Genomic DNA, 57671 nt, shown 5'->3' with positions numbered 1-57671 from the left:
CCCCCAGCCACAAGTCATCCGCTAATTTTTCAACATTAGTCGGTTCGGTCCTCCAGTTAGTGTTACCCAACCTTCAACCTGCCCATGGCTAGATCACCGGGTTTCGGGTCTATACCCTGCAACTTAACGCCCAGTTAAGACTCGGTTTCCCTTCGGCTCCCCTATACGGTTAACCTTGCTACAGAATATAAGTCGCTGACCCATTATACAAAAGGTACGCAGTCACCCCATAAAGAGGCTCCCACTGCTTGTACGTACACGGTTTCAGGTTCTTTTTCACTCCCCTCGCCGGGGTTCTTTTCGCCTTTCCCTCACGGTACTGGTTCACTATCGGTCAGTCAGGAGTATTTAGCCTTGGAGGATGGTCCCCCCATATTCAGACAGGATACCACGTGTCCCGCCCTACTCTTCGAGTTCACAACCTGTGCATTTTGGTGTACGGGACTATCACCCTGTACCGTCGGACTTTCCAGACCGTTCCACTAACACACAAGCTGATTCAGACTCTGGGCTGCTCCCCGTTCGCTCGCCGCTACTGGGGGAATCTCGGTTGATTTCTTTTCCTCGGGGTACTTAGATGTTTCAGTTCCCCCGGTTCGCTTCATTACGCTATGTATTCACGTAATGATAGTGTGACGGATCACACTGGGTTTCCCCATTCGGAAATCGCCGGTTATAACGGTTCATATCACCTTACCGACGCTTATCGCAGATTAGCACGTCCTTCATCGCCTCTGACTGCCAGGGCATCCACCGTGTACGCTTAGTCGCTTAACCTCACAACCCGAAGATGTTTCTTTCGATTCATCATCGACTTGCAAAAATTTGAGAGACTCGAACACACCATTTATCTGTTCTTATTACGGAGAACAGACACAGTGTGTCGTTTCAATTTTCAGCTTGATCCATATTTTTAAAGAGCAAAACTTCTTAATGCACTCGAAAGTACATTCAGAAGTTCATCATTCATCAGACAATCTGTGTGAGCACTACAAAGAACGTTTCTTTAAGGTAAGGAGGTGATCCAACCGCAGGTTCCCCTACGGTTACCTTGTTACGACTTCACCCCAGTCATGAATCACAAAGTGGTAAGCGCCCTCCCGAAGGTTAAGCTACCTACTTCTTTTGCAACCCACTCCCATGGTGTGACGGGCGGTGTGTACAAGGCCCGGGAACGTATTCACCGTGGCATTCTGATCCACGATTACTAGCGATTCCGACTTCATGGAGTCGAGTTGCAGACTCCAATCCGGACTACGACATACTTTATGAGGTCCGCTTGCTCTCGCGAGGTCGCTTCTCTTTGTATATGCCATTGTAGCACGTGTGTAGCCCTACTCGTAAGGGCCATGATGACTTGACGTCATCCCCACCTTCCTCCAGTTTATCACTGGCAGTCTCCTTTGAGTTCCCGACCGAATCGCTGGCAACAAAGGATAAGGGTTGCGCTCGTTGCGGGACTTAACCCAACATTTCACAACACGAGCTGACGACAGCCATGCAGCACCTGTCTCAGAGTTCCCGAAGGCACCAAAGCATCTCTGCTAAGTTCTCTGGATGTCAAGAGTAGGTAAGGTTCTTCGCGTTGCATCGAATTAAACCACATGCTCCACCGCTTGTGCGGGCCCCCGTCAATTCATTTGAGTTTTAACCTTGCGGCCGTACTCCCCAGGCGGTCGACTTAACGCGTTAGCTCCGGAAGCCACGCCTCAAGGGCACAACCTCCAAGTCGACATCGTTTACGGCGTGGACTACCAGGGTATCTAATCCTGTTTGCTCCCCACGCTTTCGCACCTGAGCGTCAGTCTTTGTCCAGGGGGCCGCCTTCGCCACCGGTATTCCTCCAGATCTCTACGCATTTCACCGCTACACCTGGAATTCTACCCCCCTCTACAAGACTCTAGCCTGCCAGTTTCGGATGCAGTTCCCAGGTTGAGCCCGGGGATTTCACATCCGACTTGACAGACCGCCTGCGTGCGCTTTACGCCCAGTAATTCCGATTAACGCTTGCACCCTCCGTATTACCGCGGCTGCTGGCACGGAGTTAGCCGGTGCTTCTTCTGCGAGTAACGTCAATCGCTGCGGTTATTAACCACAACGCCTTCCTCCTCGCTGAAAGTACTTTACAACCCGAAGGCCTTCTTCATACACGCGGCATGGCTGCATCAGGCTTGCGCCCATTGTGCAATATTCCCCACTGCTGCCTCCCGTAGGAGTCTGGACCGTGTCTCAGTTCCAGTGTGGCTGGTCATCCTCTCAGACCAGCTAGGGATCGTCGCCTAGGTGAGCCGTTACCCCACCTACTAGCTAATCCCATCTGGGCACATCCGATGGCAAGAGGCCCGAAGGTCCCCCTCTTTGGTCTTGCGACGTTATGCGGTATTAGCTACCGTTTCCAGTAGTTATCCCCCTCCATCGGGCAGTTTCCCAGACATTACTCACCCGTCCGCCACTCGTCACCCAAGGAGCAAGCTCCTCTGTGCTACCGTTCGACTTGCATGTGTTAGGCCTGCCGCCAGCGTTCAATCTGAGCCATGATCAAACTCTTCAATTTAAGTTTGATGCTCGTGAATTAAACTTCGTAATGAATTACGTATGTTCACTCAGAGACTTGGTATTCATTTTTCGTCTTGCGACGTTAAGAATCCGTATCTTCGAGTGCCCACACAGATTGTCTGATAAATTGTTAAAGAGCAGTTGCGACGCGCTTTAGCGCTCTGTCGCGAGGTGGCGTATATTACGCTTTCCTCTTTCAGAGTCAACCCTCATTTTCAGGTTTTTCTCTTCAACCGAACCGGCTGTTTGTGTGAAGTGATTCACATCCGCCGTGTCGATGGAGGCGCATTATAGGGAGTTTCCTGTGGCCCGCAACCCTTAAATTGCAGAAAAATGACTGACTGCTGCATTCCACAGCAAAACCCCGCCTTATACCCATTTACGCACAGAGTTATCCACAAACCACACGATCGTTTCTACGATCCTCTCGTTATATCAGCCTCTTTCAACTGAAAAAGAAGAGGTCAAAATCGAAAATTAAAAATTCGCGAGCGTTGCGCAAACGTTTTCGTTACAATGCCCCCGCACAACAAGGATGCCCCGTAAGGGGCGTTAGCTGAGTTTTTAGCCAAGAATTCACCTAACGCTCTCTGTAATAGTCAAATCCAGGGGATTTACCATGCAACAACGTCGTCCAGTCCGCCGCGCTCTGCTCAGTGTTTCTGACAAGGCCGGTATCATCGAATTCGCTCAGGCACTTTCCGCACGTGGTGTGGAGCTGCTGTCTACAGGTGGCACTGCGCGCCTGTTAGCGGAGAAAGGTCTGCCAGTGACCGAAGTTTCCGATTACACCGGCTTCCCGGAAATGATGGATGGACGCGTGAAGACCCTGCATCCGAAGGTCCACGGCGGCATCCTCGGTCGTCGCGGCCAGGATGATGCCATTATGGAACAACACCACATTGCTCCTATCGATATGGTGGTTGTTAACCTGTATCCATTCGCCCAGACCGTCGCCCGCGAAGGCTGTTCTCTGGAAGATGCAGTAGAGAACATTGATATTGGCGGCCCGACCATGGTGCGCTCCGCTGCCAAGAACCATAAAGATGTAGCTATCGTTGTGAAGAGCAGCGACTACGACGCCATTATTAAAGAGATGGATGCCAACGACGGTTCTCTGACCCTCGACACCCGTTTCGATCTCGCGATTAAAGCCTTCGAACACACCGCCGCTTACGACAGCATGATCGCCAACTACTTCGGCAGCATGGTTCCGGCTTACCACGGTGAAAGCAAAGAAGCCGCCGGTCGCTTCCCACGTACGCTGAACCTGAACTTCATTAAGAAGCAGGATATGCGCTACGGCGAGAACAGCCACCAGCAGGCAGCCTTCTATATAGAAGAGAATGTTAAAGAAGCTTCCGTTGCCACCGCGCAGCAGGTACAGGGCAAAGCACTTTCCTACAACAACATCGCCGATACCGATGCGGCGCTGGAGTGCGTGAAAGAGTTCAGCGAACCGGCATGCGTTATCGTTAAGCACGCAAACCCATGCGGCGTGGCGGTAAGCACTTCTATTCTCGACGCTTACGACCGTGCGTATAAAACCGACCCGACCTCCGCGTTCGGCGGCATCATCGCCTTTAACCGCGAGCTGGATGCCGAAACCGCGCAGGCGATTATCTCCCGCCAGTTCGTGGAAGTGATCATCGCGCCATCCGCCACCGAAGAAGCACTGAACATTACCGCAGCCAAGCAGAACGTTCGCGTGCTGGTCTGCGGCCAATGGGCGCAGCGCGTTCCGGGCCTGGACTTCAAGCGCGTGAACGGCGGCCTGCTGGTTCAGGACCGTGACCTGGGTATGGTGACCGAAGGTGAACTGCGCGTGGTGTCCGAACGTCAGCCAACCGAGCAAGAGCTGCGCGATGCGCTGTTCTGCTGGAAAGTGGCGAAGTTCGTGAAATCCAACGCCATTGTTTATGCCAAAGAGAACATGACTATTGGCATAGGCGCAGGCCAGATGAGCCGTGTGTACTCCGCGAAAATCGCCGGGATCAAAGCGGCCGACGAAGGTCTGGAAGTGAAAGGCTCTGCAATGGCCTCTGACGCCTTCTTCCCGTTCCGCGACGGGATTGATGCCGCTGCTGCCGCCGGTGTGACCTGCGTGATCCAGCCGGGTGGTTCTATTCGCGATGACGAAGTGATTGCCGCCGCCAACGAACACGGCATTGCGATGGTATTTACCGACATGCGCCACTTCCGCCATTAATCCACGGAGCAGACGATGAAAGTATTAGTGATTGGCAACGGCGGGCGCGAGCACGCCCTGGCGTGGAAAGCGGCACAGTCGCCTAAAGTCGAAACGGTATTTGTCTCCCCGGGCAACGCGGGCACCGCGCTGGAACCCACGCTGCAAAACGTGGCCATCGGCGTAACGGATATTCCGGCGCTGCTGAGCTTTGCCCAGAACGAGAAGATTGATCTGACCATCGTTGGTCCGGAAGCGCCGCTGGTGATTGGTGTGGTTGACGCTTTCCGCGCCGCCGGTCTGAAAATCTTCGGCCCAACCGAAGGCGCCGCGCAGCTGGAAGGCTCTAAAGCCTTCACCAAAGATTTTCTTGCGCGCCATCAGATCCCGACGGCGGAGTACCAGAACTTCACCGAAGTCGAACCTGCGCTGGCTTACCTGCGCGAGAAAGGCGCGCCGATCGTTATCAAAGCCGACGGCCTGGCCGCCGGGAAAGGCGTTATCGTGGCGATGACGCTGGAGGAAGCCGAAGCCGCGGTGCATGACATGCTGGCCGGTAACGCGTTTGGCGACGCGGGCCACCGCATCGTGATTGAAGAGTTCCTCGACGGTGAAGAAGCGAGCTTTATTGTCATGGTCGACGGTGAGCACGTGCTGCCGATGGCCACCAGCCAGGACCACAAGCGCGTGGGCAATGGCGACACCGGCCCGAACACCGGCGGGATGGGTGCCTACTCCCCTGCTCCGGTAGTAACTGACGAAGTCCACCAGCGCACCATGGAACGCATCATCTGGCCAACCGTAAAAGGCATGGCGGCGGAAGGTAACACCTACACCGGTTTCCTTTATGCGGGTCTGATGATCGACAAACAGGGCAACCCGAAGGTTATCGAGTTCAACTGCCGCTTCGGCGATCCGGAAACCCAGCCGATCATGCTGCGCATGAAGTCCGATCTGGTGGAGCTGTGCCTCGCCGCCTGTGACGGCAAGTTGGATGAGAAAACCTCCGAGTGGGACGAACGCGCCTCGCTGGGTGTGGTCATTGCCGCCGGAGGTTATCCGGGTAATTACAATACCGGCGATGAGATCCACGGTCTGCCGCTGGAAGACGTCGCTGACGGTAAAGTGTTCCACGCGGGCACCAAACTGTCTGCAGACGATCGCGTGCTGACCAACGGTGGTCGCGTGCTGTGCGCCACCGCGCTGGGCAACACCGTGGCTGAAGCGCAGAAACGCGCTTACGCCCTGATGACCGACATCCGCTGGGATGGCAGCTTCAGCCGTAACGACATCGGCTGGCGTGCCATTGAACGCGAGCAACGCTAACGCGAAATTTTCGCCAGCAGCGTTTTACGCGTAATGCCTAACTGACGGGCGGCTTCCGTTTTATTGCCGCCCGTTTTTTCAAGCGCCGCCAGAATCACCTCCTTTTCGACATCCACCAACGGTTGGATCTCGCCACTGAATTCCGTTTTTATCGGCGTCGCGGCAATCGCCATCGGCAGTTCACGTTCGGAAATATATTCCCCCGTCAGCAGCACCACCGAGCGCTCAATCGCATTTTCCAGCTCACGAATATTGCCCGGCCAGTCGTAGTGGATCAGCAGATCCATCGCCTGCGGAGTAAAGCCTTTCACCGCTTTACGGTTACGCGCGGCAAAACGCTGGAGAAAATGTTCGGCTAACAGCGGAATATCTTCCCGGCGCTGGCACAGCGCTGGCATTTCAATGGTGACGACGTTCAGACGATAGTAGAGATCCTGACGAAAGCGCCCGGCGCTGACTTCCTCTGCTAGATCGCGATGCGTAGCGGCTATCAGCCGGACATCAACCGCAATGGTCTGATTGCTACCAACTCGCTGCACTTCTCGCTCCTGGATAGCCCGCAGCAAACGCACCTGCATCAGCGGTGAGATATCGCCAATTTCATCAAGAAATAACGTGCCACCATCGGCTTCCACAAAGCGCCCTTCCCGGCGTTTATCCGCCCCGGTAAACGCCCCTTTCTCGTGACCAAACAGCTCGGACTCCAGCAGCGATTCATTAAGCGCCGCGCAGTTTAGCGTCACCAGCGGCTTATCGCTGCGCGCGCTACTGGCGTGTAGCGCGCGGGCGACCAGCTCTTTCCCTGTCCCGGAATCTCCATGGATAAGCACCGTGGCGTCCGAGGGCGCTACCATCGCAATTTCGTTGAGCAATTGCTGCATCGCCGGACTTCTGCCAATCATGCCAAACTGCGCAGCCGACGCCGATGGCAGTTCAGCGCCCATTTCCCGCGTATGCGCCAGCGCCTTTTCCAGCGTCTCCTGCAGACGGTCAAAATCCAGCGGCTTGATTAAGTAGTCCAGCGCCCCGGTTTTAAGCGCCTCAACGGCAGTCTCTACGCTGGAGAACGCCGTCATGATCAAGACCGGAATCGCCGGATTCAGCGCTTTAATCTCTTTCAGCGTTGCGATGCCGTCCATCTCCGCCATGCGTACATCACACAGCACTAAATCAAATACGCGTTCGCGCACCTGTTCCAACGCCGCTCGCCCGCTATAAGCCAGCGCGACCTCATAACCCCAGCCGCGCAGCAGCGCCTGTAAAATGGTGCAGTGGCTGATATCGTCATCTACTACCAGAATATTGATTTTTCCGCGCGTCATCCTTGTTAATCCTGTTGTTTCGCTTTGGTCGGCAGCCAAAGAGTAAAGGTCGCACCTTTGCCCTCAACGCTTGCCACCTGAATGGTGCCACCATGCTGTTCGATAATGTTCTGCACTACCGCCAGCCCGAGGCCGGTTCCGTCAGCTTTGGTTGTAAAGTAAGGCGTAAAAATGGCCTCCAGCTGTTCCGCTGCAATTCCCTTTCCGCTATCGGTAACCACAATTTTAACGCGATCGCCGCTGCTTTCATTCGCTTCAACCGTGATCGTGCCCTGACGACCAATCGCATGAATGGCGTTCAGATACAGATTCAACAAAACCTGAGTCAGTCGGTCAGGATCGGCCTGGATAGCGGGCAGCGTAGAATTGGCCGAAAAGCGGAGCTGGATTTCCCTGCTTGCCGCATCCTGACTCACCAGGTGTAATGAGTGGGTGATAACCTCATTGAGATCCACCTGTTGCAGCGTCAGATGTGCAGGCTTCACCAGCTCCAGCAGCTCGCTCACCACCCGATTTAAACGATCCGCCTCTTTCGCCATCACCTGTGCCAGCTCATGCGACTCGCCTCCTGCCGGGGTTCGCTCGGCAAAATACTTCGCCAGACCTTTGATCGATGAAAGCGGATTACGAATTTCATGCGCCACTCCAGCCGCAAGATGCCCGAGCGCTAACAGTTTTTCTTTACGCTTCATCGCATCCTGAAGTTCTTTGTACGAGCGCTGATAGCGCTGATACCAGAAGAACGTCAGTACGGTGGCCAGCAACACAGCCGCCAGCGCACAGAGGACTATCAGTGTGTTACGCCACTCTCTTGCCTGAGTCGCTGTCAGATCGCTGGCATCAAAGGCGATAAATATGGTTTGCGCTGGGGTGATAAGCTGCCCGTCATTGCTGGCACAGCGCGCCATGCCGTGGCGTCCTGGACCATACATCGGCTGAAACTGGCGATAAATTTCCAGGGCCGGCGTTTTTTCACCATCCCTCGCTGGAATTTCAATATTCCGCCAGCTTTCTTGCTCCCCAGGACTAAGCTGTCGCAGGACATCCGGTGAATAGAGCGTTTTTCCGACCATCGCGGCATTGCTGTGAGTAATAATGACACCATGCTCATCGACGACGGCAAACCATAGCACGCCTGGTTGTACGGCCATTTCCTCCAGTAGCGTCTGCTGCTGGGCATGATGCATGCGCATCCCCATGCCTACACGCGTACCAGACTCCAGAGCGCGAATGAGCACGCTGCCTTTTTCCAGTAGCGTTTGCCGCGCGGCGCCACTTTCCCGCCCATAGTCCCGAATAGTCATAATCGAAAACCAGCCGACCAAAATCAGGATTGCCGCCAGCAAGAGTCGGCTCAACCACTTTGCCACCGTATCCTTATAAAGACGCATACGCTCTCCCTTTACCCCACTTGTTCCTTTCATCGTTGCAGGTATACAGCAGAAATCATGCCATTTTTTCCCCCAGATAACCCTGCCCTCAGACACAAACAGCTCAAAGTACCGGGTAAAAATGACTCGCTGGCGCGTTCTGGCGAGTCATTTTTACTCGTTTTCCTGCAAAGACGGCGGGTACGACGCCCGCAGGACTGGGATTGCCGCTTTGGCACGGAAGATGCAATAGGGAATGTAAGCTAACCAACAGGAGAACGAACGATGAAACGGAACAACAAACTGGCACTGATTGCACTTTCTCTTATCGCACTGGGCTCCACCCCGGTACTGGCGCAGAATCACTGGGGATATGGTGATGGAATGCAGCAACGGGGCGGTACCCCAATGACCGCTGAGCAGCAGGCTGCCGCACAGAAAATCTATGATGATTACTACTCCCAGACCAGCGCGTTGCGCCAACAGCTGACATCCAAACGTTATGAGTACAATGCACTATTAACGGCCAGCTCGCCGGACACGGCAAAAATTAATGCCGTTGCAAAAGAGATGGAAGCGTTGAATCAGTCTCTGGACGAGCAGCGCGTTAAACGCGATGTCGCAATGGCGCAGGCTGGCGTGCCACGTGGCGCGGGAATGGGCTACGGCGGATGCGGCGGTGGCAGTAACCATCGCGGCGGCGGCCATATGGGAATGGGTCACTGGTAAAAGACTTAATGCCTGATGACGCCATACGGTTCAGGCCTGCTGACTACCTGTCTTCAGGTTTTCAGAAAGTTTTGGCTGTAGGCTGCCAGTGACAAAAATCTTCATTGGCGACTAGCAGTATCTGCGACCCTTCGGGCGCTTCCAGCCATGCCACACTCACCTCCACGGATGAATGTTTCTGGCGGCGCTCGATATGGTTTATCGCCCACGACTCCAGGTCTGGCTTCAGCGTTTCACCTTCACAGGTTGTGACCGTGTTATCCGCATGCCAACGTCCCTGACGCAATATCACCCGTCCCTGACGCAGCGCATCGCTGGTCTGGCGAATTTGATCGGCGCGATAGCGGTAAAGCGCGATTTGATCGCTGGAAAGCTGCTGCTTTTGCCCGTCGACTTCACGCTGCATGAAGCTCAGTTCGCCCCGGTCATCGAAGCGTATACGGACATGTTCAGCCGGTTTACTGTAAACGTTGAGTTCTATCAGAGAGAGCGAATCACCCTGCCAGCGGTATTCACTGGTAGTGGTTTCGCCTTTTCGCCACGGACTAAATACCGAGAGCAAGTGAACATCGTCACCGGAGTCTTTACGCCAAATGCGTACCGCCCCCTGATCGCCAACATAGCCGCTGGCCGTGAACGGAGGAAGCTCAGAATGGCTACCACAGGCAGACAGTAACAGAACACCTGAAAGCCAAAGCGTATGACGCCAGATGGACAAAAGGGGCGAAACCGCCCCTTCGTTAAAACTGTTCACTGCCACGCGAATTACTTAACCGCGTCTTTCAGTGCTTTACCAGAAACAAATGCCGGTACGTTAGCTGCGGCAATTTTGATTTCTTTACCGGTCTGCGGGTTGCGGCCAGTGCGCTCAGCACGGTGGTTCACTTTGAAGGTACCGAAACCAACCAGTTGTACAGCATCGCCTTCTTTCAGAGACTCAGTAATAGCAGCCAGAGTGGATTCCAGAGCAGCTTTAGCCTGTGTTTTAGACAGTTCTGCTTTGTCTGCAATTACATCAATCAGTTGAGTCTTGTTCATAAGTTATCCTTACAATGTGTTTATCGCTTGCTAAGCATCGAGTGCGACGGAAATGCCAGAAAAGCACTCTCCTGCATACACGCACCGATAGCCACTTTTTTTCGCCCCCCAAATGTAGACCAGACCGGGGGCGGATGGGAAGCCTTCAGGCACGACAAATCAGGCGTTAAATCACGTTTTGTGGTGTCATTGCTGAAAATTTATACCAATATTGCTCTCGCCAGCCTCGCGCAGGTCTGCACGCAGCCCTTTTATCAGCTCAATATCGCGTTCTTCACAGTCGGCTAAAAGTCGGAAAATTTCCCACTGAATATCCCATTCTTGCTCAACGGCAGGGTTCTCTTTGAGCTCCTCATCGGTCATTTCGCGACCAGCCTGGGTCATTTCCAGCATCGCTACCGTCGTAATCGAAGCTTTACTAACTTCAATTGCATGCTCCAGCGTTTCACCGCTAAGACGTGAATGCATCAGTTCGCTTAATGCCACACAGGCATCAATCGCCGGATAAACGCCGTACAGATCGTAATCGTCTGCAGAAGGAATGGCCTCTTCAAACTTTTCCAGCTGGCTGTCGAAATTGATTTTCGCGTCTTTAACCGTCAGCGCTTCCCAAATCAGATCCAGAATTCGGCGGTAAATCTGTCCATCGCCAAATTCAGTTTGCTTGCAGAACATGGCGTAATTCGGGTACATGCGTTCGCACAGACAGGCCATAAATGTGACGTGCTGCCAGCTTTCCAGCTTCTCCAGACGCAGGTGAATCGGATTTTGTAACATGATGAGTTCTCAAATACGGAAATTAGCCGCAGTTTACCCGATATGGGGCGCTTTTGCTGCAAGCCGCGTAAAAGCCGGGCGTTCGGATGCCACCGCATCTGCCCAGCGCGTTGGTTCCGGCAGACGATAGCCGTTCATACAGCGTTGTACCCACGCCAGTGCGCTGTCCATACTCACGCGGTGGCCCGTAGAGATAAACAACGGGTTACAGCGCGCTTTGCTGCGCCAGACCCATGCCAGCTGTTCGCCTTTATCCAGCAATGGCACTAGCGCACCGGGTTCAGCAGCGAGCGGTTCAAACTTGCCACACAGCCGTTTTTTCGCCACACCGATCGTTGGGACGTCCACCAGCAGGCCAAAATGGCTGGCCACGCCCAGACGGCGCGGGTGCGAAATGCCGTGCCCGTCAACAAACAGCAGATCGGGCTTGTGCGAGAGCAGTTGCCAGGCGGCCATCAGCGCGGGGGTTTCACGAAAGGAGAGAAAACCGGGAATGTAGGGCATGGTAGTGGCGATACGCGCCACCTTATATTCAACCAGTTCAAGCGTGGGATACTTCAGTAAGACCATCGCGGCTCGCGTCACTTCGCCACCCCGCTCAAACCCAACGTCCGCCCCGCCGATCAGATCCGGCGGATCGTTCTTCAGACGATCCTCGCGGATCAATGAAGAGGCCAGTTCAAGCTGCTGCGCGCGTAATGACGCGAGATCCATAATGACTCCTTAGCGGTGGTACTGTTCGGACAACCGATGTACCGCCTCCACAAAGACACCCGCATGTTCTGGCGGGACGTCCTGATGAATGCCGTGACCCAGGTTAAAGACATGCCCTTCGCCCTGACCGAATCCGGCCAGAATTGTCGCCACCTCTTCTTCGATGCGGGCTGGCGGTGCATACAGCATGGACGGATCCATATTGCCCTGTAGCGCCACTTTATGACCTACACGACGACGCGCATCGGCAATGTCAGTGGTCCAGTCGAGACCTAACGCATCACAACCGGTTTCCGCCATCGCTTCCAGCCACTGACCACCGCCTTTGGTAAACAGGGTCACAGGTACGCGACGACCTTCGTTCTCGCGTAGCAGGCCATCGACGATTTTGTGCATGTAGTACAGGGAGAACTGCTGATAGTCGCGACCGGTCAGCACGCCACCCCAGGTATCGAAAATCATCACCGACTGCGCGCCAGCTTTAATCTGCGCGTTCAGGTACAGCGTGACGCTCTTCGCCAGCTTATCAAGCAGCAGATGCAGCGCTTTAGGGTCGGCATACATCATCTTTTTAATCACGGTGAAGGCTTTGCTGCTGCCGCCTTCAACCATGTAGGTCGCCAGCGTCCACGGGCTACCGGAGAAGCCGATCAGCGGCACTTCGCCTTTCAGTTCACGGCGGATAGTGCGCACCGCGTTCATCACGTATCCCAGCCCATCTTCCGGGTCCGGGATCGGCAGTTTGTCGACGTCAGCCTTGCTGGTAATCGGAGAGGTGAAGCGTGGACCTTCTCCTGCTTCAAAATACAGCCCGAGTCCCATCGCATCCGGGATCGTCAGGATATCGGAGAAGAGGATCGCGGCATCAAGTTTATAGCGACGCAGCGGCTGCAGCGTGACTTCGCAGGCCAGCTCGGCATTTTTGCACAGCGCCATAAAATCGCCCGCTTCGGTACGGGTAGCTTTGTATTCCGGTAGATAACGGCCTGCCTGGCGCATCATCCATACCGGAGTGACATCAACGGGCTGGCGCAGCAGCGCACGCAGATAACGATCGTTCTTCAGTTCGGTCATTTTTGCAGTTCCTTATTGCGTCAGTCCATCAGTGTATCACCACTCGCTCTTTACTCGTACTCAGCCCGACACATTGCCACAGTATCTTCAATCAATCGACGCGCGACAGTACCCGGCGGGGGCAAGAGCGGTAAATCGTCATAGCGATACCAGTTCGCTTCCAGCAGCTCTTTCGGGTCGATGACGATTTCGCCGCTATCATACTCCGCCATAAATGCGGTCATCAAAGACTGTGGGAACGGCCACGGCTGAGAAGTGACATAGCGCAGGTTTTTCACCTTAATGCCGCTCTCTTCCATGACTTCACGCGCCACCGCCTGCTCGAGGGTTTCGCCCACTTCGACAAAACCTGCCAGCACGGTATGCACGCCGTTGCGATGGCGAACATGTTGGGCGAGCAGGATGGAATCATCTCGGCGAATAGCGACGATTATGCAGGGAGCAATTTGCGGGTAATAACGTTCGCGGCAGTGACTACAGAGCATCGCCCACTCCGTTTTACTCGGGTGCATGGGATGGCCGCAGTAACCGCAGAATTTATGCGAGCGGTAAAACTCCGCCAGCTGTACGCCTCGTCCGGCCAGTTGAAACAGGCCAACGTCCTGGTCAATGACCTGGCGCACCGACCCCATATCGTGTCGACGCTGCTGCTGCACCAGCCAGACAGTTTCCCCTTCCCACTCGCCTATTGGCAGCGCGCGCTGACCAATCAGATCAAAACGGGCTGCGTCGCCATAAGGTAGCTCGCCATGAGGTAACCATAACTTTTGCTCATGACTGACAATCCACCAGCCGCTATCTAATTTTTCAATTATACGATCCATATCTCTTGCGCAACCTTTGCTTCACAGGCATGTTGTTTACATTATTTTTACATTTACGGGTGAGCAGTTCCTAAACACCATCTTGCGGAGTCAATCATGCTAAACCAGCTGGAAAGCCTGACGGAGCACGTCGGAGGAAGTAATAAACTGGTTGATCGCTGGCTACATGTACGTAAGCACCTGCTCGTGGCTTACTACAATCTGGTTGGCATTAAGCCTGGCAAAGAATCGTACATGCGACTCAATGAAAAGGCGCTGGATGATTTTTGTCAGAGCCTGGTCGATTACCTCTCCACCGGACACTTCAGTATTTATGAACGTATTCTCCATAAATTGGAAGGGAACGGGCAGCTTTTAAAAGCCACAAAAATTTGGCCGCTGCTGGAAGCCAACACACAATTGATCATGGACTACTATGACTCCAGCCTGGAAACTGCGATTGATCATGATAACTTCCTTGAGTTTCAAAAGGTTTTATCGGATCTCGGCGAGGCGCTGGAAGCCCGGTTCGTGCTCGAAGATAAGCTGATCATGCTGGTATTTGATGCGATGCACGAGAGTGGCACTCTCAAACGTCCTGCTTGAGATTTGTCGCATTAACGCGTAGTTTACATTCATTACCTCTAAGATAGAGGTTACTTCTTGTCGGAGTGCTTATTTTCCACAACAGCATTCGTGATGCGTCAAGGCGGCAAGTCAGTGAATCTCCAGGAGCTTACCTAAGTAAGTGACTGGAGTGAGCGGACGAAGCCAACAAAGAGGCAGCGCGAAGGATGACGTGGAAAAGGCTGAGACCGTTAATTCGGGATCCGCGGAACCTGATCAGGTTAAGACCTGCGAAGGGAACAAGAGTCAATCTACAACCGTATTGCCCCTGGGCGATCGCCTCTCTTGCTTCATCCGTCGTCTGACAAGCCACGTCCTTACTTTTTTGGAATGAGCTATGTCTGCCACTACTAAACCATCACGCCGCGAACAGCGCGCGCAAGCCCAACACTTTATCGATACCCTGGAAGGGACCGCCTTCCCTAACTCAAAACGCATTTATATTACCGGTTCGCAGCCGGATATCCGCATTCCGATGCGCGAAATCCAGCTTAGCCCGACGCTGATTGGCGGCAGCAAAGACAACCCGCAATTTGAAGACAACGAAGCCGTGCCGGTGTACGACACCTCCGGGCCGTATGGCGATCCTGACGTGGCAATTAACGTCCAGCAGGGCCTGGCGAAACTGCGCCAGCCGTGGATTGCGGCGCGTAACGACAGCGAAGAATTAGACGACCGCAGCTCCGCTTACACCAAAGAGCGCCTGGCCGACGATGGCCTGGACGAGCTGCGTTTCAGCGGCCTGCTGACGCCAAAGCGCGCCAAAGCCGGTAAGCGCGTGACCCAGTTGCACTACGCCCGTCAGGGGATCGTCACGCCAGAGATGGAGTTTATCGCCATCCGTGAAAATATGGGCCGCGAGCGTATTCGTAGTGAAGTGCTGCGCCATCAGCATCCGGGGATGAACTTTGGCGCACGTCTGCCGGAAAATATCACCCCGGAATTTGTGCGTGATGAAGTCGCTGCGGGCCGGGCGATTATTCCTGCCAACATCAACCACCCGGAATCCGAGCCGATGATCATCGGCCGCAACTTCCTGGTGAAGGTGAATGCCAACATCGGTAACTCGGCGGTCACTTCCTCTATCGAAGAAGAGGTAGAAAAACTGGTGTGGTCGACCCGCTGGGGCGCAGATACGGTGATGGACCTCTCCACCGGTCGCTATATTCACGAAACCCGCGAGTGGATCCTGCGTAACAGCCCGGTACCGATCGGCACCGTACCGATCTACCAGGCGCTGGAGAAGGTCAACGGGATCGCCGAAGATCTCACCTGGGAAGCGTTCCGCGATACGTTGCTGGAACAGGCCGAACAGGGCGTCGACTACTTCACTATCCATGCCGGCGTACTGCTGCGCTACGTGCCGATGACTGCCAAACGCCTGACCGGAATTGTCTCGCGCGGCGGTTCAATTATGGCGAAATGGTGCCTTTCTCATCACAAAGAGAACTTCCTGTTCGAACATTTCCGCGAGATTTGCGAAATCTGCGCCGCCTACGACGTCTCGCTCTCTCTCGGTGACGGCCTGCGCCCGGGTTCGATTCAGGATGCCAACGACGAAGCGCAGTTCTCCGAACTGCATACGCTGGGCGAGCTAACCAAAATCGCCTGGGAATACGACGTGCAGGTGATGATTGAAGGTCCAGGACATGTGCCGATGCATATGATCCAACGCAACATGACCGAAGAGCTGGAGAGCTGCCACGAAGCACCGTTCTACACCTTAGGGCCGTTGACGACAGATATCGCGCCGGGCTATGACCACTTCACCTCCGGCATTGGCGCGGCGATGATCGGCTGGTTTGGCTGCGCGATGCTGTGCTACGTCACGCCAAAAGAGCACCTCGGCTTGCCGAACAAAGAAGACGTGAAGCAAGGGCTGATTACCTACAAAATTGCCGCTCACGCCGCCGACCTGGCGAAGGGGCACCCGGGTGCGCAGATCCGCGACAACGCGATGTCGAAAGCGCGCTTCGAATTCCGCTGGGAAGACCAGTTCAACCTCGCGCTCGACCCGTTCACTGCCCGCGCCTATCACGATGAAACCCTGCCACAGGAGTCCGGCAAAGTCGCCCACTTCTGCTCGATGTGCGGGCCGAAGTTCTGCTCAATGAAAATCAGCCAGGAAGTACGCGACTACGCCGCCGCGCAGACTATTGAAGTGGGAATGGCAGATATGTCGGAGAACTTCCGCGCCAAAGGCGGTGAAATCTACCTCAAAAAAGAGGAGGCATAATGTACCAGCCTGATTTCCCGACCGTGCCGTTCCGCCTCGGGCTTTACCCGGTGGTGGACAGCGTGGCGTGGATTGAACGCCTGCTGCAGGCGGGCGTACGCACGATCCAACTGCGCATTAAAGATAAGCGTGATGAAGAGGTCGAAGCCGACGTCATGGCCGCCATTGAACTGGGGCGTCGCTATGACACCCGCCTGTTTATCAACGACTACTGGCGGCTGGCGATTAAGCACAACGCTTACGGCGTGCATCTGGGCCAGGAAGATCTTGAAACCACCGATCTGACGGCGATTCAGGCGGCGGGGCTGCGCCTGGGTGTCTCCACTCACGATGATATGGAGATCGACGTCGCGCTGGCGGCTAAGCCTTCTTATATCGCACTCGGCCACGTCTTCCCCACGCAAACCAAGCAGATGCCTTCCGCCCCGCAGGGGCTGACGCAGCTGGCAAGCCATATTAACCGACTGGCAGATTACCCGACCGTCGCCATTGGCGGCATCAGCCTGGAACGTGCGCCCGCAGTGCTGGCAACCGGCGTCGGCAGCATTGCCGTGGTCAGCGCCATTACCCAGGCGGCTGACTGGCAGGCAGCCACAGCGCAGCTGCTCGACATAGCGGGAGTCGGCGATGAATGACCGCGACTTTATGCGTTACAGCCGGCAGATCCTGCTCGGCGATATCGCTATTGAGGGCCAACAAAAGCTGCTCGACAGCCATGTGCTGATTATCGGTTTAGGCGGGTTAGGTTCGCCTGCCGCGCTGTATCTGGCGGGAGCAGGTATCGGCAAACTGACGCTGGTAGACGATGACGACATTCATTTGAGCAATCTGCAGCGCCAGATCCTGTTTACCACTGATGATATCGCGCGTTCAAAATCGCAGATTGCCCAGCAGCGCCTGACGCGGCTCAACCCGGATATCGAACTGGTATCGCTCCAGCAGCGACTGAAAGGCGATGCGCTCCGGCATGCGGTAGCGCGTGCCGATGTGGTGCTCGACTGTACCGACAACATGGCCACGCGTCAGGAAATTAACGCCGCCTGCGTGTCGCTGAATACACCTTTGGTTACCGCCAGCGCCGTCGGTTTCGGCGGCCAGTTGATGGTGCTCACGCCACCGTGGGAGCAAGGTTGTTACCGCTGCCTGTGGCCGGATGATGTAGAGCCTGAACGCAACTGCCGTACCGCCGGTATCGTCGGCCCGGTTGTCGGCGTGATGGGCACCTTGCAGGCGCTGGAAGCCATCAAACTGCTTAGCGGCATTGCGACGCCCAGTGGCGAGTTACGCCTGTTTGACGGTAAAACCAGCCAGTGGCGCAGCTTCGCACTACGACGTGCCAGCGGCTGCCCGGTATGTGGAGGGCAACATGCAGATTCAGTTCAATGATGAGCCGATGCAGTGCGCCGAGGGACAAACCGTCAGCGGGCTGCTCACCGAGCTTAATCAGCTTAAACCGGGCGCGGCGCTGGCGCTCAATCAGCAGATCCTGCCGCGCGAGCAGTGGCAGCAGCAAATCGTGCAGGAAGGCGACCAGATCCTGCTTTTTCAGGTTATTGCAGGGGGTTGATATGTTACGTATTGCCGACAAAACGTTTGATTCACATCTGTTCACCGGTACCGGAAAATTTGCCTCATCGCAACTGATGGTCGAGGCGATTCGCGCCTCCGGCAGCCAGTTGGTGACGCTGGCCATGAAGCGCGTGGATTTGCGCCAGCATAACGATGCCATTCTGGCCCCGCTTATCGACGCGGGCGTGACGCTGCTGCCTAACACCTCCGGAGCGAAAACCGCTGAAGAGGCGATTTTCGCCGCCCAACTGGCGCGTGAAGCTCTGGGCACAAACTGGCTGAAATTAGAAATCCACCCGGATGCCCGCTGGCTATTGCCGGATCCGATTGAAACACTAAAAGCTGCCGAAGCGCTGGTGAAACAGGGCTTTGTGGTGCTGCCCTACTGCGGCGCGGATCCGGTACTGTGCAAGCGGCTGGAAGACGTGGGCTGCGCGGCGGTGATGCCGCTCGGCGCGCCTATCGGCTCCAACCAGGGGCTGGAAACCAAAGCGATGCTGGAGATTATTATCCAACAGGCGACCGTGCCGGTGGTGGTTGATGCAGGCATCGGCGTCCCCAGCCACGCCACGCAGGCGCTGGAAATGGGCGCCGACGCGGTGTTGGTCAACACGGCGATTGCCGTGGCGGACGATCCGGTGATGATGGCCACCGCTTTCCGTCTGGCGGTTGAAGCGGGCCTTTTGGCGCGCCAGGCGGTACCTGGAAGCAAAAGCTCGCAGGCAAATCCCACCAGCCCGTTAACCGGATTCCTGGAGGCCTTCGCATGAAAACGTTCAGCGACCGCTGGCGACAACTGGACTGGGACGACATCCGCCTGCGCATCAACGGTAAAACCGCCGCTGACGTGGAGCGCGCTCTCAAGACTTCGCATCTTAGTCGCGACGATCTGATGGCATTGCTCTCTCCTGCCGCCGCCGATTATCTGGAGCCGCTTGCGCAACGGGCGCAAAAGCTCACCCGCCAGCGTTTTGGCAACACGGTGAGCTTTTACGTGCCGTTGTATCTCTCCAACCTTTGTGCCAACGACTGCACCTACTGCGGTTTTTCGATGAGCAACCGTATCAAACGCAAAACGCTGGACGAAGATGAGATACAACGTGAGTGTGCGGCTATCCGTGAGCTGGGCTTTGAGCATCTGCTACTGGTCACCGGTGAACATCAGGCCAAAGTGGGGATGGATTACTTTCGTCGCCATTTGCCTGTCATTCGCCGACAGTTTGCCTCTTTACAGATGGAAGTACAGCCGCTGTCAGAGGCTGAATATGCGGAGCTGAAGACGCTGGGACTGGATGGCGTGATGGTGTATCAGGAGAGCTATCATGAGGCGATTTACGCCCGCCACCATCTGAAGGGGAAAAAGCAGGATTTCTTCTGGCGACTGGAAACGCCGGACCGGCTGGGCCGCGCAGGGATCGACAAAATCGGTCTTGGCGCGTTGATTGGTTTGTCCGACAGCTGGCGGGTTGACTGCTATATGGTAGCTGAACATCTGCTGTGGATGCAGCAGCATTACTGGCAGAGCCGCTACTCTATCTCCTTCCCTCGCCTGCGCCCATGCACCGGAGGCGTTGAGCCTGCATCGATCATGGATGAGCGACAGCTGGTCCAGACCATTTGCGCGTTTCGTTTACTCGCACCAGAAATTGAGCTGTCGCTCTCCACCCGCGAATCGCCATGGTTTCGTGACCATGTGATCCCGTTGGCAATCAACAACGTCAGCGCCTTCTCAAAAACCCAGCCCGGTGGTTATGCCGATAACCACCCCGAACTGGAACAGTTCTCCCCGCACGACGATCGTCGCCCGGAAGCCGTTGCTGAAGCACTGATGGCGCAGGGATTACAGCCCGTGTGGAAAGACTGGGACAGCTATCTGGGACGCGCGGCACAGATGCCCTAAGCCCAACGCTATCGCATAAACAAAAAAACCCGCTTTCGCGGGTTTTTTCTTCACTGGTGCTTAACTGCTCGGGCTCTGGCCTTCATCGCTATCGTAAGCCTTCGTGAAATTATCGGCGTTTACAGCGCGACAACGTTAACAGCAGACGGGCCTTTAGCGCCATTCTCCACGGAGAACTCCACCTTTTGACCTTCGTCTAACGTTTTAAAATCGTTACTCTGGATAGCGGAAAAATGCACAAACACATCCTTGCTACCGTCCTGAGGAGTGATAAAGCCGAAGCCTTTATCAGAGTTAAACCATTTTACTAAACCAGTCATTTTGTTAGACATAGATACTTCCTTTCATGTTTTTGAGCCGCTTATGCAGCGAAGATGGCCTGTTTTGCAGAAATTAACTTATGGGGCACTTAGGGAGGAGGCTCATGAAGAAGAGTATCTGAGGATAACGCTTGAACTGAGAACTGCTTTACTAAAACTGCTTGCATAAGGTCTGTGTTCCAAACCGATGCCGCTATAGTAGACCTACTTCTAATCATTAAGCAAGCATTAATTTTTTTAATACCCACTGAGTGATGCAATGTTGAACCAACGCGGCTAAGCATCCTGGATAACAGCTTGATCTACAATGAACAAAAGCCCCGACTATTGCAGTCAGGGCTTTACGTTACTACACACTTCAAATTTAACATTAATAAACTTAACGATTTAATACTGCTGATGGTACTACTTTAAAATGTACACGTTTACTACAGATAATATTGGATATTGATACTAACTAAAGCTTTCCTCTATTTACCGTTAAACACATTCCACCCGCTTGATAATAGAACTCAAGGCTGGTGACCTAAACAAGTACACTTCCCCTCGCGACATATACTCTTTGATGCGTTGCCTTATTTCCCTCGTGATAACCAAAAAAGCAGAAATCACGAACAATTACTATTAAATCATGGCGTTACATCGTCGCGTTTTACTGATTTTTTGCGATTAGATATATCAACTACGTGGCCTGAAAGCATTGTCGAGGTGAAAAAATAGCGTTTTCAGCATCGACTATCCCATACAAAAATACTTCGTGGCCTTTATCGCAAACCCCAATCAAGCTCTACTAACACTTACTACGTTAACAGCAAACTACAATTTCTCCGCTGTTAAGTATTAACATACGGGTTTAAAAAACGCTGTCAATACTGTTTTTTATAACATGTCTTTATTGACAGTAATTATATATTCCAGCATGTGATAAGCGAGTCAAAAAGCCGCTGGTCCCGGTCCAGATCGCAGGGTTTGGCCTCTTTTTGTAACCGGTTTCAGAAAAAGCGGTTTTCTTTGTGATGCCTTGCACACAATCGTTGCAAAGCAGTTGTTGCTATAGCTGGCTCGCGATAATTATCAACTCACACATGTTGATCGAGACTACTTATGAAAAACATCGTTTTATGCTGTGCCGCCGGAATGTCCACCAGCATGCTGGTGCAAAGGATGAAAGATGCCGCCCAGAAAAAAGGCGTCGACGTTACTATCAAAGCCGTCCCGGTGGCCGAGTTTGAAGAGAATATCGCTACAGCGGATATCGTTTTGCTCGGTCCACAGGTTAAGTATGAACAGGCCAAGCTACAGGCGATCGCCGACCCACTAGGCAAAAAGGTCGCCGTTATCGACATGATGGATTACGGCATGATGAAAGGCGATGCGGTACTGGACAAGGCGCTGAAACTACTGGAGTGATGGTATGGAAGAGTTAGAAACGATCATCATGGAGTTATTGGTAAACGCTGGTGCTGCACGCAGCCAGGCCCTGACGGCATTGCAACTGGCGCGTAAAGGTGATTTCTCCGGTGCAGAACAAGCGATGACGGAATCACGCGAGTACGTTAAACAAGCGCATAAAATCCAGACCCAGCTGATCGGAATTGACGAAGGAACCGGCAAGCTACCGGTTAATCTCATCACCGTCCATTCGCAGGATCACCTGATGAACGCGATGGTGATTCAGGATTTGGCGGGAGATATGATTGAGCTTTATCGGCGGTTACCGCCGGTAAATTAATGACACTGCCGGATGGCTTCGTAGCCTCGTAGACCTGATAAGCGTCATCAGAAATAAACCTGGACATAAAAAAACCCGCCGAAGCGGGTTTTTTATTATGGTCGGCAACGATTAATCGTTGTCAGAACCGCCCAGGCCTGCGTTCAGCAGTTCTGCCAGGCTGGCAGACGCATCTTCAGCAGTCACCTGCGGTGCAGCTGGCAGTTCGCCCGCTGCGCGACGGCGCATACGATCCTGGTGGTACGCGTAACCGGTACCTGCCGGGATCAGACGACCCACGATTACGTTCTCTTTCAGACCGCGCAGTTCATCACGTTTACCTGCAACAGCGGCTTCGGTCAGGACACGCGTGGTTTCCTGGAACGATGCTGCAGAGATGAAGGACTCGGTTGCCAGAGACGCTTTGGTGATACCCAGCAGATCGCGGGAGAACGTTGCACCCACTTTGCCGTTCGCTTCCAGCTCGCGGTTAGCGATCTTGACGCGGGAGTATTCAACCTGCTCGCCTTCCAGGAAGTCGGAGCTACCAGCGCTTTCGATGGTGGCTTTACGCAGCATCTGACGAACGATAACTTCGATGTGTTTATCGTTAATCTTAACACCCTGCAGACGGTATACGTCCTGAACTTCGTTAACAATGTAACGAGTTACAGCATGCACACCACGCAGACGCAGGATGTCGTGCGGCGCTTCCGGACCGTCGGAAACAACGTCACCACGTTCTACACGTTCACCTTCGAACACGTTGAGCTGACGCCATTTCGGAATCATCTCTTCGTACGGTTCGCTACCGTCTACCGGGGTGATAACCAGACGACGTTTACCTTTGGTTTCTTTACCGAAGGAAATGATGCCGCTGATTTCAGCCAGGATTGCCGGCTCTTTCGGACGACGTGCTTCGAACAGGTCAGCAACGCGCGGCAGACCACCGGTGATATCCTTGGTACCGCCGGATTCCTGCGGAACACGCGCCAGGGTGTCACCAGAACTGATCTGTACGCCATCTTCCAGCTGAACAATCGCTTTACCCGGCAGGAAGTACTGAGCAGGCATATCGGTGCCTGGGATCAGAACGTCGTTGCCCTGAGCATCAACAATTTTCAGTGCCGGACGCAGGTCTTTACCACCCGCAGTACGCTCTGCAGAATCCAGAACCACCAGAGAAGACAGACCGGTCAGCTCGTCGGTCTGACGAGTAATGGTCTGGCCGTCGATCATGTCAGTGAAGCGGACAAAACCACTCACTTCGGTGATAACCGGCATGGTGTGCGGATCCCAGTTTGCTACGGTTTCGCCGCCAGCAACCTGTTCGCCATCACCTTTCGCCATAACGGAGCCGTAAGGCACTTTATAGCTTTCTTTGGTACGGCCGAATTCGTCGATCAGTTTCAGTTCGGTGTTACGTGAGGTGATAACCAGTTTACCGCTGGAGTTCACAACCGACTTCGCGTTGCTCAGACGGATGCTACCTTTGTTTTTCACCTGGATGCTGGATTCAGCAGCCGCACGAGATGCCGCACCACCGATGTGGAACGTACGCATCGTCAGCTGTGTACCCGGTTCACCGATGGACTGTGCCGCGATAACGCCGATTGCTTCACCTTTGTTGATGATGTGGCCACGCGCCAGGTCACGACCGTAGCAGTGCGCACATACACCAAAGTCGGTGTCACAAGATACAACAGAACGGACTTTGACGGAGTCAACGGAGTTCTCTTCCAGCAGGTCACACCACTGTTCGTGCAGCAGCGTGTTGCGTGGAACCAGAATATCCGCCGTACCCGGCTTCAGAACGTCTTCAGCAGTTACACGACCCAGAACGCGATCGCGCAGCGGCTCTTTAACGTCACCACCCTCGATAACCGGGGTCATGGTGATGCCTTCCAGAGTGCCGCAATCGTCTTCAGTAACAACCAGGTCCTGCGCAACGTCGACCAGACGACGAGTCAGATAACCGGAGTTCGCTGTTTTCAGTGCGGTATCCGCCAGACCTTTACGCGCACCGTGAGTAGAGATGAAGTACTGGAGTACGTTCAGACCTTCACGGAAGTTCGCGGTGATTGGCGTTTCGATGATGGAGCCATCTGGCTTCGCCATCAGACCACGCATACCGGCCAGCTGACGAATCTGTGCTGCAGAACCACGCGCACCGGAGTCGGCCATCATGTAGATGCTGTTGAAGGAAACCTGCTGCTCTTCTACGCCGTCACGGTTAATAACGGTTTCGGTTTGCAGGTTATCCATCATCGCTTTGGATACACGATCGTTCGCCGCAGCCCAGATATCGATAACTTTGTTATAGCGTTCGCCCGCGGTTACCAGACCAGACTGGAACTGCTCCTGGATCTCAGCAACTTCAGCTTCCGCTTCAGAGATAATCTCGTGTTTCTTCTCCGGGATGACCATGTCATCAATACCAACAGATGCACCTGAACGCGCTGCATAAGCAAAGCCGGTGTACATTGTCTGGTCAGCGAAGATAACAGTCGGCTTCAGGCCCAGAATGCGGTAACAGGTGTTCAGCATTTTGGAGATAGCTTTCTTGCCCAGCGCCTGGTTGACGATGGAGAAAGGCAGACCTTTCGGTACGATCATCCACAGAATGGCGCGACCAACGGTCGTGTCTTTCAGACTGGTGTGCGCAACGAATTCGCCGTTTTCATCTTTTTCGTATTCAGTGATACGCACTTTAACGCGCGCATGCAGAGAGGCCAGACCTGCGCGATAGATACGCTCAGCTTCTTTCGGGCCAGTCAGCACCATGCCTTCGCCTTTGGCGTTAACACAGTCACGGGTCATGTAGTACAGACCCAATACAACGTCCTGAGACGGAACGATGATAGGTTCGCCGTTCGCCGGAGACAGGATGTTGTTGGTAGACATCATCAGCGCACGCGCTTCGAGCTGGGCTTCCAGCGTCAGCGGTACGTGAACAGCCATCTGGTCACCATCGAAGTCGGCGTTATATGCCGCACAAACCAGCGGGTGAAGCTGGATAGCTTTACCTTCGATCAGTACCGGTTCAAATGCCTGGATACCCAGACGGTGCAGTGTTGGTGCACGGTTCAGCAGTACCGGGTGTTCGCGGATAACTTCGTCCAGGATATCCCAAACGACAGCTTCTTCACGCTCAACCATTTTCTTAGCGGCTTTGATGGTGGTGGCCAGGCCACGCAGTTCCAGCTTGCCGTAGATGAACGGTTTGAACAGTTCCAGTGCCATTTTCTTCGGCAGGCCGCACTGATGCAGACGCAGGTATGGACCTACGGTGATTACAGAACGACCGGAGTAGTCAACACGCTTACCGAGCAGGTTCTGACGGAAACGACCCTGCTTACCTTTGATCATGTCGGCCAAAGATTTCAGAGGACGTTTGTTAGAACCGGTGATCGCACGACCGCGACGACCGTTATCCAGCAGGGCGTCAACCGCTTCCTGCAGCATACGTTTTTCGTTGCGTACGATGATGTCCGGCGCAGCCAGATCCAGCAGACGCTTCAGACGGTTGTTACGGTTGATAACGCGACGATACAGATCGTTCAGATCCGACGTTGCGAAACGACCACCATCCAGCGGAACCAGCGGACGCAGATCTGGCGGCAGAACCGGCAGAACGGTCAGGATCATCCACTCTGGCTTGTTGCCAGACTGTACGAAGGCTTCCAGCAGTTTGATACGCTTGGTTAGCTTCTTACGCTTGGTTTCGGAGTTGGTTTCGTTCAGCTCTTCGCGCAGAGTTTCACACTCTTGCTCCAGATCCATGCTCTTCAGCAGGGCCTGGATTGCTTCCGCACCCATCTTCGCGTCGAATTCGTCACCGAACTCTTCCAGCGCGTCCAGATACTGCTCTTCAGTCAGGATCTGTTGACGTTCCAGATTAGTCATACCGCCTTCGATAACCACATAAGATTCGAAGTACAGTACGCGTTCGATATCACGCAGCGGCATATCAAGCAGCAAACCGATACGGGACGGCAGAGATTTCAGGAACCAGATGTGAGCAGTCGGAGACGCCAGCTCGATGTGGCCCATACGCTCACGGCGTACTTTGGTCTGGGTCACTTCAACGCCGCACTTCTCACAGATCACACCACGGTGTTTCAGGCGCTTGTACTTACCGCACAGGCACTCGTAGTCTTTTACCGGCCCAAAGATACGGGCGCAGAAAAGGCCGTCACGTTCAGGTTTGAACGTACGGTAGTTGATGGTTTCCGGCTTCTTAACTTCACCGAAAGACCATGAACGGATCATGTCTGGCGAGGCCAGAGCAATTTTGATCGCATCAAACTCTTCGGTTTTAGTCTGCGCTTTCAGAAACTTTAATAAATCTTTCACGGATTTGCTCCCGTCGGAGTTAGCACAATCTGGCGCTGGCTGTTACGCCAGCACCAGTGACCTGTTTGATCGAGAGTTACTCGTCTTCCAGCTCGATGTTGATACCCAGCGAACGAATCTCTTTCAACAGTACGTTGAAGGATTCCGGCATGCCTGGTTCCATCTGATGGTTGCCGTCCACGATGTTTTTATACATCTTAGTACGACCGTTCACGTCATCAGACTTAACGGTGAGCATTTCCTGCAGGGTGTATGCTGCGCCATATGCTTCCAGCGCCCACACTTCCATCTCCCCGAAGCGCTGACCACCGAACTGCGCCTTACCACCCAGCGGCTGCTGAGTAACCAGGCTGTAAGAACCGGTAGAACGCGCATGCATCTTGTCATCAACCAGGTGGTTCAGTTTCAGCATGTACATGTAGCCAACGGTAACCTGGCGCTCGAACTGCTCACCGGTACGACCGTCGAACAGTGTGATCTGACCGGAAGTCGGCAGGCCACCCAGCTGTAACAGTTCCTTGATTTCAGACTCTTTCGCACCGTCGAATACCGGCGTTGCGATCGGCATACCTTTTTTCAGGTTTTCAGCCAGACGCAGAACTTCTTCATCACTGAAGGTATTCAGGTCAACTTTCTGACGAACATCTGAACCCAGATCGTAAGCACGCTGGATGAATTCGCGCAGCTTCGCGACTTCCTGCTGCTGTTTCAGCATGGCGTTGATCTTATCGCCGATACCTTTTGCAGCCATACCCAGGTGGGTTTCAAGGATCTGACCGATGTTCATACGCGATGGTACGCCCAGCGGGTTCAGTACGATATCTACCGGCGTACCGTTAGCATCGTGTGGCATATCTTCGATCGGGTTGATCTTAGAGATTACACCCTTGTTACCGTGACGACCTGCCATCTTATCACCAGGCTGGATCCGACGTTTAACCGCCAGATAAACCTTAACAATCTTCAGCACGCCCGGTGCCAGATCGTCGCCCTGAGTGATTTTACGGCGTTTCGCTTCGAGTTTTTTCTCGAATTCGTGTTTCAGTTCGTCGTACTGCTCAGCCAGTTGTTCCAGCTGATTCTGTTTTTCTTCGTCGGTCAGGCCGAGTTCTAACCAGCGGTCGCGTGGCAGTTTGTCGAGCTTCTCAGCTTCAACACCACCGGAAACCAGCACAGCGTAGATACGGCTGAACAGGCCAGCTTCGAGGATCTGCAGTTCTTCAGACAGGTCTTTTTTCGCCTGCTTCAGCTGCATCTCTTCGATTTCCAGCGCACGTTTGTCTTTTTCTACGCCATCGCGAGTAAAGACCTGAACGTCGATAATCGTACCGGAAACACCGTTTGGCACGCGCAGAGAAGAGTCTTTAACGTCAGACGCTTTCTCACCGAAGATCGCACGCAGCAGCTTCTCTTCTGGCGTCAGTTGGGTTTCACCTTTCGGCGTTACCTTACCAACCAGAATGTCGCCACCGGTCACTTCCGCACCGATATAAACGATACCGGATTCATCCAGTTTGGAGAGCGCAGCTTCACCCACGTTCGGGATGTCAGCGGTGATCTCTTCTGGCCCCAGCTTGGTGTCACGGGACACACATGCCAGTTCCTGAATGTGGATGGTGGTGAAACGGTCTTCCTGGACAACACGCTCGGATACGAGGATGGAGTCTTCGAAGTTGTAACCATTCCATGGCATGAATGCCACGCGCATGTTCTGGCCCAGCGCCAGTTCACCGAGGTCGGTGGACGGACCGTCAGCCAGCACATCACCACGTTCAACCGGCTCGCCCAGAGATACGCAAGGCATCTGGTTGATACAGGTGTTCTGGTTAGAACGGGTGTATTTGGTCAGGTTATAAATGTCGATACCTGCTTCGCCCGGGTACATCTCGTCTTCGTTAACTTTGATAACGATACGGGAAGCATCCACGTACTGAACAGTACCGCCACGTTTAGCAACTGCAGTAACACCGGAGTCAACGGCAACAGCACGTTCCATACCGGTACCAACCAGCGGCTTATCAGCGCGCAGAGTCGGAACCGCCTGACGTTGCATGTTCGCACCCATCAATGCACGGTTGGCGTCATCGTGTTCCAGGAACGGGATCAGGGACGCACCGACGGATACCACCTGCTGGGTGGATACGTCCATGTAGTCAACCTGATCACGGCTGAACAAGCTGGATTCGCCTTTGCTACGGCAGGTAACCAGATCTTCTACAAAGTGGCCTTCGTCATCCAGGTTGGAGTTCGCCTGAGCGATAACGTAGTTGCCTTCTTCGATAGCAGACAGGTAATGAATTTCGTCAGTTACAACACCGTCGGTCACTTTACGGTACGGAGTCTCGAGGAAGCCGTATTCGTTAGTCTGTGCATACACGGACAGGGAGTTGATCAGACCGATGTTCGGACCTTCAGGCGTTTCGATTGGACATACGCGACCGTAGTGAGTCGGGTGTACGTCTCGAACTTCGAAGCCTGCGCGTTCACGGGTCAGACCGCCTGGGCCGAGTGCAGAGATACGACGTTTGTGCGTAATCTCAGACAGCGGGTTGTTCTGGTCCATAAACTGAGACAGCTGGCTGGAACCAAAGAACTCTTTCACTGCTGCAGAAATCGGCTTGGCGTTGATCATATCCTGAGGCATCAGGGTATCCAGATCGCCCAGAGACAGACGCTCTTTCACCGCACGCTCAACACGTACCAGGCCAACGCGGAACTGGTTTTCCGCCATTTCGCCTACGGAACGGATACGACGGTTGCCGAGGTGGTCGATATCATCGACTTCGCCTTTACCGTTACGGATATCGATGAGCTTCTTCATCACTTCGATGATGTCGTCTTTGCTCAGGATACCGGAACCTTCGATTTCGTCGCGCAGCAGAGAACGGTTGAACTTCATACGACCGACCGCAGACAGGTCATAGCGGTCTTCGGAGAAGAACAGGTTCTCGAACAGGCTTTCAGCAGCTTCACGAGTCGGCGGCTCACCAGGACGCATCATGCGGTAGATTTCTACCAGCGCGCTCAGACGATCGTTGGTTGGGTCGACGCGTACAGTTTCAGAAATGTACGGACCGTGGTCCAGATCGTTAGTGAACAGCGTTTCGATACGCTTGTGACCAGACTGGCTCAGCTTAGCCAGCAGATCCAGGCTCAGCTCCATGTTAGCTGCGCAGATCAGCTCGCCAGTAGATTCGTCAACGTAGTCTTTAGCCGCAACTTTACCAGCAATGTATTCAACCGGAACTTCGATATGTTTGATATCGTCTTTTTCCAGTTGGCGAATGTGGCGCGCAGTGATGCGACGGCCTTTTTCGACGTAGACTTTGCCGTTAGCTTCAATGTCAAAGGAGGCGGTTTCACCACGCAGGCGTTCCGGCACCAGTTCCATCTGCAGCTTGTTGTCGCGAATTTCGAAAACAACTTTTTCAAAGAACAGGTCAAGGATCTGCTCAGTGGTGTAGTTCAGTGCACGCAGAATAATGGTCGCAGGCAGTTTACGGCGACGGTCAATACGTACGAACAGGTTGTCCTTCGGATCGAATTCGAAGTCCAGCCAGGAACCACGGTAAGGGATGATGCGCGCGTTATACAGCACTTTACCCGAAGAGTGGGTTTTACCTTTGTCGGAGTCAAAGAAGACGCCAGGACTACGGTGCAGCTGAGAAACGATAACACGCTCAGTACCATTGATTACAAAGGTACCGTTGTCAGTCATGAGCGGAATTTCGCCCATGTAGACTTCTTGTTCTTTAATGTCTTTTACGGTGCCTTCCGGCGCTTCGCGCTCGTAGATCACCAGACGCAGTTTTACGCGCAGCGGTGCGGAATAGGTCACGCCACGGATCTGACATTCCTGAACGTCAAACACCGGTTCGCCAAGGCGGTAGCTGACGTATTGCAGCTCGGAATTACCGCTGTAGCTCTGAATCGGGAAAACGGAACGGAAAGCTGCTTCCAGACCATACTGCCCTTCAGGATCTTGCTCGATGAACTTCTGAAACGAGTCAAGCTGGATAGAAAGGAGATAAGGTATGTCCAACACTTGTGGACGTTTACCAAAATCCTTACGAATACGTTTTTTCTCGGTATAGGAGTAAACCATTAGGGTTCCTCAGCTCGCTGACAAGTCGACCCATCTGTCCGACGAAGGGACAGTTTGTGCAACACTATTTTGTTGACCGGAAAATCGAATACTTTCCGCAATGCCTGTTGCTATCACGCTTAAACCATTTCATTGCGATTTACACAGAACTGATGCTCTGTCGCAGTATATTAAGACGTCGATAGAAACAAGCATTGAAAGGCACAGCAGTAGTCAAACAGTGTGAAATGCTACTGGCGCCTTACAGCGCAAAAAGGCTGGTGACTAAAAAGTCACCAGCCATCAGCCTAATTTCTTAGGCTGCAACCAGAAAAGTTGGCTTATTTAACTTCAACTTCAGCGCCAGCTTCTTCCAGAGATTTTTTCAGTGCTTCTGCGTCGTCTTTGCTGATGCCTTCTTTCAGGGCAGCCGGAGCAGATTCTACCAGGTCTTTAGCTTCTTTCAGACCCAGGCCAGTTGCGCCACGTACTGCTTTGATAACAGCAACTTTGTTAGCGCCAGCAGCTTTCAGAATTACGTCGAATTCAGTTTTTTCTTCAGCAGCTTCAGCCGGGCCAGCAGCTACAGCTACAGCAGCAGCAGCGGAAACACCGAATTTTTCTTCCATTGCAGAGATCAGTTCTACAACGTCCATTACGGACATAGCGGATACTGCTTCAATGATTTGATCTTTAGTGATAGACATTTAAATTGTTCCTGAAAATCAGAATAAGTTTATACGTAAGCAGATGCTTGAGAAAGATAACTACGATTAAGCAGCTTCTTTCGCATCGCGTACAGCAGCCAGAGTACGAACCAGTTTGCCAGCCGAAGCTTCTTTCATGGTTGCCATCAGGCGTGCAATTGCTTCTTCGTAGGTCGGCAGAGTTGCCAGGCGATCGATTTGCGATGCCGGGATCAATTCACCTTCAAAGGCTGCGGCTTTGACCTCAAATTTTGCATTCGCTTTCGCGAACTCTTTGAACAGACGAGCAGCAGCGCCCGGATGTTCCATAGAGTATGCAATCAGGGTCGGACCAACAAACGTGTCTTTCAGGCACTCGAACTGAGTACCTTCAACGACGCGGCGCAGCAGGGTGTTACGAACAACACGCATGTATACGCCAGCTTCACGACCTGCTTTACGCAGTTCAGTCATTTTATCTACAGTTACGCCACGGGAATCCGCAACTACTGCAGACAGCGCGCCTTTGGCTACTTCGCTGACTTCAGCAACAATCGCTTGTTTGTCTTGAAGATTTAAAGCCATTAGCTTTGCTCCTGGATGTTTGCCGGAACTCATGTTCCGGAACTCACTTCACTCTCCCCAACGGAGAGAGCGTCTAAATACGGTGAGCAGAAACAAGCCAGAGTATCAGAAATAATCTTAGCGTTCTGTCACCGTCTACGCAGGGCATTAAGTTTCTTACGAAACACCTGCGGTCTTCGACGGAGGCCTGGATAGGCCAGGCTCCAACGAACAAATCTTGTCTATCTGTCGCTATTCAATCTGTGCCGGCGTTGACTGCCTTCGTTCACACCAGTCACATAGTTAACTATGCTCCTGGCGATTCACTCAGTTGTCGCCTTGCCACAGCCTGAATATCTCGGATATACGTCTGCAATTAGCAGAAACGTGGGGGTAAGATTGTAGACAAAATCACCGCCCACGTAAAGGCGAATATTAGTTCGCCACAGTCGCAGTCAGACCGGACTGATCAACGGCAACACCAGCACCCATGGTGGTGGAGATGCTAACTTTCTTGATGTACACGCCTTTAGCCTGAGTCGGTTTCGCTTTTTTCAGCGCAACCAGCAGAGATTCCAGGTTTTCTTTCAGTTTGTCAGCGTCAAAATCCACTTTACCGATGGTAGTGTGAATGATGCCGTTTTTGTCGTTACGGTAACGAACCTGACCTGCTTTAGCGTTCTTAACCGCTTCAGCAACGTTAGGGGTTACAGTACCAACTTTCGGGTTTGGCATCAGGCCGCGCGGACCCAGAACCTGACCCAGCTGGCCAACAACGCGCATTGCATCCGGGGAAGCAATAACAACGTCAAAGTTCATTTCGCCTTTCTTGATCTGATCAGCCAGATCTTCCATACCTACCAGCTCAGCGCCTGCAGCTTTAGCAGCTTCAGCGTTTGCGCCCTGGGCAAATACGGCTACGCGAACGGAACGGCCAGTACCGTGCGGCAGTACAGTTGCACCACGTACGTTCTGGTCAGATTTACGAGCATCGATGCCGAGGTTAACGGCAACGTCTACGCTTTCTACGAATTTAGCAGTGGCCAGCTCTTTCAGCAGAGCAATAGCTTCGTTGATGTCGTACTGTTTAGTTGCATCAACTTTGTCACGGATCACGCGCATACGCTTGGTCAGTTTAGCCATTTCTTAGTCCTCCACTACCAGGCCCATGGAACGTGCAGTACCTTCAATGGAGCGAGTCATCGCTTCAATGTCGGAACCAGTCATGTCGGCAGCTTTGGTCTGCGCGATTTCCTGCAGCTGAGCGCGGGAAATTTTACCCACTTTGTCTTTGTTCGGCTTACCGGAACCAGACTTGATACCAGCCGCTTTCTTCAGCAGAACTGCTGCCGGAGGCGTTTTGGTAACGAAAGTGAAAGAACGGTCAGCGTAAACGGTGATAACAACCGGGATCGGCAGACCTTTTTCCATGGAATCAGTTTTTGCGTTGAACGCTTTGCAGAATTCCATGATGTTCACGCCTTGTTGACCCAGTGCTGGACCTACCGGCGGACTCGGGTTAGCCATACCAGCTGCAACTTGCAGCTTGACGTAGGCCTGGACTTTCTTAGCCATTCTAAATTCCTCTAGTTGGGTTATAGCGCCTCAAGGAGGCTCCCCGTGATTAAATTCGTTTTACGGACAGGGTCCATAAAAACAAAAGGCGCGAAATTGTATTCCAATCTCGCGCCTTGTGCAACGATTAAATCGCCGCTTTTTTGATCGCTGTTTAGGCTTTTTCTACCTGGGCAAAGTCCAGTTCTACCGGGGTCGCACGACCAAAGATAGAAACAGAGACTTTCAGGCGGGACTTCTCGTAGTCCACTTCTTCAACCACGCCGTTAAAGTCAGCAAACGGACCGTCACTAACGCGAACCATTTCACCTGGCTCAAACATCGTTTTCGGACGCGGTTTATCACCAACCTGCTGCAGACGGTTCATGATCGCATCAACTTCTTTGTCGCTGATCGGCGCCGGACGGTCAGATGTACCGCCAATAAAGCCCATCACACGCGGCACGCTACGCACCAGGTGCCAGCTTGCGTCATTCATCACCATCTGGACCAGTACATAGCCCGGGAAGAATTTACGTTCGCTCTTGCGACGCTGGCCACCACGGATTTCGACCACTTCTTCGGTCGGCACCATGACTTCGCCAAACAGCTCTTCCATATTTTGTAACTTGATATATTCGCGCAGCGACGTGGCTACGCGGCCTTCAAAACCGGAAAACGCCTGAACGACGTACCAGCGCTTTTTAGGGGCTTCAGACATCTTAGAACCTCAGGCCAGTGATAAAGGATACCAGGCGAACCAGAATACCATCCAGTCCCCACAGGATCAGTGACATTACTGCGGTAACCGCAGCCACAATTAATGTGGTGTGCAATGTTTCCTGGCGAGTTGGCCAAATGACCTTACGGACTTCGGTTCTCGCTTCACGGGCAAAAGCAACGGTCGCTTTACCTTTTGTTGTCAACAGCGCGACACCACCCGCTGCGGCAATCAGAATCACTACGGCCAGCGCACGCAGCGGCAGCATCATGTCACGATAGAGGTAGTTGCCAACGATAGCTACAAGCAGCAATACAGCGACAACAACCCACTTCATCGCTTCCAGGCCGCGCCCGCTTCCTTGAGCTTCGGTATTCGCACTCATAAACCAACCTGTCAGAAGTATTCTACAAACATTTTCACCCCGCGTAAGCGAGGCGATCCAAACCGAAATGCTCTGGTGCGTTTCGGACTAAACGCCCTCTTCAGAGCCTGTCTCAGCAATGATTATGACAAAAAAAATCACTGATGAGCCAGGTTCTGGTGTGAAAGCGTGCAAAAAGGGCATCAAATGATGCCCTTTTATTGCGCATTGCGTCAAATGTTATTCGGCAATTAGCTCATTACTTTGGCAACAACGCCCGCACCAACAGTACGGCCGCCTTCACGGATTGCGAAACGCAGACCGTCGTCCATCGCGATCGGGTGGATCAGGGTAACAACCATTTTGATGTTGTCGCCCGGCATTACCATCTCTACGCCTTCCGGCAGTTCGATGGTACCAGTCACGTCAGTAGTACGGAAGTAGAACTGCGGACGGTAGCCTTTGAAGAACGGAGTATGACGGCCGCCTTCGTCTTTGGACAGAATGTACACTTCAGATTCGAACTTGGTGTGCGGCTTGATAGAGCCCGGCTTAGCCAGTACCTGACCACGTTCGATTTCTTCACGTTTGATACCACGCAGCAGAACACCAACGTTCTCACCAGCACGGCCTTCGTCCAGCAGTTTGCGGAACATTTCAACGCCAGTACAGGTAGACTTAGCAGTCTCTTTGATACCAACGATTTCAACTTCTTCACCAACTTTGATGATACCGCGCTCTACACGACCGGTAACAACGGTACCACGACCGGAGATGGAGAATACGTCTTCGATAGGCAGCAGGAACGGCTTGTCAATCGCACGCTCTGGTTCTGGGATGTAAGAATCCAGGAAGCCAGCCAGTTCGATGATTTTCGCTTCCCACTCTGCTTCGCCTTCCAGCGCTTTCAGAGCAGAACCACGAACGATCGGCGTGTCGTCGCCCGGGAAATCGTACTGAGACAGAAGTTCACGAACTTCCATTTCTACCAGTTCCAGCAGCTCTTCGTCATCAACCATGTCGCATTTGTTCAGGAACACGATGATGTACGGAACGCCTACCTGACGACCCAGCAGGATGTGCTCACGAGTCTGCGGCATCGGGCCGTCAGTCGCAGCAACAACCAGGATCGCGCCGTCCATCTGCGCAGCACCGGTGATCATGTTTTTAACATAGTCGGCGTGGCCCGGGCAGTCTACGTGTGCGTAGTGGCGAGTCGGGGTGTCATATTCAACGTGAGAAGTGTTGATGGTGATACCACGTGCTTTTTCTTCCGGCGCGTTATCGATCTGATCGAATGCGCGAGCAGCACCGCCGTAGGTTTTAGCCAGTACGGTAGTGATTGCAGCGGTCAGCGTTGTTTTACCATGGTCAACGTGGCCGATAGTACCGACGTTAACGTGCGGTTTAGTACGTTCAAATTTTTCTTTAGACATCGATTGTCCCTCTAAGACACGGATAAATCGGTGATATCACCACATCAACCAGGCAATATACCTGAGCTGTTGAATGCTTTTAAAAGTAAACAGAGAGAAACGGGAAGGAGAAGTGAAGTGGTGCTGATACCCAGAGTCGAACTGGGGACCTCACCCTTACCAAGGGTGCGCTCTACCAACTGAGCCATATCAGCACGTCTGGAGCGGGCAGCGGGAATCGAACCCGCATCATCAGCTTGGAAGGCTGAGGTAATAGCCATTATACGATGCCCGCATCCTGAAACTCGGCTACCCAGTTCTTTCTGTAACAAAAAAGAGATTTCTCTCTTTTCTGTTCGAGCTGATTAATTTTTTAATCAACTCAGGCGGCGATAACGCTGCCAGAAAGTGGTGGTGGGGGAAGGATTCGAACCTTCGAAGTCTGTGACGGCAGATTTACAGTCTGCTCCCTTTGGCCGCTCGGGAACCCCACCGGACTTGATGGTGCCGACTACCGGAATCGAACTGGTGACCTACTGATTACAAGTCAGTTGCTCTACCTACTGAGCTAAGTCGGCATCAAGTAGCGCGCATTTTATGGAGACATGCGCACTCATGCAACTAAAAAATTGCATAAAATGTTCTATCGCTCACATTTTGCACTATGCGACCGATAAATAATCTATTTCTTCTTTGGATTGGACAAATTTCCAACGCCAGGTGCCACCTCAGGGAGGAATTTTGCTCCAGCATGCACGCGTCGATAGAGAGAAAGCACATCTTTATACATCTGGAATACCCGTCACATTGCATTTCAGAGGATGATTTTTTCTTATTATTCCCCTCCATCTGGTGTTACCCTCCTGCCCATTGTCCAAATTAACTGAAATGTGCGTGCCATTGCGTACCGGGGATGATTTCGTTTTTTACCGCAGACCTGATATAGCAATGACAGCCAGACCATGCGTATGAGTATAAAAGAGCAAGCGTTAACGTCGCCTTACCTACAGTTTGATCGCAACCAGTGGGCTGCGCTTCGTGATTCCGTGCCGATGACCCTGACCGAGGAAGAGATTGCTCGTCTTAAAGGCATTAACGAAGACTTATCGCTGGAAGAAGTTGCCGAGATTTATTTGCCTCTCTCGCGTTTGCTAAACTTTTACATCAGTTCAAACCTGCGACGTCAGGCAGTGCTGGAGCAATTTTTAGGCACGAATGGCGAGCGTATTCCTTATATTATTAGTATTGCTGGCAGCGTTGCCGTCGGTAAAAGTACGACAGCGCGTGTTTTGCAGGCCTTACTCAGTCGCTGGCCAGAGCATCGTAAGGTTGAATTGATTACTACCGATGGCTTTCTCCACCCTAACCAGGTATTGAAAGATCGTGGACTAATGAAGAAGAAAGGCTTCCCCCAGTCCTATGATATGCATCGCTTGGTTAAATTCGTTTCCGATCTGAAATCAGGCGTACCTAACGTCACGGCGCCGGTCTATTCCCATCTCATCTATGATGTGATCCCTGATGGCGACAAAACCGTTGCCCAGCCCGACATATTAATACTCGAAGGATTAAATGTATTACAAAGCGGGATGGACTATCCTCACGATCCACATCATGTATTTGTTTCTGACTTTGTCGACTTTTCTATTTATGTTGATGCGCCAGAAGAATTACTCCAGACGTGGTATATCAACCGCTTTCTGAAATTCCGTGAAGGGGCGTTTACCAACCCGGACTCTTATTTCCATAACTATGCAAAATTATCAGAAGATGAGGCTATCAATACTGCCACATCGCTATGGAAAGAAATTAACTGGCTGAATTTAAAGCAAAACATTTTACCAACACGTGAAAGAGCCAGCTTGATTATGACTAAAAGCGCCAATCATGCCGTTGAGCAAGTCAGGCTACGTAAATAAATAAAAAGGGGAGCCTCAGCTCCCCTTCTTATTATTCAGCACTTCTCAGCGATATTTCTCCACCCATCCAGGGTTTGATCTCGCCATTTTGTTCAAGCAATAATGCACCTTGCGCGTCTATTCCACGAGAGATACCAAATATTTCTTTATCACCAATAATAAGTTTTACCGGGCGGTCGATAAAGTTATCCAGTTTCTTCCAGCGAGACAGATACGGTGCTAAACCTTCGTGCTCAAAGAGCACCAACGCAGCGCGCAACTCACGTATCAGTCGGGCAGCAAGGGTATTGCGGTCAATGTTAATGCCCGCTTCCTGCAGGTTAATCCAGCCTTGATTAACCACATTTTCTTCAACCCGGCGCATGGACATATTAATACCCGCGCCAATAACAATTTGCGCGGCATCACCTGTCTTACCGGTCAGTTCAACCAGGATCCCTGCCAGTTTACGGTCGAGTAAATAGAGGTCGTTGGGCCATTTTACACGGACTTTATCCGCACCTAGATCGCGCAAAACCTCAGCCATGACGATACCAATAACCAGACTCAGGCCAATCGCGGCGGCCGGTCCTTGTTCCAGCCGCCAGAACATTGAGAGGTAAAGGTTGGCACCAAACGGTGAAAACCATTTCCGACCACGGCGGCCGCGCCCGGCCTGTTGATATTCAGCGACGCAGGCATCCCCTGACTCCAGCTGACCTATTCGGTCCATCAGGTACTGATTGGTTGAATCGATAACCGGCAGGACAGTGATATTTCCACCATCCAGTTGAGAATGAATAAGTGAGGCATCTAATAGTTGGATAGGCTCCGGTAAGCTGTATCCTTTACCTGGAACAGTAAAGACATCAACCCCCCAGTCGCGCAACGTCTGGACATGCTTATTGATTGCGGCACGGCTCATTCCCAACGTTTCACCGAGCTGCTCACCGGAATGAAATTCTCCATCGGCCAATAATGAAATAAGCGTCAGAGGGACGGTATTATCCTTCATGCAATGATCTCCACAGCATTCATTTCACCCTGCGGACCAATAAACCGGACCTCTGGTTCGAGCCAGACATTAAATTTCTCACCGACTTTTTGGCGCACATGGTGTGCAAGTTGCACTACATCCTGACTCGTCGCATTATCTGCATTGATCAGCACCAGTGCCTGCTGCTGATGTACCGCCGCGCCACCAATGCGCATACCTTTTAGCTGGCACTGATCGATAAGCCAGCCTGCTGCCAGTTTCACAGAACCATCAGCCTGCGGGTAATGAGGTGCTGTTGGGAATTTAGCCAGGAGCTCCTGCGCAATATTCCCAGTGACAACTGGGTTTTTAAAGAAGCTACCCGCATTACCGTTTACTTTCGGATCGGGCAGTTTTGTCGTGCGCATATGGCAGACTGAATCAAAAACCTGCTGAGGTGTAACTGTTGTAGGATCCAGACGCGTCAGGTCACCGTAAGTCAAAACGGGCTGCCACTGTTTAGGTAAGCGCAGACCAACGGCTACAATTGCGAAACGATCCTGGTATTCATGCTTGAAGATGCTGTCACGGTAACCAAAACGGCATTCTGTAGCACTGACGCGCAGATGTTTGCCGGTCGCCAGTTCAATGCAGTCCACATATTCGCAAACACGCTGAAGTTCCACACCATAAGCACCAATGTTCTGGATTGGCGATGAGCCGACACAGCCCGGAATAAGTGCCAGATTTTCCAGGCCAGGCATGTTGTGCTCCAGCGCATAGCACACCAACTGATGCCAGTTTTCACCCGCGCCTACGTGCAAATGCCACGCATCAGGTTGCTCTGTAATCTCAATACCCTTAATACGATTGACGATCACCGTACCCTGGAAGGTATCAAGAAACAGGACGTTACTCCCTTCGCCCAGAATCAGTACTGGATGATGCGATGCATTGGCTAATTGCCAGGCATTCAGTAATTGTTGTTCATTTTCGGCGCAGACAAGTTCATTCGTTTGCTGATCGATACCGAAGGTGTTCCAGGCTTTAAGGGAGTGATTCATAGACGCTTTCCTGATGCAAAATCGCGCCTAGTTTACCGCATATACCGCAGGATGGCTTGTGTTATGGAGGCTCAGGATATTGCTTTGCACCCGATGGTGCTGCGATGTGCGTGATGCGCTGCGCTTATCAGGCCTGCACAATACGTTCAGCCCGGCGGTTTTTACCCCGCACACACGCAAAAAAGCCCATCCGTCAGGATGGGCTTCTTCACTTTATTTGATGCCTGGCAGTTTATGGCGGGCGTCCTGCCCGCCACCCTCCGGGCCGTTGCTGCGCAACGTTCAAATCCGCTCCCGGCGGATTTGTCCTCCTCAGGAGAGCGCTCACCGACAGACCACAGATAAAACAAAAGGCCCGGTCTTTCGACCGGGCCTTTCGCTTTTATTTGATGCCTGGCAGTTCCCTACTCTCGCATGGGGAGACCCCACACTACCATCGGCGCTACGGCGTTTCACTTCTGAGTTCGGCATGGGGTCAGGTGGGACCACCGCGCTACAGCCGCCAGGCAAATTCTGTTATCAGACCGCTTATGCGTTCTGATGTAATCTGTATCAAGCTGAATGTCGTCTCTTCGCCAAAACATCTTCGGCGTTGTAAGGTTAAGCCTCACGGTTCATTAGTATCGGTTAGCTCAATGTATCGCTACACTTACACACCCGACCTATCAACGTCGTCGTCTTCAACGTTCCTTCAGGAGACTTATAGTCTCAGGGAGAACTCATCTCGGGGCAAGTTTCGTGCTTAGATGCTTTCAGCACTTATCTCTTCCGCATTTAGCTACCGGGCAATGCCATTGGCATGACAACCCGAACACCAGTGATGCGTCCACTCCGGTCCTCTCGTACTAGGAGCAGCCCCCCTCAATTCTCCAGCGCCCACGGCAGATAGGGACCGAACTGTCTCACGACGTTCTAAACCCAGCTCGCGTACCACTTTAAATGGCGAACAGCCATACCCTTGGGACCTACTTCAGCCCCAGGATGTGATGAGCCGACATCGAGGTGCCAAACACCGCCGTCGATATGAACTCTTGGGCGGTATCAGCCTGTTATCCCCGGAGTACCTTTTATCCGTTGAGCGATGGCCCTTCCATTCAGAACCACCGGATCACTAAGACCTGCTTTCGCACCTGCTCGAGCCGTCACTCTCGCAGTCAAGCTAGCTTATGCCTTTGCACTAACCTCCTGATGTCCGACCAGGATTAGCTAACCTTCGTGCTCCTCCGTTACTCTTTAGGAGGAGACCGCCCCAGTCAAACTACCCACCAGACACTGTCCGCAACCCGGATTACGGGTCCACGTTAGAACACCAGCCATTAAAGGGTGGTATTTCAAGGATGGCTCCATGCAGACTGGCGTCCACACTTCAAAGCCTCCCACCTATCCTACACATCAAGGACCAGTGTTCAGTGTCAAGCTATAGTAAAGGTTCACGGGGTCTTTCCGTCTTGCCGCGGGTACACTGCATCTTCACAGCGAGTTCAATTTCACTGAGTCTCGGGTGGAGACAGCCTGGCCATCATTACGCCATTCGTGCAGGTCGGAACTTACCCGACAAGGAATTTCGCTACCTTAGGACCGTTATAGTTACGGCCGCCGTTTACCGGGGCTTCGATCAAGAGCTTCTCCTTACGGATAACCCCATCAATTAACCTTCCGGCACCGGGCAGGCGTCACACCGTATACGTCCACTTTCGTGTTTGCACAGTGCTGTGTTTTTAATAAACAGTTGCAGCCAGCTGGTATCTTCGACTGATTTCAGCTCCATGAGTAAATCACTTCACCTACATATCAGCGTGCCTTCTCCCGAAGTTACGGCACCATTTTGCCTAGTTCCTTCACCCGAGTTCTCTCAAGCGCCTTGGTATTCTCTACCTGACCACCTGTGTCGGTTTGGGGTACGATTTCGTGTTACCTGATGCTTAGAGGCTTTTCCTGGAAGCAGGGCATTTGTTACTTCAGCACCGTAGTGCCTCGTCATCACACCTCAGCGTTAAAAAGGTACCGGATTTACCTGGAACCTCCGCCTACATGCTTAAACCGGGACAACCGTCGCCCGGCTAACATAGCCTTCTCCGTCCCCCCTTCGCAGTAACACCAAGTACAGGAATATTAACCTGTTTCCCATCGACTACGCCTTTCGGCCTCGCCTTAGGGGTCGACTCACCCTGCCCCGATTAACGTTGGACAGGAACCCTTGGTCTTCCGGCGTGCGGGTTTTTCACCCGCATTATCGTTACTTATGTCAGCATTCGCACTTCTGATACCTCCAGCATACCTCACGATACACCTTCAACGGCTTACAGAACGCTCCCCTACCCAACAACACATAGTGTCGCTGCCGCAGCTTCGGTGCATGGTTTAGCCCCGTTACATCTTCCGCGCAGGCCGACTCGACCAGTGAGCTATTACGCTTTCTTTAAATGATGGCTGCTTCTAAGCCAACATCCTGGCTGTCTGTGCCTTCCCACATCGTTTCCCACTTAACCATGACTTTGGGACCTTAGCTGGCGGTCTGGGTTGTTTCCCTCTTCACGACGGACGTTAGCACCCGCCGTGTGTCTCCCGTGATAACATTCTTCGGTATTCGCAGTTTGCATCGGGTTGGTAAGTCGGGATGACCCCCTAGCCGAAACAGTGCTCTACCCCCGAAGATGAATTCACGAGGCGCTACCTAAATAGCTTTCGGGGAGAACCAGCTATCTCCCGGTTTGATTGGCCTTTCACCCCCAGCCACAAGTCATCCGCTAATTTTTCAACATTAGTCGGTTCGGTCCTCCAGTTAGTGTTACCCAACCTTCAACCTGCCCATGGCTAGATCACCGGGTTTCGGGTCTATACCCTGCAACTTAACGCCCAGTTAAGACTCGGTTTCCCTTCGGCTCCCCTATACGGTTAACCTTGCTACAGAATATAAGTCGCTGACCCATTATACAAAAGGTACGCAGTCACCCCATAAAGAGGCTCCCACTGCTTGTACGTACACGGTTTCAGGTTCTTTTTCACTCCCCTCGCCGGGGTTCTTTTCGCCTTTCCCTCACGGTACTGGTTCACTATCGGTCAGTCAGGAGTATTTAGCCTTGGAGGATGGTCCCCCCATATTCAGACAGGATACCACGTGTCCCGCCCTACTCTTCGAGTTCACAACCTGTGCATTTTGGTGTACGGGACTATCACCCTGTACCGTCGGACTTTCCAGACCGTTCCACTAACACACAAGCTGATTCAGACTCTGGGCTGCTCCCCGTTCGCTCGCCGCTACTGGGGGAATCTCGGTTGATTTCTTTTCCTCGGGGTACTTAGATGTTTCAGTTCCCCCGGTTCGCTTCATTACGCTATGTATTCACGTAATGATAGTGTGACGAATCACACTGGGTTTCCCCATTCGGAAATCGCCGGTTATAACGGTTCATATCACCTTACCGACGCTTATCGCAGATTAGCACGTCCTTCATCGCCTCTGACTGCCAGGGCATCCACCGTGTACGCTTAGTCGCTTAACCTCACAACCCGAAGATGTTTCGTAAAACACCATCGTGTTGCGAAAATTTGAGAGACTCGAACACACCGCTTTTCATTTCTTATTACGGAGAAATGAAACAGTGTGTCGTTTCAATTTTCAGCTTGATCCAGATTTTTAAAGAGCAAAACTTCGCAGTGAACCTTTTCAGGTACACTCTGAAGTTTTCTTGTGTTTTTGCAGTAAAGATGGTGGAGCTATGCGGGATCGAACCGCAGACCTCCTGCGTGCAAGGCAGGCGCTCTCCCAGCTGAGCTATAACCCCATCGTAAATGCTAATCTCTGTACCCTAATTCGTTTCCGGGCAAGGCGCGGTGGTGCGAAGCATACTGAAGTATGCGAGCATCGCCGTAACACAGCACGGAAGCGAATTTGGTAGGCCTGAGTGGACTTGAACCACCGACCTCACCCTTATCAGGGGTGCGCTCTAACCACCTGAGCTACAAGCCTGCAGAGATTTTCTTACTGCTAATTTTTCATCAGACAATCTGTGTGAGCACTACAAAGAACGTTTCTTTAAGGTAAGGAGGTGATCCAACCGCAGGTTCCCCTACGGTTACCTTGTTACGACTTCACCCCAGTCATGAATCACAAAGTGGTAAGCGCCCTCCCGAAGGTTAAGCTACCTACTTCTTTTGCAACCCACTCCCATGGTGTGACGGGCGGTGTGTACAAGGCCCGGGAACGTATTCACCGTGGCATTCTGATCCACGATTACTAGCGATTCCGACTTCATGGAGTCGAGTTGCAGACTCCAATCCGGACTACGACATACTTTATGAGGTCCGCTTGCTCTCGCGAGGTCGCTTCTCTTTGTATATGCCATTGTAGCACGTGTGTAGCCCTACTCGTAAGGGCCATGATGACTTGACGTCATCCCCACCTTCCTCCAGTTTATCACTGGCAGTCTCCTTTGAGTTCCCGGCCGGACCGCTGGCAACAAAGGATAAGGGTTGCGCTCGTTGCGGGACTTAACCCAACATTTCACAACACGAGCTGACGACAGCCATGCAGCACCTGTCTCAGAGTTCCCGAAGGCACCAAAGCATCTCTGCTAAGTTCTCTGGATGTCAAGAGTAGGTAAGGTTCTTCGCGTTGCATCGAATTAAACCACATGCTCCACCGCTTGTGCGGGCCCCCGTCAATTCATTTGAGTTTTAACCTTGCGGCCGTACTCCCCAGGCGGTCGACTTAACGCGTTAGCTCCGGAAGCCACGCCTCAAGGGCACAACCTCCAAGTCGACATCGTTTACGGCGTGGACTACCAGGGTATCTAATCCTGTTTGCTCCCCACGCTTTCGCACCTGAGCGTCAGTCTTTGTCCAGGGGGCCGCCTTCGCCACCGGTATTCCTCCAGATCTCTACGCATTTCACCGCTACACCTGGAATTCTACCCCCCTCTACAAGACTCTAGCCTGCCAGTTTCGGATGCAGTTCCCAGGTTGAGCCCGGGGATTTCACATCCGACTTGACAGACCGCCTGCGTGCGCTTTACGCCCAGTAATTCCGATTAACGCTTGCACCCTCCGTATTACCGCGGCTGCTGGCACGGAGTTAGCCGGTGCTTCTTCTGCGAGTAACGTCAATCGCTGCGGTTATTAACCACAACGCCTTCCTCCTCGCTGAAAGTACTTTACAACCCGAAGGCCTTCTTCATACACGCGGCATGGCTGCATCAGGCTTGCGCCCATTGTGCAATATTCCCCACTGCTGCCTCCCGTAGGAGTCTGGACCGTGTCTCAGTTCCAGTGTGGCTGGTCATCCTCTCAGACCAGCTAGGGATCGTCGCCTAGGTGAGCCGTTACCCCACCTACTAGCTAATCCCATCTGGGCACATCCGATGGCAAGAGGCCCGAAGGTCCCCCTCTTTGGTCTTGCGACGTTATGCGGTATTAGCTACCGTTTCCAGTAGTTATCCCCCTCCATCGGGCAGTTTCCCAGACATTACTCACCCGTCCGCCACTCGTCACCCAAGGAGCAAGCTCCTCTGTGCTACCGTTCGACTTGCATGTGTTAGGCCTGCCGCCAGCGTTCAATCTGAGCCATGATCAAACTCTTCAATTTAAGTTTGATGCTCGTGAATTAAACTTCGTAATGAATTACGTATGTTCACTCAGAGACTTGGTATTCATTTTTCGTCTTGCGACGTTAAGAATCCGTATCTTCGAGTGCCCACACAGATTGTCTGATAAATTGTTAAAGAGCAGTTGCGACGCGCTTTAGCGCTCTGTCGCGAGGTCCCGTATATTACGTTTTCCTCATTCAGAGTCAAGCATTTATTTTTGCTTTTCTCTACGAGATTCTCTGGAGAACCCCGCTGACCCGGCGGCTTGTAATCCGTTGTTCCGTGTCAGTGGAGGCGCATTATAGGGAGTTATTTCAGGCTGACAAGGGGAAATTTAAAATAATCTTCCGAGTGCGTGTTTTTTCATCAAAACCACTTAAACTGACAGTTTTTCGAGCGTTTTAAAGCCATAGCGCTGTAGCACTGGCAATAGTTGTTCGGCTTCTGTCGTCATTGCCATACAAAATGCAACGTTCTCATCGGTTGATTTCGCATCTGGCGCTTCATGTTCTAATAACCAGGCGGTGCGGCGCGCAATCGCGGCACCAGAATCCACCAGCCGCGTCCCCTCGGGCAGGACCTGTAAAAGCTCTTCCTGTAATAGAGGGAAATGAGTGCACCCGAGCACTACCGTATCGGGTGGTTCCGACATCCGCAGCCACGGACGCAGAATACGCCGCAGCTCTTCCAGAGAAACTGTTTCACCGTGCAGCTTCGCTTCCGCCAGTTCCACCAGCTCAGCAGAACCCAACATTGCAATTTGGCATTCGTTAGCAAACCGCGCAATCAGCTCATGGGTATACGAGCGCTTCACCGTTGCACGCGTAGCCAGCAGCCCCACTACGCCATTCGCCGTGAGTCGCGCCGCCGGTTTAATCGCAGGCACCACGCCCACAACCGGGAAGGCAAACTTCTCACGTAACGCAGGAAGCGACACCGTGCTTGCTGTATTACATGCGATGACCGCAAGAGAAAGGGGATAGCGCTGCTGGACAGCAGTCACAATCTCAACAACACGCTCGACGATAAACTCCTCGCTCTTCTCTCCATAAGGAAAGGCGACGTTGTCGAAAGCGTAGATATAGTGGAGATCCGGCAAAAGACGCCGGATCTCGTCATAGACCGACAACCCACCGACGCCGGAATCAAACACCAGCACGGTGGGACGGGGATCAGAAGGTGTAGCTGCCAGACAAGGTGTATTCCCGTCCTGCAGTTGCGTAGCCATAAACTGTCTCGTAATCTTTATCGAACAGGTTGGCGATTTTACCACGAACTGTCAGCTGTGAGGTGATTGGATATGACACGGCAAGATCCCACAGGCTAACTCCTCCCATTTTTACCGGCTGGTAGGTTACGTAGTCCGTGTCATAACGCGTTCCCAGGTAGTGATACGTCAGGCCCCAGTCAAAATCATAGACCTGCCAGTCAAGCTGGTATTTCACCTGCTGTTTAGAACGTCGTGCGAGGGGCTTGTCCGTAATTGCATTGCGCGAATCGACATAATCGTAGCTCAACGTATGTGCCAGCGGTCCGGTATCAAAGTTTGCGGTCGCTTCAACGCCTTTAATGCGTACTTTACCTTCGTTAAAGTATTTCTCGGTATGTGGGTCATAATCGATCATGTCATCGATATCGTTACGATACCCTGAAACTCGCCAGTTCACACCCGCCGTTAAGCCTTCAAACGCCCCTTCCCATTGCTTACTTTGTTCAGGATCCAGGTTCGAATTGCCGTAATAACCATGCAACTGCCCGAGATTAGGTGCTTTGTAAGATGTACCGTAGGACGCAATAAAGCGATAGCCTTCAATAAACTCCCATCCGGCGCTGGTTTGCCATGTGCCATGACGTCCAAACTCGGAGTTATCATCACTGCGCGCAGCACCTTCGAAAGTGAAATCACCCAGTTGCTGTAATCCCGTCAAGTAGAGGCCGGTATTTCGCTGGTCGTAACCGTCCGTGACATACCCGGTGCCAGGCTCCGTAGTTTGCTTTTGCCAGTCGACACCAGCGCCCACATTACCATGACCAACCACTATGCTGTTTGACCACTGCACATTATATTGCTTCATCTCATCCAGTGTGGCCGAGGAGTCATAGCGACCATAATCCGGATCATAGTTGTAGTCTTTGCTATGGCTATAGCTCGAAACCAGCTGCGACTGGATAAGCTCGCCATTAAAACGCAGTCCGGCATCCCAGCTTTGGCTGTAGAGTTTTCGGGTATCGAGGAGCGGCGAGCCAGGAGAGTAATATGAGTCGTAATTCGTGCGGTTATCATAACCATAACCGCGAACAAACCCGCTCCATGTATCGGAAAAGTTGTGTTCCAGCGCGCCATACAGCGTCTTACTTAAGAAGCCGTCTTTGTCGGGCTGAGCCTGAGAGCCGGTGCTGCCGTATGCTACAACATCAAAGCCTTTGGTATAGGCATAATCGCCCATCAGCGTGACGCGCGTATTTTCGCCGAGCTGTTGTTGGGTTGAGACATCGTAATTCTGGTAGCCATTGCTACCCACACCGGCTGTCAGTTCCGTCCCCGGCTTTTCGCGCGTGGTAATGATATTCACCACGCCGCCAATCGCATCAGAACCATAAACCGCCGAACGCGGCCCTCGAATGTATTCGATACGCTGCACTAACGAGACCGGGAACTGGCTGAGATCGGCTGCGCCGCTAACCCCTGCCAGGTTCAGGCGCACGCCGTCAATCAGCACCAGAACATGGCTGGCGTTGGTGCCGCGAATAGAGATAGACGAGTTTTGTCCCATACCACCGTATTGAGCGATATCGACGCCAGGCAGACGACGAAGCACATCATTCACGGAGGTAGATTGCCAGCGATCGATATCCTGACGCGTAACAACGGTAATAGGAGCGAGTACTGCGCTACGAGGCTGCTGAAAACGGTTGGCAGTGACGACGAGAGTATCCGGGCGAGTGTCCTGTGCCCAACCAGAAAATGCCGTGACGGACAGCGCCGTGCACAGCAATGATTTTTTGATCATTGTAAAGCATCCACAATTTAAGAAGGATGCCGCAGGTCCCACCGATAGTACGCGATGATGAAAACCAGATGCGACGTTAGCCGGCAGGTCTTCGGGCTTGGAGGCGACTTAAAGAGAGGATGACTTCCCGCGGCAATCCGCAGTGTCTGCACCAGGTGCGCTCATCTCTTACCTTCCTTACCGCTGCGCGTCAGCTCCAGATTTACACTGGATTCCCTTTTAACTCACAGGACCGGAAAACGGATGCTACAGTTTGTTACAACCTGGTGTCCAGACTGCGTATCACATTATCGGAAATCATCAATGACTGGACATCTGTTGAGCAATCCCTACAATCCCCGCGTACTTTTATTTTTCAGGACGCATCATGACCCCCGAACACCTTCCGACAGAACAGTACGACGCCCAGTTAGCTGAGAAAGTAGTGCGTCTGCAGAGCTTAATGACGCCATTTTATGCACAGGCTCCGGAAGTGTTTCGCTCACCGGTCAGCCATTACCGTATGCGCGCCGAATTCCGCCTGTGGCATGACGGTGATGACCTGTACCACATCATGTTCGACAGCCAGACCAAAAACCGTATTCGCGTCGACAGCTTCCCGGCTGCCAGCGATCTCATCAACACGCTAATGACGGCAATGATCGACGGCGTTCGCAACAACCACGTCCTGCGCCACAAACTGTTTCAGATTGATTACCTCACAACCCTGAGCGATCAGGCGGTGGTTTCGATGCTGTACCATAAAAAGCTGGATGATGAATGGCGTAAGGAAGCCGAAGCGCTGCGAGATGCGCTGCGGGCGCAAAACCTGAACGTGCATTTGATTGGTCGGGCTACCAAAACCAAAATTGAGCTGGACCAGGACTACATTGACGAACGCTTGCCGGTTGCAGGTAAAGAGATTATCTACCGCCAGGTTGAGAACAGCTTCACCCAGCCAAACGCCGCCATGAATATTCAGATGTTAGAGTGGGCGATTGATGTCACCAGGGGCTCAAAAGGTGACCTGCTGGAGCTGTATTGCGGCAATGGCAATTTCTCGTTAGCCCTGGCGCAAAACTTCAACCGCGTACTGGCCACTGAAATCGCCAAACCGTCCGTGGCTGCTGCACAGTACAACATCGCGGCTAACCATATTGATAACGTACAAATTATCCGCATGGCGGCCGAAGAGTTTACTCAGGCGATGAACGGCGTTCGCGAGTTCAACCGTTTGCAGGGAATCGATCTGAAGAGTTACCAGTGTGAAACTATCTTCGTTGACCCACCGCGCAGCGGTCTGGACAGCGAAACGGAGAAAATGGTGCAGGCGTATCCGCGCATTCTGTACATCTCCTGCAATCCGGAGACGCTGTGTAAGAACCTGGAAACGTTAAGCCAGACGCACAATGTTTCACGTCTGGCGCTATTCGATCAGTTCCCGTATACGCACCATATGGAGTGCGGAGTACTGTTAACGAAGAAGTAAGACTGAACGGAAGCCGGATAAGCACTACCGGTTCAGATTGCCGGATAGCGGCTTTGCCTTATCCGGCCTACAGCGACAACTATTACTCCACAATTTCCTGTTTACGGTTACGCACTTTAAAGCCGATCCAGAACACCAGAATCACCGACAGCACCGCCGGGAAGAAGTTAGAGCCAATATCCGGATATTCAGCGCGTACCACGGTGCTGTACAGCAGAACACCGAGAATAAAACAGGCGGCGGCCAGGCCCGGCAATCCCACAGGCATGGTGCGGTTCTGATAGCGTTGATGCAAACAATAAACCGTCAGCACCAGCGAAATAATCGGGAATACGGAGAATGGCACAATGGAGCTAAACAGCGCCGCAAATGTACCATTGATCGATAAGCCAGCAACCAGCGCCAGCAGCAGCGTACCTTTATCTTGACCTGACTGTTTCATTGCTTGTCCTTCTCGTTACTCGGAGTGGTGCGTCATCTTCTCTTGTTCACGGCGGTACCAATAAAATGCGCCTTTCGCGATCATGCGCAGTTGCAATACCAGCCGCTCTTCTAGCTGTCGACGCTGTTCAGCGCCAACATCCAGTGCTTCTGCCCCGGCGCTGAAAACAATGGTTACCATGGCTTCGGCTTGCGCTTCAGTAAACGCACGAGGCATATGGTTTTCGAGTTCCAGATAGTCCGCAAGTTCCGCAATGAAGTGCTGAATTTCACGTGCGACCGCTGCACGAAACGCTGCGGATGTCCCCGAACGCTCGCGCAATAATAAACGGAAGGCGTTGGGATTGTTGCCGATGAACTCCATAAATGTTGAGACCGAGGTGCGGATCACACTCCCGCCCTTCGCGATACGCTGGCGCGCCTGGCGCATCAATTGACGCAGCATCAGACCGCTTTCGTCCACCATCGTCAGGCCGAGTTCATCCACATCGCGGAAATGGCGATAAAACGAGGTTGGCGCAATGCCCGCTTCACGAGCAACTTCGCGTAAACTGAGGCTGGCAAAACTACGCTCAGCGCTCAGTTGACTAAATGCGGCTTCTACCAGCGAACGCCGGGTTTTTTCTTTTTGTTGCGCTCTAACGCCCATCACGATGTCTGAATCCTTCCACATACCTTGCTGGCACTATACCAGAGATTAGGCGGTTGGCATGGCTTTGTGAATGATTGTTTACGCGCAGTTTGTGCTTCGACTTCGCAAAAAAGCACAACGATAATTGGGTTATCCTGACAACGATGTTACTATTCTGTTGCTTTTATGTATAAGAACAGGTAAGCCTGACCATGTCACATTCCTACGATTACGATGCAATAGTAATAGGTTCCGGTCCCGGCGGCGAAGGCGCTGCAATGGGTCTGGTTAAGCAAGGAGCGCGCGTCGCGGTGATTGAGCGCTATCATAACGTCGGCGGAGGCTGTACCCACTGGGGCACCATCCCGTCGAAAGCCCTCCGCCACGCCGTCAGCCGCATTATTGAATTCAATCAGAACCCACTGTACAGCGACCACTCCCGACTCCTTCGTTCTTCTTTTGCCGATATTCTCAACCACGCTGATAACGTTATTAATCAGCAAACGCGTATGCGGCAAGGATTTTACGAGCGCAATCACTGCGAAATTTTGCAGGGGAATGCCCGTTTTGTTGATGAACACACGATCGCCCTGGAATGTCACGACGGTACGGTGGAAACACTGACTGCGGATAAGTTTGTTATTGCCTGCGGTTCGCGTCCTTATCGCCCTGTTGATGTCGACTTTTCGCATCCCCGGGTTTACGACAGCGACTCTATCCTGAGCCTGCACCACGAACCCCGCCATGTGCTGATTTATGGCGCGGGGGTCATTGGCTGTGAATATGCGTCGATCTTCCGTGGAATGGACGTCAAAGTTGATTTAATCAACACCCGCGATCGTCTGCTGGCATTCCTCGATCAAGAGATGTCCGACTCCCTCTCTTACCACTTCTGGAACAGCGGTGTGGTCATTCGCCACAACGAAGAGTATGAGAAGATTGAAGGCTGCGATGACGGCGTCATCATGCACCTGAAATCCGGTAAGAAACTGAAGGCAGACTGCCTGTTGTACGCCAATGGCCGTACCGGTAATACCGATTCGCTGGCGCTGGAAAACATTGGTCTGAAAACCGACAGCCGTGGGCAGCTCAAAGTGAATAGCATGTACCAGACGGCGCTGCCGCATGTGTATGCCGTAGGGGATGTGATCGGTTATCCGAGCCTGGCATCCGCGGCCTACGACCAGGGACGCATTGCCGCCCAGGCGTTGGTAAAAGGCGAAGCCACCGCGCATCTGATTGAAGATATCCCGACCGGGATTTATACCATTCCAGAAATCAGCTCCGTTGGTAAAACCGAACAGCAACTCACGGCAATGAAAGTTCCATACGAGGTTGGCCGCGCCCAGTTTAAGCATCTGGCACGTGCGCAAATCGTGGGTATGAGTGTCGGAACGCTGAAGATCCTGTTCCATCGCGAAACCAAAGAGATTCTGGGGATCCACTGCTTTGGGGAGCGCGCGGCCGAAATTATTCACATCGGGCAAGCGATAATGGAGCAAAAAGGTGGTGGTAACACTATCGAGTACTTCGTTAACACCACCTTTAACTACCCAACCATGGCAGAAGCCTATCGGGTAGCAGCGCTAAATGGCTTAAACCGCCTGTTTTAACGCACTGTCGAAATGGCCATCCATTGATCCACGGATGGCCTCTGCCAACTGTTCATAACGGCTGCGCAGCGGCGAACCAGGACGGTACACCAGACCAATCGTACGACGCGGTTCGGGTTTAATGCATGGCAGATAAACGACACCATCACGCTTACGCTCCGGCGGAACAGCCAGCGCAGGCAGTAAGGTAATACCGCTTCCTGCCGCCACCATGTTACGCAGCGTTTCCAGACTGGTTGCCCGAAAATGGGTATCTTCATCAGCACCCGCTTCAAAGCAGAAGCCCATTGCCTGATCGCGCAGGCAGTGGCCATCTTCCAGCATCAGCAGTTTTTCACCCGCCAAGTCGGACATCGGTACACAGTCACGGTTTGCCCACGGATGATCTTCATAGATCGCCAGCAGCATTGGCTCATCAAATAGCGGTACTTCGATGAACGCCTCACTCTCTTTCACCAGCGCCAGAATGACGCAGTCGAGCTTGCCGCTATCCAGTTGCGCTAACAGCTGATGTGTCTGCGCTTCATGGAGATACATTTCCAGTTTTGGGAAGGTCTGGTGCAACATCGGAATAATATGCGGCAGCAGGTATGGCCCCACCGTTGGGATCAAACCAATATGCAGCGGGCCAGACATTGTCTCGCCTTGTTGGCTTGCCATCTCCTTGAGCACTTTGACCTCGCGCAGCACGGTGCGCGCCTGATCCACCAGCAGCAAACCAGCCTGGGTGAACAGCACCTTGCGACTCGTACGCTCCAACAACATGACGCCAAGCTCATCTTCCAGCTTGCGGATCTGCCCGCTCAGCGTTGGTTGGCTAACGTGACAGGAGTCTGCCGCTCGTCGGAAGTGACGATGTTCGGCTAGCGCTACCAGGTATTCAAGATCACGAATATTCATTATTCATCCTCCATCGCCACGATAGTTCGTAGCGATAGGTAGCATAGCAACGAACGATTATCCCTATCAAGCTTTCTGTTTAATAATGCACCACAGAAACGGAACGGTACCCCTTTAACCCTTGAAGCTACTGTCCGTTTTGAGAGTTTCTCTCATACTCGAAATAACTAAAGCCAACGTGAACTTTTGCGGACCTTGTGTCCGCATTTTTTTTGCATAAAAAAGCCCGGCGTGACGCCAGGCTCGAATGATTACCCATCAATTTATGCCAGACGCGCCTTCGCGTAGTCGATCGCCTGTGCAACCTGCTGGGGTGACACGCCGCCTTTCGCCGCACGCTTGTCCAGGCACGATTGCAACGAGAGGATCGGGTAAACGTCATCGCCAATCACCTGGCTAAACTTTTGTAAGTCAGCAAGCGACAGCGCCTCCAGCGGTTTGCCCTGTCGAATCGCCTCGACCACCGTTTCACCTACGATATGGTGCGCTTCGCGGAACGGGACACCTTTCGCCACCAGATAATCCGCCAGTTCAGTGGCGTTAGCATAGCCCTGCTGCGCCGCTTCCTGACAACGCGGACGTTTCACCTGGATACCATCCAGCACCAGCGCGGCCATATGCAGACAGTCCAGCCAGGTGTCGAGCGCGTCGAACAGCCCTTCTTTGTCTTCCTGCATATCTTTGTTGTATGCAAGCGGGAGGCCTTTTAACGTCATCATCATGCCGGTCAACGCACCCTGCACGCGACCGCATTTGCCACGGATCAGCTCCAGCGCATCCGGATTTTTCTTCTGCGGCATCAGAGATGAACCCGAAGTCACACGATCAGACAGCTCGACAAAGCCCGCTTCGCCGGTGTTAAAGAAAATCAGGTCTTCAGCAAAACGCGACAGGTGTACCATGCCGATAGAGGCGTCTGAGAGTAACTCCAGCACGTGGTCACGGTCAGAAACGCTGTCCAGACTGTTGCGCGTAGCCGAGGCAAAGCCCAACCAACCCGCCAGCTGCTCGCGATCGATTTCATACGCCGTACCCGCCAGCGCGCCGCAGCCTAACGGACTGACGTCAAGGCGTTTGAGCGCATCCTGCAGGCGGCTCTCGTCACGCGCCAACATTTCAACATAGGCCAGACACCAGTGAGCAAACGTCACCGGCTGCGCACGTTGCAGGTGGGTGTAACCCGGCATGACGGCGTCCTGGTTATTCTCCGCCGTCACCACCAGCGCAGTTTGCAACTGACGATTGGCCGATAGTAATTCGATAACCGTGTCTTTGCACCACAGCTTGAGATCGGTCGCGACCTGGTCGTTACGGCTACGTCCGGTATGCAGTTTTTTACCAAGCTGGCCGACTTTATCAATCAGCTTACCTTCCACCCAACTGTGAATATCTTCGGCATCGCTTTGCAGAATCTGCTGAGGATTCGCGCGAACCTCTTCCAGCAGATTATTCAGCGCTTCTTCCAACCGCAGCTGTTCATCAGCAGTCAGTACACCGACCGTTACCAACGCTTTGGACCAGGCCACAGAGCCAACAATATCCTGTTCTGCCAGGCGGTAGTCAAAACGCAACGAGTCGTTGAACTGTTTGAACCGCTGATCTGCTGCCTGTGTAAAACGCCCACCCCAAAGTGCCATAACGAATTTCCTTAATATGATATTTTTGCCCGGTGGCGCTGCGCTTACCGGGCCTACAAAACCCACGTAGGCCGGATAAGGCGAAGCCGCCATCCGGCACATTAGTAGTTAAGCCAGAATACGCGTACCAATTGGCGTGCCGTTAAACAGCGCCGGGAGTTGCTCTGCATGACGCCAGGAGGCGATATCCACCGGACGACCCAGCGTACGCGCGGCATCCAGCGCCGCATTCACCTTCACGATCATGCCATCGGTAATAATGCCCTGTTCAATCAGCTGTTCCGCTTTCGCTGCAGTCATTTCGGCAATACGCTGGCCTTTGCCATCCAGAATACCGCTTACATCAGAGAGCAGGATCAGATCCGCACCCAGCGTTGCCGCCAGCGCCGTTGCCGCCTGATCGGCATTCACGTTCATCAGCAGCCCATCATCAGTGACGCCAATAGAGCTCACTACCGGCAGAAAACCGCTTTCCAGCAGCGTGTTAATCAGCTTAGGCGAACCCGGCTGCGCCAGTCCAACATGACCCAGTTCTTTATCGAGCGGCGTCACTTTTACGCTGTCGCCATCGCCAAGATACAGACCCACAGACGCGATGTGATGCTTTTTCGCCCAAGCCAGCAAGGTTTTATTCGCCGTTCCCGCCAGGGCACCGGTAATAATGTCAATTTGATCGGCAGGCGTGACGCGCAGACCATTTTTCTTTTTCACCGGCAGATTCAGCTGCTTCATCAGCTCGTCGACCACGCAGCCGCCACCGTGCACAATGACCAGCGGACGCTGGTGCGACTCACGATAATTCACCAGTGCGGTAAACAAGCGCTCCAGCGCCTCTTCGCTATCCAGTAAAACGCCGCCCAACTTGATAATTAATGGATTCATTGTTGCACCCTAAATAAGAGACTGCGTTTGGGCAAAGCCAAAACGAATATTTGCGCACTGCATCGCCTGTGCCGCCGCGCCTTTCAATAAGTTGTCTTCCGTCGCCACGACGATCAGGTGTTCACCCTGTACGGCAAACCCGATATCGCAGAACGGTAATCCAACCACATTCTTCAGCGCCGGAACCCCTTTGTCATACAGACGCACCAGCGGTTTATCGCCATACGCCTGTTGCAGCGCCTGAGCCACCTGAGCATGGGTTACGCCCGCCTTAAGGCGGCAAGTGATAGTTTCCAGAATTCCGCGCGGGAAGTTACCCAGATGCGGGGTGAAAATCACTTCTGTCCCCAGATGAGTGGCGATTTCCGGCTGATGACGATGGGTAAACACGCCATACGGCTGCAGGCTCACCTCACAAAAGCTGTTGGAGATAGCCGCTTTACGCCCCGCACCGCTCACGCCGCTGGTCGCATTAATTACCGGCCACTGGCTGAGATCCAGCAGCCCGGCATCAATCAACGGTTTCAGCGAAAGCTGCGCCGCCGTCGGGTAACAACCTGGCACAGCAATCAGATTCGCTTCTTTCAGTTTGTCCGCGTTCCACTCCGCCAGCCCATAAACGGCCTGCTCCAGCAGCTCAGGATGCTGATGCGTAAAGCCATAATATTTTTCATAGAACGTGCCGTCGTTTACGCGAAACGCGCCCGAAAGGTCAAACACCACGCAACCGGCCTGCAAAAACTGCGGAGCCAGGTCATGACTCACCTCATGAGCCGTTGCGAGGAACACAACATCCACCCCTGCGCTAAACTCGCTGATATCTGACATTGGCTGCAACGGTAAATCGACAATGCCTTTCAACTGCGGATGCAAATCGGAGATTAATTTTCCTGCATCATTGCTTTGCGCTGAGACGGTCAAAGCGGTTATGGTCATATCAGGATGGCGATTTACATAGGCCACAAGCTCTGCGCCGGCATAGCCACTGGCGCCCACAATCAGCGTATTCAACATCGGGGCAGCTCACCTTCTTAGATTCTGTTGCCAGGTATAAGCCTTTATCACCTCACCTTACACTTGGTGGGTTTTATTACGCTCAACGTTAATGTATTTTTATTCACAAATACTGCATTAATATTGATACTATCATGACCCGAGGTGTGTCAACAATGAAAAACAATTTACCGCCATTTATCGAGATTTACCGCGCTCTGATTGCCACGCCATCGATCAGTGCCACCGAAGAAGCGCTCGATCAAAGCAATGCAGGTTTAATCACTCTGCTGGCGGGCTGGTTTAAAGATTTAGGCTTCAATGTGGAGGTCCAACCGGTTCCCGATACGCGAAATAAATTCAATATGCTGGCGAGCATTGGACAGGGCGCTGGCGGCCTGTTGTTGGCGGGCCATACCGATACCGTACCCTTTGACGACGGACGCTGGACCCGCGATCCGTTCACTCTAACCGAGCATGACAATAAGCTGTATGGTTTGGGTACGGCGGATATGAAAGGCTTCTTCGCCTTTATCCTCGACGCGTTGCGTGATGTCGACGTCACGAA

General features: G+C 52.9%; 45 protein-coding genes, 6 tRNA genes, 5 rRNA genes, 1 pseudogene and 1 riboswitch (2 of these 58 cut by a window edge). Of the genes and pseudogenes, 18 read left to right on the top strand and 39 right to left on the bottom strand.

Annotated elements, in window-relative coordinates:
• Together C2U41_RS24030 and C2U41_RS24025 are read right to left on the bottom strand one after the other, a co-directional pair.
• Positions 1-777 (bottom strand): 23S ribosomal RNA (locus C2U41_RS24030); it reaches 2130 nt to the left of the window's first position.
• A gap of 235 nt (positions 778-1012) precedes the next feature.
• Positions 1013-2554, bottom strand: a 16S ribosomal RNA gene (locus C2U41_RS24025).
• Together the 16S and 23S rRNA genes form the textbook arrangement of a ribosomal RNA operon.
• Positions 2555-3175: 621 nt before the next feature.
• Between C2U41_RS24025 and purH the strand changes: the two genes are divergently transcribed.
• Both purH and purD read left to right on the top strand, forming a co-directional pair.
• Positions 3176-4765, top strand: a complete 1590-nt coding sequence (gene purH, locus C2U41_RS24010; RefSeq protein ID WP_103849158.1) for a bifunctional phosphoribosylaminoimidazolecarboxamide formyltransferase/IMP cyclohydrolase — start codon at positions 3176-3178, stop codon at positions 4763-4765.
• Positions 4766-4780: 15 nt separating this feature from the next.
• On the top strand, positions 4781-6070 hold the full coding sequence (gene purD / locus C2U41_RS24005) for a phosphoribosylamine--glycine ligase (RefSeq protein WP_103849159.1): 1290 nt from the start codon (positions 4781-4783) through the stop codon (positions 6068-6070).
• On the opposite strand, the gene zraR is transcribed toward purD, so the two are convergent.
• Complete coding sequence (gene zraR, locus C2U41_RS24000; RefSeq protein WP_103849160.1) at positions 6067-7392, bottom strand: sigma-54-dependent response regulator transcription factor ZraR; 1326 nt, start codon at positions 7390-7392, stop codon at positions 6067-6069. The genes purD and zraR overlap by 4 nt on opposite strands.
• Positions 7393-7397: 5 nt before the next feature.
• Entirely contained in the window at positions 7398-8783 is a 1386-nt protein-coding gene (gene zraS, locus C2U41_RS23995; protein WP_003845320.1) for a two-component system sensor histidine kinase ZraS, read from the bottom strand.
• A gap of 57 nt (positions 8784-8840) precedes the next feature.
• Here zraS and C2U41_RS29380 point away from each other — a divergent pair, with 57 nt between their 5' ends.
• The gene (locus tag C2U41_RS29380) at positions 8841-9029 is read left to right on the top strand and encodes a hypothetical protein (RefSeq protein WP_128299017.1); all 189 of its coding nucleotides are present in this window, start codon (positions 8841-8843) and stop codon (positions 9027-9029) included.
• Between the two features lie 18 nt (positions 9030-9047).
• Positions 9048-9491: a zinc resistance sensor/chaperone ZraP gene (gene zraP, locus C2U41_RS23990; RefSeq protein ID WP_048219998.1), complete on the top strand. Its 444-nt coding sequence runs from the start codon at positions 9048-9050 to the stop codon at positions 9489-9491.
• A 61-nt stretch (positions 9492-9552) separates the two neighbouring features.
• Here zraP and C2U41_RS23985 read toward each other — a convergent pair whose 3' ends face one another.
• The 6 genes from C2U41_RS23985 to nudC all read right to left on the bottom strand — a co-directional run bounded on the left by C2U41_RS23985 (position 9553) and on the right by nudC (position 13918).
• Complete coding sequence (locus tag C2U41_RS23985) at positions 9553-10245, bottom strand: DUF1481 domain-containing protein (RefSeq protein WP_003033064.1); 693 nt, start codon at positions 10243-10245, stop codon at positions 9553-9555.
• Positions 10246-10256: 11 nt separating this feature from the next.
• Positions 10257-10529, bottom strand: coding sequence for a nucleoid-associated protein HU-alpha (hupA, locus tag C2U41_RS23980; protein ID WP_001044509.1), 273 nt, complete (start codon positions 10527-10529; stop codon positions 10257-10259).
• A 186-nt stretch (positions 10530-10715) separates the two neighbouring features.
• Positions 10716-11306 (bottom strand): YjaG family protein, encoded by a 591-nt coding sequence (locus tag C2U41_RS23975; RefSeq protein WP_003842015.1) that lies wholly within the window; start codon positions 11304-11306, stop codon positions 10716-10718.
• A gap of 33 nt (positions 11307-11339) precedes the next feature.
• On the bottom strand, positions 11340-12020 hold the full coding sequence (gene nfi, locus C2U41_RS23970) for a deoxyribonuclease V (protein WP_103849161.1): 681 nt from the start codon (positions 12018-12020) through the stop codon (positions 11340-11342).
• Between the two features lie 9 nt (positions 12021-12029).
• A complete protein-coding gene (hemE, locus tag C2U41_RS23965) occupies positions 12030-13094 on the bottom strand; it encodes a uroporphyrinogen decarboxylase (RefSeq protein ID WP_103849162.1) in 1065 nt (354 codons plus the stop codon).
• 50 nt (positions 13095-13144) lie between these two features.
• Positions 13145-13918: an NAD(+) diphosphatase gene (nudC, locus tag C2U41_RS23960; RefSeq protein WP_003033074.1), complete on the bottom strand. Its 774-nt coding sequence runs from the start codon at positions 13916-13918 to the stop codon at positions 13145-13147.
• A 96-nt stretch (positions 13919-14014) separates the two neighbouring features.
• Here nudC and C2U41_RS23955 point away from each other — a divergent pair, with 96 nt between their 5' ends.
• From C2U41_RS23955 to thiH, 7 genes are all read left to right on the top strand, one after another.
• On the top strand, positions 14015-14503 hold the full coding sequence (locus C2U41_RS23955; protein WP_003033077.1) for an Rsd/AlgQ family anti-sigma factor: 489 nt from the start codon (positions 14015-14017) through the stop codon (positions 14501-14503).
• Between the two features lie 358 nt (positions 14504-14861).
• Positions 14862-16760, top strand: coding sequence for a phosphomethylpyrimidine synthase ThiC (thiC, locus tag C2U41_RS23950; RefSeq protein WP_032950754.1), 1899 nt, complete (start codon positions 14862-14864; stop codon positions 16758-16760).
• Positions 16760-17395, top strand: a complete 636-nt coding sequence (gene thiE / locus C2U41_RS23945; RefSeq protein WP_103849163.1) for a thiamine phosphate synthase — start codon at positions 16760-16762, stop codon at positions 17393-17395. Before thiC ends, thiE begins: the two co-directional genes overlap by 1 nt.
• Positions 17388-18146, top strand: a complete 759-nt coding sequence (locus C2U41_RS23940) for a HesA/MoeB/ThiF family protein (protein WP_003033085.1) — start codon at positions 17388-17390, stop codon at positions 18144-18146. The genes thiE and C2U41_RS23940 overlap by 8 nt, the downstream gene beginning before the upstream one ends.
• A complete protein-coding gene (thiS, locus tag C2U41_RS23935; protein WP_003033088.1) occupies positions 18127-18327 on the top strand; it encodes a sulfur carrier protein ThiS in 201 nt (66 codons plus the stop codon). Before C2U41_RS23940 ends, thiS begins: the two co-directional genes overlap by 20 nt.
• A 1-nt stretch (position 18328) precedes the next feature.
• Positions 18329-19099, top strand: a complete 771-nt coding sequence (gene thiG, locus C2U41_RS23930; protein ID WP_103849164.1) for a thiazole synthase — start codon at positions 18329-18331, stop codon at positions 19097-19099.
• On the top strand, positions 19096-20229 hold the full coding sequence (thiH, locus tag C2U41_RS23925) for a 2-iminoacetate synthase ThiH (RefSeq protein ID WP_103849165.1): 1134 nt from the start codon (positions 19096-19098) through the stop codon (positions 20227-20229). The genes thiG and thiH overlap by 4 nt, the downstream gene beginning before the upstream one ends.
• Before the next feature lie 119 nt (positions 20230-20348).
• On the opposite strand, the gene cspG is transcribed toward thiH, so the two are convergent.
• Positions 20349-20561 carry a cold shock protein CspG gene (gene cspG / locus C2U41_RS23920; RefSeq protein ID WP_003033098.1) on the bottom strand — a complete coding sequence of 71 codons (213 nt, stop codon included), beginning with the start codon at positions 20559-20561 and terminating at the stop codon, positions 20349-20351.
• Between the two features lie 1092 nt (positions 20562-21653).
• Here cspG and C2U41_RS23915 point away from each other — a divergent pair.
• Positions 21654-21959 carry a PTS sugar transporter subunit IIB gene (locus C2U41_RS23915; RefSeq protein WP_003033102.1) on the top strand — a complete coding sequence of 102 codons (306 nt, stop codon included), beginning with the start codon at positions 21654-21656 and terminating at the stop codon, positions 21957-21959.
• A 4-nt stretch (positions 21960-21963) separates the two neighbouring features.
• A complete protein-coding gene (locus tag C2U41_RS23910; protein WP_003033104.1) occupies positions 21964-22281 on the top strand; it encodes a PTS lactose/cellobiose transporter subunit IIA in 318 nt (105 codons plus the stop codon).
• A gap of 111 nt (positions 22282-22392) precedes the next feature.
• Here C2U41_RS23910 and rpoC read toward each other — a convergent pair whose 3' ends face one another.
• From rpoC to C2U41_RS23840, 13 genes are all read right to left on the bottom strand, one after another.
• Positions 22393-26616, bottom strand: coding sequence for a DNA-directed RNA polymerase subunit beta' (gene rpoC, locus C2U41_RS23905; protein WP_003033107.1), 4224 nt, complete (start codon positions 26614-26616; stop codon positions 22393-22395).
• Positions 26617-26692: 76 nt separating this feature from the next.
• Positions 26693-30721, bottom strand: a complete 4029-nt coding sequence (gene rpoB / locus C2U41_RS23900) for a DNA-directed RNA polymerase subunit beta (RefSeq protein ID WP_003033111.1) — start codon at positions 30719-30721, stop codon at positions 26693-26695.
• A 320-nt stretch (positions 30722-31041) separates the two neighbouring features.
• Positions 31042-31407 (bottom strand): 50S ribosomal protein L7/L12, encoded by a 366-nt coding sequence (rplL, locus tag C2U41_RS23895; RefSeq protein ID WP_003033114.1) that lies wholly within the window; start codon positions 31405-31407, stop codon positions 31042-31044.
• Between the two features lie 66 nt (positions 31408-31473).
• Positions 31474-31971, bottom strand: coding sequence for a 50S ribosomal protein L10 (gene rplJ, locus C2U41_RS23890; RefSeq protein ID WP_001207203.1), 498 nt, complete (start codon positions 31969-31971; stop codon positions 31474-31476).
• Positions 31972-32385: 414 nt separating this feature from the next.
• The gene (rplA, locus tag C2U41_RS23880; protein ID WP_003033119.1) at positions 32386-33093 is read right to left on the bottom strand and encodes a 50S ribosomal protein L1; all 708 of its coding nucleotides are present in this window, start codon (positions 33091-33093) and stop codon (positions 32386-32388) included.
• A gap of 3 nt (positions 33094-33096) precedes the next feature.
• Positions 33097-33525, bottom strand: a complete 429-nt coding sequence (gene rplK / locus C2U41_RS23875) for a 50S ribosomal protein L11 (protein ID WP_003033122.1) — start codon at positions 33523-33525, stop codon at positions 33097-33099.
• A gap of 154 nt (positions 33526-33679) precedes the next feature.
• Complete coding sequence (nusG, locus tag C2U41_RS23870) at positions 33680-34225, bottom strand: transcription termination/antitermination protein NusG (protein ID WP_003033125.1); 546 nt, start codon at positions 34223-34225, stop codon at positions 33680-33682.
• Between the two features lies 1 nt (position 34226).
• Positions 34227-34610 carry a preprotein translocase subunit SecE gene (secE, locus tag C2U41_RS23865; protein ID WP_003033128.1) on the bottom strand — a complete coding sequence of 128 codons (384 nt, stop codon included), beginning with the start codon at positions 34608-34610 and terminating at the stop codon, positions 34227-34229.
• 230 nt (positions 34611-34840) lie between these two features.
• Positions 34841-36025 (bottom strand): elongation factor Tu, encoded by a 1185-nt coding sequence (tuf, locus tag C2U41_RS23860; RefSeq protein ID WP_003031109.1) that lies wholly within the window; start codon positions 36023-36025, stop codon positions 34841-34843.
• A gap of 118 nt (positions 36026-36143) precedes the next feature.
• Positions 36144-36219 (bottom strand) — tRNA-Thr (locus C2U41_RS23855).
• A 5-nt stretch (positions 36220-36224) separates the two neighbouring features.
• Positions 36225-36299 (bottom strand) — tRNA-Gly (locus C2U41_RS23850).
• 114 nt (positions 36300-36413) lie between these two features.
• Positions 36414-36498, bottom strand: a tRNA-Tyr gene (locus C2U41_RS23845).
• Between the two features lie 8 nt (positions 36499-36506).
• Positions 36507-36582: transfer RNA gene (locus C2U41_RS23840), tRNA-Thr, on the bottom strand.
• A 19-nt stretch (positions 36583-36601) separates the two neighbouring features.
• On the opposite strand from C2U41_RS23840, the pseudogene C2U41_RS29820 reads away from it, so the two are divergent.
• A pseudogene (locus C2U41_RS29820) lies at positions 36602-36682 on the top strand (hypothetical protein); the annotation flags it as partial.
• A 290-nt stretch (positions 36683-36972) separates the two neighbouring features.
• Positions 36973-37923: a type I pantothenate kinase gene (coaA, locus tag C2U41_RS23830; protein WP_003031107.1), complete on the top strand. Its 951-nt coding sequence runs from the start codon at positions 36973-36975 to the stop codon at positions 37921-37923.
• Between the two features lie 31 nt (positions 37924-37954).
• On the opposite strand, the gene birA is transcribed toward coaA, so the two are convergent.
• The 9 genes from birA to btuB form a co-directional block, all read right to left on the bottom strand.
• On the bottom strand, positions 37955-38917 hold the full coding sequence (birA, locus tag C2U41_RS23825) for a bifunctional biotin--[acetyl-CoA-carboxylase] ligase/biotin operon repressor BirA (protein WP_003031105.1): 963 nt from the start codon (positions 38915-38917) through the stop codon (positions 37955-37957).
• On the bottom strand, positions 38914-39942 hold the full coding sequence (gene murB, locus C2U41_RS23820; RefSeq protein WP_003845339.1) for a UDP-N-acetylmuramate dehydrogenase: 1029 nt from the start codon (positions 39940-39942) through the stop codon (positions 38914-38916). Before murB ends, birA begins: the two co-directional genes overlap by 4 nt.
• Before the next feature lie 391 nt (positions 39943-40333).
• Positions 40334-40449: ribosomal RNA gene (gene rrf / locus C2U41_RS23815) — 5S ribosomal RNA — on the bottom strand.
• Between the two features lie 89 nt (positions 40450-40538).
• Positions 40539-43445: ribosomal RNA gene (locus C2U41_RS23810) — 23S ribosomal RNA — on the bottom strand.
• A gap of 206 nt (positions 43446-43651) precedes the next feature.
• Positions 43652-43727: transfer RNA gene (locus C2U41_RS23805), tRNA-Ala, on the bottom strand.
• A gap of 108 nt (positions 43728-43835) precedes the next feature.
• Positions 43836-43912: transfer RNA gene (locus C2U41_RS23800), tRNA-Ile, on the bottom strand.
• A 72-nt stretch (positions 43913-43984) separates the two neighbouring features.
• Positions 43985-45526 (bottom strand): 16S ribosomal RNA (locus tag C2U41_RS23795).
• 377 nt (positions 45527-45903) lie between these two features.
• Positions 45904-46755 (bottom strand): glutamate racemase, encoded by an 852-nt coding sequence (gene murI, locus C2U41_RS23790; RefSeq protein ID WP_003847829.1) that lies wholly within the window; start codon positions 46753-46755, stop codon positions 45904-45906.
• A complete protein-coding gene (gene btuB / locus C2U41_RS23785; protein WP_003840550.1) occupies positions 46700-48538 on the bottom strand; it encodes a TonB-dependent vitamin B12 receptor BtuB in 1839 nt (612 codons plus the stop codon). Before btuB ends, murI begins: the two co-directional genes overlap by 56 nt.
• Before the next feature lie 65 nt (positions 48539-48603).
• Positions 48604-48790: riboswitch (cobalamin riboswitch) on the bottom strand.
• A gap of 115 nt (positions 48791-48905) precedes the next feature.
• On the opposite strand from btuB, the gene trmA reads away from it, so the two are divergent.
• Positions 48906-50006: a tRNA (uridine(54)-C5)-methyltransferase TrmA gene (gene trmA, locus C2U41_RS23780; RefSeq protein WP_032938427.1), complete on the top strand. Its 1101-nt coding sequence runs from the start codon at positions 48906-48908 to the stop codon at positions 50004-50006.
• Between the two features lie 82 nt (positions 50007-50088).
• Here the strand turns inward: trmA and C2U41_RS23775 are convergent, their stop codons facing one another.
• Together C2U41_RS23775 and fabR are read right to left on the bottom strand one after the other, a co-directional pair.
• A complete protein-coding gene (locus tag C2U41_RS23775) occupies positions 50089-50448 on the bottom strand; it encodes a YijD family membrane protein (protein WP_003028863.1) in 360 nt (119 codons plus the stop codon).
• 15 nt (positions 50449-50463) lie between these two features.
• A complete protein-coding gene (gene fabR, locus C2U41_RS23770; protein ID WP_003028862.1) occupies positions 50464-51099 on the bottom strand; it encodes an HTH-type transcriptional repressor FabR in 636 nt (211 codons plus the stop codon).
• Positions 51100-51290: 191 nt separating this feature from the next.
• Here fabR and sthA point away from each other — a divergent pair, with 191 nt between their 5' ends.
• Positions 51291-52691: a Si-specific NAD(P)(+) transhydrogenase gene (gene sthA, locus C2U41_RS23765; RefSeq protein WP_003028860.1), complete on the top strand. Its 1401-nt coding sequence runs from the start codon at positions 51291-51293 to the stop codon at positions 52689-52691.
• On the opposite strand, the gene oxyR is transcribed toward sthA, so the two are convergent.
• The 4 genes from oxyR to argC form a co-directional block, all read right to left on the bottom strand.
• Positions 52674-53591, bottom strand: coding sequence for a DNA-binding transcriptional regulator OxyR (gene oxyR, locus C2U41_RS23760; RefSeq protein WP_003028858.1), 918 nt, complete (start codon positions 53589-53591; stop codon positions 52674-52676). The two genes, sthA and oxyR, sit on opposite strands and share 18 nt — an antisense overlap.
• Before the next feature lie 263 nt (positions 53592-53854).
• Positions 53855-55228, bottom strand: a complete 1374-nt coding sequence (gene argH / locus C2U41_RS23750) for an argininosuccinate lyase (protein WP_003028856.1) — start codon at positions 55226-55228, stop codon at positions 53855-53857.
• 108 nt (positions 55229-55336) lie between these two features.
• On the bottom strand, positions 55337-56110 hold the full coding sequence (gene argB, locus C2U41_RS23745; RefSeq protein ID WP_003028854.1) for an acetylglutamate kinase: 774 nt from the start codon (positions 56108-56110) through the stop codon (positions 55337-55339).
• Between the two features lie 9 nt (positions 56111-56119).
• Positions 56120-57124, bottom strand: coding sequence for an N-acetyl-gamma-glutamyl-phosphate reductase (gene argC, locus C2U41_RS23740; protein WP_003847834.1), 1005 nt, complete (start codon positions 57122-57124; stop codon positions 56120-56122).
• A gap of 155 nt (positions 57125-57279) precedes the next feature.
• On the opposite strand from argC, the gene argE reads away from it, so the two are divergent.
• Positions 57280-57671 carry the 5' portion of an acetylornithine deacetylase gene (gene argE / locus C2U41_RS23735; RefSeq protein WP_003028848.1) on the top strand. Its footprint extends 760 nt past the window's final position, so only the first 392 of its 1152 coding nucleotides appear in the window; the start codon lies at positions 57280-57282; its stop codon lies beyond the right edge, outside the window.

This window comes from Citrobacter freundii complex sp. CFNIH4 (genome assembly GCF_002934505.1).
GTDB classification, from domain to species: Bacteria; Pseudomonadota; Gammaproteobacteria; order Enterobacterales; family Enterobacteriaceae; genus Citrobacter; species Citrobacter freundii.
The sequence above is the reverse complement of the archived record's forward strand: the minus strand, read 5'-3'. Positions and strand labels throughout refer to the sequence as shown.

What these genes read in the sequence shown, in the direction of transcription:
- purH (WP_103849158.1), top strand. Translation starts at nt 3,176, where the DNA reads ATGCAACAACGTCGTCCAGTCCGCCGCGCTCTGCTCAGTGTTTCTGAC.
- purD (WP_103849159.1), top strand. Translation starts at nt 4,781, where the DNA reads ATGAAAGTATTAGTGATTGGCAACGGCGGGCGCGAGCACGCCCTGGCG.
- zraR (WP_103849160.1), bottom strand. Translation starts at nt 7,392, where the DNA reads ATGACGCGCGGAAAAATCAATATTCTGGTAGTAGATGACGATATCAGC.
- zraS (WP_003845320.1), bottom strand. Translation starts at nt 8,783, where the DNA reads ATGCGTCTTTATAAGGATACGGTGGCAAAGTGGTTGAGCCGACTCTTG.
- C2U41_RS29380 (WP_128299017.1), top strand. Translation starts at nt 8,841, where the DNA reads ATGCCATTTTTTCCCCCAGATAACCCTGCCCTCAGACACAAACAGCTC.
- zraP (WP_048219998.1), top strand. Translation starts at nt 9,048, where the DNA reads ATGAAACGGAACAACAAACTGGCACTGATTGCACTTTCTCTTATCGCA.
- hupA (WP_001044509.1), bottom strand. Translation starts at nt 10,529, where the DNA reads ATGAACAAGACTCAACTGATTGATGTAATTGCAGACAAAGCAGAACTG.
- C2U41_RS23975 (WP_003842015.1), bottom strand. Translation starts at nt 11,306, where the DNA reads ATGTTACAAAATCCGATTCACCTGCGTCTGGAGAAGCTGGAAAGCTGG.
- nfi (WP_103849161.1), bottom strand. Translation starts at nt 12,020, where the DNA reads ATGGATCTCGCGTCATTACGCGCGCAGCAGCTTGAACTGGCCTCTTCA.
- hemE (WP_103849162.1), bottom strand. Translation starts at nt 13,094, where the DNA reads ATGACCGAACTGAAGAACGATCGTTATCTGCGTGCGCTGCTGCGCCAG.
- nudC (WP_003033074.1), bottom strand. Translation starts at nt 13,918, where the DNA reads ATGGATCGTATAATTGAAAAATTAGATAGCGGCTGGTGGATTGTCAGT.
- C2U41_RS23955 (WP_003033077.1), top strand. Translation starts at nt 14,015, where the DNA reads ATGCTAAACCAGCTGGAAAGCCTGACGGAGCACGTCGGAGGAAGTAAT.
- thiC (WP_032950754.1), top strand. Translation starts at nt 14,862, where the DNA reads ATGTCTGCCACTACTAAACCATCACGCCGCGAACAGCGCGCGCAAGCC.
- thiE (WP_103849163.1), top strand. Translation starts at nt 16,760, where the DNA reads ATGTACCAGCCTGATTTCCCGACCGTGCCGTTCCGCCTCGGGCTTTAC.
- C2U41_RS23940 (WP_003033085.1), top strand. Translation starts at nt 17,388, where the DNA reads ATGAATGACCGCGACTTTATGCGTTACAGCCGGCAGATCCTGCTCGGC.
- thiS (WP_003033088.1), top strand. Translation starts at nt 18,127, where the DNA reads ATGCAGATTCAGTTCAATGATGAGCCGATGCAGTGCGCCGAGGGACAA.
- thiG (WP_103849164.1), top strand. Translation starts at nt 18,329, where the DNA reads ATGTTACGTATTGCCGACAAAACGTTTGATTCACATCTGTTCACCGGT.
- thiH (WP_103849165.1), top strand. Translation starts at nt 19,096, where the DNA reads ATGAAAACGTTCAGCGACCGCTGGCGACAACTGGACTGGGACGACATC.
- cspG (WP_003033098.1), bottom strand. Translation starts at nt 20,561, where the DNA reads ATGTCTAACAAAATGACTGGTTTAGTAAAATGGTTTAACTCTGATAAA.
- C2U41_RS23915 (WP_003033102.1), top strand. Translation starts at nt 21,654, where the DNA reads ATGAAAAACATCGTTTTATGCTGTGCCGCCGGAATGTCCACCAGCATG.
- C2U41_RS23910 (WP_003033104.1), top strand. Translation starts at nt 21,964, where the DNA reads ATGGAAGAGTTAGAAACGATCATCATGGAGTTATTGGTAAACGCTGGT.
- rpoB (WP_003033111.1), bottom strand. Translation starts at nt 30,721, where the DNA reads ATGGTTTACTCCTATACCGAGAAAAAACGTATTCGTAAGGATTTTGGT.
- rplL (WP_003033114.1), bottom strand. Translation starts at nt 31,407, where the DNA reads ATGTCTATCACTAAAGATCAAATCATTGAAGCAGTATCCGCTATGTCC.
- rplJ (WP_001207203.1), bottom strand. Translation starts at nt 31,971, where the DNA reads ATGGCTTTAAATCTTCAAGACAAACAAGCGATTGTTGCTGAAGTCAGC.
- rplA (WP_003033119.1), bottom strand. Translation starts at nt 33,093, where the DNA reads ATGGCTAAACTGACCAAGCGTATGCGCGTGATCCGTGACAAAGTTGAT.
- rplK (WP_003033122.1), bottom strand. Translation starts at nt 33,525, where the DNA reads ATGGCTAAGAAAGTCCAGGCCTACGTCAAGCTGCAAGTTGCAGCTGGT.
- nusG (WP_003033125.1), bottom strand. Translation starts at nt 34,225, where the DNA reads ATGTCTGAAGCCCCTAAAAAGCGCTGGTACGTCGTTCAGGCGTTTTCC.
- secE (WP_003033128.1), bottom strand. Translation starts at nt 34,610, where the DNA reads ATGAGTGCGAATACCGAAGCTCAAGGAAGCGGGCGCGGCCTGGAAGCG.
- tuf (WP_003031109.1), bottom strand. Translation starts at nt 36,025, where the DNA reads ATGTCTAAAGAAAAATTTGAACGTACTAAACCGCACGTTAACGTCGGT.
- coaA (WP_003031107.1), top strand. Translation starts at nt 36,973, where the DNA reads ATGAGTATAAAAGAGCAAGCGTTAACGTCGCCTTACCTACAGTTTGAT.
- birA (WP_003031105.1), bottom strand. Translation starts at nt 38,917, where the DNA reads ATGAAGGATAATACCGTCCCTCTGACGCTTATTTCATTATTGGCCGAT.
- murB (WP_003845339.1), bottom strand. Translation starts at nt 39,942, where the DNA reads ATGAATCACTCCCTTAAAGCCTGGAACACCTTCGGTATCGATCAGCAA.
- murI (WP_003847829.1), bottom strand. Translation starts at nt 46,755, where the DNA reads ATGGCTACGCAACTGCAGGACGGGAATACACCTTGTCTGGCAGCTACA.
- btuB (WP_003840550.1), bottom strand. Translation starts at nt 48,538, where the DNA reads ATGATCAAAAAATCATTGCTGTGCACGGCGCTGTCCGTCACGGCATTT.
- trmA (WP_032938427.1), top strand. Translation starts at nt 48,906, where the DNA reads ATGACCCCCGAACACCTTCCGACAGAACAGTACGACGCCCAGTTAGCT.
- C2U41_RS23775 (WP_003028863.1), bottom strand. Translation starts at nt 50,448, where the DNA reads ATGAAACAGTCAGGTCAAGATAAAGGTACGCTGCTGCTGGCGCTGGTT.
- sthA (WP_003028860.1), top strand. Translation starts at nt 51,291, where the DNA reads ATGTCACATTCCTACGATTACGATGCAATAGTAATAGGTTCCGGTCCC.
- oxyR (WP_003028858.1), bottom strand. Translation starts at nt 53,591, where the DNA reads ATGAATATTCGTGATCTTGAATACCTGGTAGCGCTAGCCGAACATCGT.
- argH (WP_003028856.1), bottom strand. Translation starts at nt 55,228, where the DNA reads ATGGCACTTTGGGGTGGGCGTTTTACACAGGCAGCAGATCAGCGGTTC.
- argB (WP_003028854.1), bottom strand. Translation starts at nt 56,110, where the DNA reads ATGAATCCATTAATTATCAAGTTGGGCGGCGTTTTACTGGATAGCGAA.
- argC (WP_003847834.1), bottom strand. Translation starts at nt 57,124, where the DNA reads ATGTTGAATACGCTGATTGTGGGCGCCAGTGGCTATGCCGGCGCAGAG.